General features: G+C 42.8%; 44 protein-coding genes and 1 tRNA gene (1 of these 45 running past the window's edge). 24 read left to right on the plus strand and 21 right to left on the minus strand.

Going from position 1 to position 57671, the window contains the following annotated elements:
• The first annotated feature begins 503 nt into the window (after window positions 1–503).
• On the plus strand, window positions 504–1667 hold the full coding sequence (locus DSL64_RS25690; protein ID WP_115833828.1) for an acyl-CoA dehydrogenase family protein: 1164 nt from the start codon (window positions 504–506) through the stop codon (window positions 1665–1667).
• 282 nt (window positions 1668–1949) lie between these two features.
• Here the strand turns inward: DSL64_RS25690 and DSL64_RS25695 are convergent, their stop codons facing one another.
• From DSL64_RS25695 to DSL64_RS25705, 3 genes are all read right to left on the minus strand, one after another.
• Window positions 1950–2852 (minus strand): sterol desaturase family protein, encoded by a 903-nt coding sequence (locus DSL64_RS25695; RefSeq protein ID WP_115833829.1) that lies wholly within the window; start codon window positions 2850–2852, stop codon window positions 1950–1952.
• A gap of 177 nt (window positions 2853–3029) precedes the next feature.
• Window positions 3030–4517, minus strand: coding sequence for a helix-turn-helix domain-containing protein (locus tag DSL64_RS25700; RefSeq protein WP_115833830.1), 1488 nt, complete (start codon window positions 4515–4517; stop codon window positions 3030–3032).
• A 169-nt stretch (window positions 4518–4686) separates the two neighbouring features.
• Window positions 4687–5358: a porin family protein gene (locus tag DSL64_RS25705; RefSeq protein WP_115833831.1), complete on the minus strand. Its 672-nt coding sequence runs from the start codon at window positions 5356–5358 to the stop codon at window positions 4687–4689.
• Window positions 5359–5642: 284 nt separating this feature from the next.
• Between DSL64_RS25705 and leuS the strand changes: the two genes are divergently transcribed.
• The 5 genes from leuS (at window position 5643) to DSL64_RS25730 (ending at window position 16080) form a co-directional block, all read left to right on the plus strand.
• Window positions 5643–8519 (plus strand): leucine--tRNA ligase, encoded by a 2877-nt coding sequence (gene leuS / locus DSL64_RS25710; RefSeq protein WP_115833832.1) that lies wholly within the window; start codon window positions 5643–5645, stop codon window positions 8517–8519.
• A 427-nt stretch (window positions 8520–8946) separates the two neighbouring features.
• Entirely contained in the window at window positions 8947–9534 is a 588-nt protein-coding gene (locus DSL64_RS25715; RefSeq protein WP_147300420.1) for an RNA polymerase sigma factor, read from the plus strand.
• An 88-nt stretch (window positions 9535–9622) separates the two neighbouring features.
• The gene (locus tag DSL64_RS25720; RefSeq protein ID WP_115833834.1) at window positions 9623–10774 is read left to right on the plus strand and encodes a FecR family protein; all 1152 of its coding nucleotides are present in this window, start codon (window positions 9623–9625) and stop codon (window positions 10772–10774) included.
• A gap of 167 nt (window positions 10775–10941) precedes the next feature.
• The gene (locus DSL64_RS25725) at window positions 10942–14277 is read left to right on the plus strand and encodes a TonB-dependent receptor (RefSeq protein WP_199539503.1); all 3336 of its coding nucleotides are present in this window, start codon (window positions 10942–10944) and stop codon (window positions 14275–14277) included.
• A 3-nt stretch (window positions 14278–14280) separates the two neighbouring features.
• Window positions 14281–16080, plus strand: a complete 1800-nt coding sequence (locus DSL64_RS25730; RefSeq protein ID WP_115833836.1) for a RagB/SusD family nutrient uptake outer membrane protein — start codon at window positions 14281–14283, stop codon at window positions 16078–16080.
• Window positions 16081–16160: 80 nt separating this feature from the next.
• On the opposite strand, the gene DSL64_RS25735 is transcribed toward DSL64_RS25730, so the two are convergent.
• The 4 genes from DSL64_RS25735 to DSL64_RS25750 all read right to left on the minus strand — a co-directional run bounded on the left by DSL64_RS25735 (window position 16161) and on the right by DSL64_RS25750 (window position 22382).
• Window positions 16161–18401: a M28 family metallopeptidase gene (locus DSL64_RS25735; protein WP_115833837.1), complete on the minus strand. Its 2241-nt coding sequence runs from the start codon at window positions 18399–18401 to the stop codon at window positions 16161–16163.
• Window positions 18402–18643: 242 nt separating this feature from the next.
• Window positions 18644–19495, minus strand: a complete 852-nt coding sequence (locus DSL64_RS25740; RefSeq protein WP_115833838.1) for a sugar phosphate isomerase/epimerase family protein — start codon at window positions 19493–19495, stop codon at window positions 18644–18646.
• A gap of 132 nt (window positions 19496–19627) precedes the next feature.
• Window positions 19628–21004 carry a M16 family metallopeptidase gene (locus tag DSL64_RS25745; RefSeq protein ID WP_115833839.1) on the minus strand — a complete coding sequence of 459 codons (1377 nt, stop codon included), beginning with the start codon at window positions 21002–21004 and terminating at the stop codon, window positions 19628–19630.
• Window positions 21005–21053: 49 nt separating this feature from the next.
• The gene (locus DSL64_RS25750) at window positions 21054–22382 is read right to left on the minus strand and encodes a M16 family metallopeptidase (protein WP_115833840.1); all 1329 of its coding nucleotides are present in this window, start codon (window positions 22380–22382) and stop codon (window positions 21054–21056) included.
• A gap of 283 nt (window positions 22383–22665) precedes the next feature.
• Between DSL64_RS25750 and DSL64_RS25755 the strand changes: the two genes are divergently transcribed.
• Window positions 22666–24288, plus strand: coding sequence for a hypothetical protein (locus DSL64_RS25755; RefSeq protein ID WP_147300421.1), 1623 nt, complete (start codon window positions 22666–22668; stop codon window positions 24286–24288).
• A gap of 56 nt (window positions 24289–24344) precedes the next feature.
• On the opposite strand, the gene DSL64_RS25760 is transcribed toward DSL64_RS25755, so the two are convergent.
• Window positions 24345–26090 (minus strand): VRR-NUC domain-containing protein, encoded by a 1746-nt coding sequence (locus DSL64_RS25760; protein ID WP_229217231.1) that lies wholly within the window; start codon window positions 26088–26090, stop codon window positions 24345–24347.
• 230 nt (window positions 26091–26320) lie between these two features.
• On the opposite strand from DSL64_RS25760, the gene DSL64_RS25765 reads away from it, so the two are divergent.
• The 3 genes from DSL64_RS25765 (at window position 26321) to DSL64_RS25775 (ending at window position 28621) form a co-directional block, all read left to right on the plus strand.
• The gene (locus DSL64_RS25765; protein ID WP_115833842.1) at window positions 26321–27511 is read left to right on the plus strand and encodes a phosphoglycerate kinase; all 1191 of its coding nucleotides are present in this window, start codon (window positions 26321–26323) and stop codon (window positions 27509–27511) included.
• Window positions 27512–27824: 313 nt separating this feature from the next.
• Window positions 27825–28175, plus strand: coding sequence for a DoxX family protein (locus tag DSL64_RS25770; RefSeq protein WP_115833843.1), 351 nt, complete (start codon window positions 27825–27827; stop codon window positions 28173–28175).
• A gap of 8 nt (window positions 28176–28183) precedes the next feature.
• Window positions 28184–28621 (plus strand): hypothetical protein, encoded by a 438-nt coding sequence (locus tag DSL64_RS25775; RefSeq protein WP_115833844.1) that lies wholly within the window; start codon window positions 28184–28186, stop codon window positions 28619–28621.
• Window positions 28622–28709: 88 nt separating this feature from the next.
• Here the strand turns inward: DSL64_RS25775 and DSL64_RS25780 are convergent, their stop codons facing one another.
• The 4 genes from DSL64_RS25780 to DSL64_RS25795 form a co-directional block, all read right to left on the minus strand.
• Complete coding sequence (locus DSL64_RS25780) at window positions 28710–29531, minus strand: alpha/beta fold hydrolase (protein WP_115833845.1); 822 nt, start codon at window positions 29529–29531, stop codon at window positions 28710–28712.
• Window positions 29532–29743: 212 nt separating this feature from the next.
• Window positions 29744–30337, minus strand: a complete 594-nt coding sequence (locus DSL64_RS25785; RefSeq protein ID WP_115833846.1) for a 2OG-Fe(II) oxygenase — start codon at window positions 30335–30337, stop codon at window positions 29744–29746.
• A 250-nt stretch (window positions 30338–30587) separates the two neighbouring features.
• A tRNA-Leu gene (locus DSL64_RS25790) sits at window positions 30588–30671 on the minus strand.
• A 109-nt stretch (window positions 30672–30780) separates the two neighbouring features.
• Window positions 30781–32025: an ABC transporter permease gene (locus DSL64_RS25795; protein WP_115833847.1), complete on the minus strand. Its 1245-nt coding sequence runs from the start codon at window positions 32023–32025 to the stop codon at window positions 30781–30783.
• Window positions 32026–32263: 238 nt separating this feature from the next.
• On the opposite strand from DSL64_RS25795, the gene DSL64_RS25800 reads away from it, so the two are divergent.
• The 8 genes from DSL64_RS25800 to DSL64_RS25840 all read left to right on the plus strand — a co-directional run bounded on the left by DSL64_RS25800 (window position 32264) and on the right by DSL64_RS25840 (window position 42623).
• Window positions 32264–33526 carry an asparagine synthetase B gene (locus DSL64_RS25800; protein WP_115833874.1) on the plus strand — a complete coding sequence of 421 codons (1263 nt, stop codon included), beginning with the start codon at window positions 32264–32266 and terminating at the stop codon, window positions 33524–33526.
• A gap of 210 nt (window positions 33527–33736) precedes the next feature.
• Window positions 33737–34984, plus strand: coding sequence for an efflux RND transporter periplasmic adaptor subunit (locus DSL64_RS25810; protein WP_115833849.1), 1248 nt, complete (start codon window positions 33737–33739; stop codon window positions 34982–34984).
• A gap of 5 nt (window positions 34985–34989) precedes the next feature.
• Window positions 34990–36432, plus strand: coding sequence for a TolC family protein (locus tag DSL64_RS25815; protein WP_115833850.1), 1443 nt, complete (start codon window positions 34990–34992; stop codon window positions 36430–36432).
• A gap of 113 nt (window positions 36433–36545) precedes the next feature.
• The gene (locus DSL64_RS25820) at window positions 36546–37208 is read left to right on the plus strand and encodes an ABC transporter ATP-binding protein (RefSeq protein WP_115833851.1); all 663 of its coding nucleotides are present in this window, start codon (window positions 36546–36548) and stop codon (window positions 37206–37208) included.
• A gap of 109 nt (window positions 37209–37317) precedes the next feature.
• On the plus strand, window positions 37318–38559 hold the full coding sequence (locus DSL64_RS25825; RefSeq protein ID WP_115833852.1) for an ABC transporter permease: 1242 nt from the start codon (window positions 37318–37320) through the stop codon (window positions 38557–38559).
• 118 nt (window positions 38560–38677) lie between these two features.
• On the plus strand, window positions 38678–39844 hold the full coding sequence (locus DSL64_RS25830) for an ABC transporter permease (protein ID WP_115833853.1): 1167 nt from the start codon (window positions 38678–38680) through the stop codon (window positions 39842–39844).
• A gap of 122 nt (window positions 39845–39966) precedes the next feature.
• On the plus strand, window positions 39967–41340 hold the full coding sequence (locus tag DSL64_RS25835; RefSeq protein ID WP_115833854.1) for a sigma-54-dependent transcriptional regulator: 1374 nt from the start codon (window positions 39967–39969) through the stop codon (window positions 41338–41340).
• Window positions 41337–42623, plus strand: a complete 1287-nt coding sequence (locus DSL64_RS25840) for a sensor histidine kinase (protein ID WP_115833855.1) — start codon at window positions 41337–41339, stop codon at window positions 42621–42623. The genes DSL64_RS25835 and DSL64_RS25840 overlap by 4 nt, the downstream gene beginning before the upstream one ends.
• On the opposite strand, the gene DSL64_RS25845 is transcribed toward DSL64_RS25840, so the two are convergent.
• From DSL64_RS25845 to DSL64_RS25865, 5 genes are all read right to left on the minus strand, one after another.
• Window positions 42620–43204, minus strand: coding sequence for a 1-acyl-sn-glycerol-3-phosphate acyltransferase (locus DSL64_RS25845; protein WP_115833856.1), 585 nt, complete (start codon window positions 43202–43204; stop codon window positions 42620–42622). The two genes, DSL64_RS25840 and DSL64_RS25845, sit on opposite strands and share 4 nt — an antisense overlap.
• A 19-nt stretch (window positions 43205–43223) precedes the next feature.
• Complete coding sequence (locus tag DSL64_RS25850) at window positions 43224–44417, minus strand: site-2 protease family protein (protein WP_115833857.1); 1194 nt, start codon at window positions 44415–44417, stop codon at window positions 43224–43226.
• On the minus strand, window positions 44407–45042 hold the full coding sequence (locus DSL64_RS25855) for an HAD family hydrolase (RefSeq protein WP_115833858.1): 636 nt from the start codon (window positions 45040–45042) through the stop codon (window positions 44407–44409). Before DSL64_RS25855 ends, DSL64_RS25850 begins: the two co-directional genes overlap by 11 nt.
• Before the next feature lie 87 nt (window positions 45043–45129).
• Window positions 45130–46083 carry an acetyl-CoA carboxylase carboxyltransferase subunit alpha gene (locus DSL64_RS25860; RefSeq protein WP_115833859.1) on the minus strand — a complete coding sequence of 318 codons (954 nt, stop codon included), beginning with the start codon at window positions 46081–46083 and terminating at the stop codon, window positions 45130–45132.
• Window positions 46084–46118: 35 nt separating this feature from the next.
• Window positions 46119–47543, minus strand: coding sequence for an MBL fold metallo-hydrolase RNA specificity domain-containing protein (locus tag DSL64_RS25865; protein WP_115833860.1), 1425 nt, complete (start codon window positions 47541–47543; stop codon window positions 46119–46121).
• A gap of 266 nt (window positions 47544–47809) precedes the next feature.
• Here DSL64_RS25865 and dacB point away from each other — a divergent pair, with 266 nt between their 5' ends.
• From dacB to DSL64_RS25880, 3 genes are all read left to right on the plus strand, one after another.
• A complete protein-coding gene (dacB, locus tag DSL64_RS25870; RefSeq protein ID WP_115833861.1) occupies window positions 47810–49267 on the plus strand; it encodes a D-alanyl-D-alanine carboxypeptidase/D-alanyl-D-alanine endopeptidase in 1458 nt (485 codons plus the stop codon).
• A 74-nt stretch (window positions 49268–49341) separates the two neighbouring features.
• Complete coding sequence (locus tag DSL64_RS25875) at window positions 49342–50364, plus strand: hypothetical protein (protein WP_115833862.1); 1023 nt, start codon at window positions 49342–49344, stop codon at window positions 50362–50364.
• A 6-nt stretch (window positions 50365–50370) separates the two neighbouring features.
• A complete protein-coding gene (locus tag DSL64_RS25880) occupies window positions 50371–50781 on the plus strand; it encodes a GNAT family N-acetyltransferase (RefSeq protein WP_199539505.1) in 411 nt (136 codons plus the stop codon).
• 51 nt (window positions 50782–50832) lie between these two features.
• Here DSL64_RS25880 and hslV read toward each other — a convergent pair whose 3' ends face one another.
• The 4 genes from hslV to lepA form a co-directional block, all read right to left on the minus strand.
• Window positions 50833–51372: an ATP-dependent protease subunit HslV gene (gene hslV / locus DSL64_RS25885; protein ID WP_115833864.1), complete on the minus strand. Its 540-nt coding sequence runs from the start codon at window positions 51370–51372 to the stop codon at window positions 50833–50835.
• A 29-nt stretch (window positions 51373–51401) separates the two neighbouring features.
• The gene (locus tag DSL64_RS25890; RefSeq protein WP_115833865.1) at window positions 51402–51896 is read right to left on the minus strand and encodes a GNAT family N-acetyltransferase; all 495 of its coding nucleotides are present in this window, start codon (window positions 51894–51896) and stop codon (window positions 51402–51404) included.
• A 126-nt stretch (window positions 51897–52022) separates the two neighbouring features.
• Window positions 52023–53669, minus strand: coding sequence for a pyruvate dehydrogenase complex dihydrolipoamide acetyltransferase (locus tag DSL64_RS25895; RefSeq protein WP_115833866.1), 1647 nt, complete (start codon window positions 53667–53669; stop codon window positions 52023–52025).
• Between the two features lie 206 nt (window positions 53670–53875).
• Window positions 53876–55663: a translation elongation factor 4 gene (gene lepA / locus DSL64_RS25900; protein WP_115833867.1), complete on the minus strand. Its 1788-nt coding sequence runs from the start codon at window positions 55661–55663 to the stop codon at window positions 53876–53878.
• Window positions 55664–56364: 701 nt separating this feature from the next.
• On the opposite strand from lepA, the gene DSL64_RS25905 reads away from it, so the two are divergent.
• From DSL64_RS25905 to DSL64_RS25915, 3 genes are all read left to right on the plus strand, one after another.
• Window positions 56365–56835, plus strand: a complete 471-nt coding sequence (locus DSL64_RS25905) for an Lrp/AsnC ligand binding domain-containing protein (RefSeq protein WP_115833868.1) — start codon at window positions 56365–56367, stop codon at window positions 56833–56835.
• Window positions 56836–56945: 110 nt separating this feature from the next.
• Entirely contained in the window at window positions 56946–57299 is a 354-nt protein-coding gene (locus DSL64_RS25910; protein ID WP_115833869.1) for a PadR family transcriptional regulator, read from the plus strand.
• Between the two features lie 38 nt (window positions 57300–57337).
• Window positions 57338–57671, plus strand: the beginning of a protein-coding gene (locus DSL64_RS25915) for an energy transducer TonB (protein WP_115833870.1). Its footprint extends 695 nt past the window's final position; only the first 334 of its 1029 coding nucleotides appear in the window; it begins with the start codon at window positions 57338–57340; its stop codon lies off the right edge, out of view.

Raw genomic sequence — 57671 nt, forward strand, 5'->3', positions numbered from 1 at the left:
CCGATTCAGACTCTTTTATAATGTCAGCATATTTCATAAACAAATATACGACTTTTTATTTCTAATTTAGTATTACATATTATTACAAATACTATTTATTGGAATGTTTGTTTGGTCATTGTTGTAGTTGGAGAAAATTGTAATCAAGAGGACGAGTACTATAAGCAGGCGATACGGTCCGGAAATGCCTGGTGTTAGTTGTAGTTTGATACATCAGAACTAACTTCGCTGTGATCCAGAGACGATTTAAAAGAAAGATTAATTTAGGAAGGAAGTCAGGTAGTTTTTATTTCTTACCTGCTTAAAATTGGAAATCCTTTCAAAGACCCTGATTCCATGATTTCCAAACAGCGCAAATAATCAAGATATAGGTGGTACTGTTTTGCATAAAAAGGTGAAACAGATCTATCTGATAAATCGTTTAATGGGAGAAATAGAGTTGTCACTTTTCTGGAATACCTTGCAAACTCTGCAAGCTTAAATTGTAAGTACTTTCCACACATATGCTCACCACCGACTTCCTCCAAATCTCCGACCTGCTCACTCCCGAACAACGCCTGATCGCGCAAAGCGTAAAGGAGTTTACGGAAAAAGAAATCAAACCTGTTATTGAAGACTTTGCACAACGGGCGGCATTTCCTGTTCATCTGGTCAGGAAATTCGGAGAGATGGGTGTTTTTGGTCCTACGATTCCGGCAGAATATGGGGGAGGAGGATTGGATTATATCAGTTACGGCTTGATGTGTCAGGAAATTGAGAGGGGAGATTCGGGCATGAGGTCAACTGTGTCGGTACAGGGCTCACTGGTCATGTGGCCTATTTTTGCATTTGGCACTGAAGAGCAGAAACTGAAGTATTTGCCTCAACTTGCCAGCGGAGCTTTGTTGGGATGCTTCGGGCTCACTGAGCCGGACTATGGCTCCAATCCCGCAGGAATGGCATCCCGACTCGCTAAAACAGAAGGTGGTTATATTCTGTCTGGATCTAAAATATGGATTTCTAATGCTCCTTATGCGGATATCGCTGTGGTTTGGGCCCGCAATGATGAGGGGAAGGTGCAGGGTATAATCGTTGAACGTGGTATGGATGGTTTTTCTACACCGGAAATTCACAGGAAATGGTCACTTCGGGCGAGTGCCACCGGTGAGCTTGTATTTGACAATGTATTTATTCCTGAAGAGAATCTGTTTCCTGGCGGTGTGGGCATGAAGGCGCCGCTGCAGTGCCTGGATAAGGCGCGGTTCGGTATTGCCTGGGGAGCGATAGGTGCTGCGCTGGATTGTTATGAAACGGCGGTCAGGTATGCTTCGGAACGTATACAATTTGATAAACCGATTGCTGCATTCCAGCTTACTCAAAAGAAACTGGCAGAAATGCTCACTGAAATTACCAAGGCTCAATTATTGGCATGGCGGCTTGGAACGCTTATGAATGAAGGTAGGGCGACAGCAGCTCAAATCTCCATGGCCAAACGAAATAATGTAGCTATGGCGCTGAATGTGGCCAGGGAGTCAAGACAAATTCTCGGAGCCATGGGTATATCCGGAGATTACCCCATCATGAGGCACATGACGAATCTGGAGTCTGTGATAACCTACGAAGGAACACACGATATTCACTTACTTATTCTGGGAGCAGAGATAACAGGAATGCAGGCGTTTAAGTAGCCATTAGCTGTTAGCCTTTAGCTAATAGCAGCGATTATTGGTGCATTACTGCTGATTTATCTCATTTTGAATGATAGCAATAAGCTAAAAGCTTATTGCTAACAGCTAGTGCTTATTAGTGCATTGCTGCTGCTTACCTCGTTCTAAACGAAACGATAATCAGAAGCTAAGGGCTCATTGCTAACAGCCAACAGTGATCATTGGTGCATTACTGCTACTTTATCTCATTTTGAACGATTATCAGAAGCTAAAGGCTCACAGCTCACAGCTATTAGTTCCCCCTTATGGCTCATTGCCATCAGCTAATAGCTCCTTTTGCATTTCCCTGCTCGTTTGCCGCGATCCGTCGTGTGACCAACCTGGTGCTTTGAAGACATACTTCAGTTTTGTCATGAAGCTGGTAGGCTGTGCGAAATCTTTACCGATTTCCCTCCATTCATGGAAAATAGTATGTCCCAAATCTGTTTCTTTCAAACTGCTCGTAAGGCCATATCGTGTGGGAATCCTATCCATTTCTTCCTGAAAGGTGCCGAATAGCCTGTCCCAGACAATCAGGCACATGCCCATATTTTTATCCAGATACTCAACATTACTGGCATGGTGCACCCGGTGGTGCGATGGCGTAACCAGAATATATTCCAGAAAGCCCAGTTTGCCCACATGCTCGGTGTGTACGATGATCCCGTAAATCTGAGTAATGGAGTACATGATCACAATATCCGCAGGATTAAAACCGAGCAAAACCAACGGGATGAAATACACAAACCGGTACAAAGGCTGAAATACCGAAGAACGGAAGCCAGTAGTCAGATTGAAATGCTCAGAAGAATGATGCGTCACATGCACTGCCCAGAAAAGTCTGCAATGGTGATCCACATAATGCAAAGTGTAAAAGGCAAGATCTTCTAACAGGAAAAGTGCAGTCCAGTATACATAAGGATTGGCAACAGGCTCTACGATACGGTAATTAAAAAGCCAGATCAGCAAGCTTACGTATACCACACGGAAAACAAGATCAATACCGCCGTTCAGTAACATGAGTGCGGCGTTGGTAAGCGTATCTTTGATATGATAACTTTTCCTCTCCGAACGATTGGTCAGGAAAATTTCAAGTGCGATGAGGATCAGATAAAAAGGCGTTGAAATCTTTAGAATAAAATCCTCAAATTCATAGGTGCCCGACATAGGATAATTTGAATTTTAGACAAAGATAAAAAGGAAGGAAACCGTTTAGTTTGCAAGAGTAACTTTTAAGGAATTTTTAATCGGCTATTCTTGATTTTTAAAGTTTAATCATTTGTCAATATGAAGACAATCAATCGATTGTAAACCCCCATGGCGAGTCTGGCTTTATTTTTTTGGTTATTTAATCATTTTCTTGAGTGCTTTCCTGAGTGCCTCATTTTTGTATTTTTTCTGCAGAATGACCGGGGCGGCAATACGCTCGCGGCAATCAAAAAGAGAACATCTCTCACATGTCTGATTCACTGTGCGTGCGGGTATCGCAGGATCATTCAGGAAGTGGATCTTCCCACGGGTTGCTTCGTCAAGATACATACCCATCGAAACGCTCACGTTTAAATTGTGAGTAGTGTTCATAGGTTGAGCGAAACTGATTACAAGATAATCGTCTTTGGAGTCCAGGTAGGTCGATTTTTGTGCTTTGCAGAGTATCTTGTCTGGTTCATGGTGCTCCTGTTCCGCAAGTTCATTCAGGATTGTGAGGGCCACCCAGCGCCTGCAATAATGCTCATCACGGACGGTGTGCGGATAATGCTTTCTTGAAATATGCATTTCCTTGGTCATATCGAACAGATTCTGTCCGGCAAAATTGTTGAAGCGCGAGAAAAAGATCTGGTTAATACCAAAGTAACGCGGGAGGACATTACTTACTCTGTAAAAGAAGGATTCAGGAGTTGTATTAAACTCAGAAACCAAACCGATTAGTTTCTCTGGCTGCCATTCGGGTGACTGGAAAAATGCAGCCAGTTTCGGAACCAGTAAATTTCTTTTAATAATGACGGCGCTGGCAAAATAGGAAGCCTTGAAGTTATTCAACAGCTGTTCGAAGGTTTCGGCTTCCACCAGTGCAGTCGTATGCAACCGGTTTTTGAGGTTCAGATAATGGTAACCAATTTCTCGCCCGTATATAAATAAGCGTTGCACAGAACTCAGATTGTGATTAAGCAGCAACCGGTTCCCTTGTGGATTAGGTATGGTAAGTGAGCGTACAGTACTGAACTCGGGATTTGCTTTTTCGTTGATATATTCAATCTGATAACCATAACGATTGGTGAGAATATCTTCCAGAAATGCTTCATCAATCAGTTTTTCCTCCGGCACTTCACACTCTTTCAGGAATTGCTCTGCTTCCAGCTCAATATCCTCGAAATAATTGTCGTGCATTTCCTGGTATGTTCTCAGTGCCGAGAAATAGAATTTCTCAATAGACATGTTATAGTTTCGGGCAATCTCAATAAGCGTTCCTACAAATGCACTGATTTTAGCGGGAGCATCTGACAATATTTCCAGAAGATTGGCAGGATCAATTCCGAAGAGTTCGAGCGGGAGTTCGGTTAAAATATTTGAGCTGAGCAGCTCGGATATGGGTTCAAGTCTTTTGCTGAGTTTGAGAGACACCAATGTGTCGTACTCCACATTCATAGCTGACGCCAAAGCCAAAATCTTATCCGACTTGGGATATTTTTTCCCTTTTTCTATTTCATTGATATAGGATACCGATAAACCTGATTTCTGAGACAGTTCGCTGAGAGAGAGTCCTTTGTCAAGTCGAAGTTGTTTGAGTTTTAGTCCAAAAACAAGCTTTACATTATCGGTATTTATAGCCACAAAAATTGAGGAAAGTTGAGTTGATACTGTAAGTTATTTAAAATCTGTACCTGGCAAGTTATATAAATCCATACAAAGACCGAAATTTAGGCTGTCCTGCTCTTTTGGAAAAAAATAAAGGCGAAGTGGAAATGATCCATTTCGCCTTTAGCGCTTAATTTCATTATTCTTAGAAAATCGCGAGTCCGAGAGTAGCCTGGAAAAGGTTTCCTTTTTTTCCGAACTGAGAAGCCGTTGTGGCGTTGTCAAACTTCACTTTTACTACGTCTGTGAAGTTACCTTCGTAGCGTACATCCAGGCTCAATCTTCCAAAGTCAAGTCCCACACCTGCCTGGTAACCATAAGCCAGACGGTTGTTGATCTCAGCACCTGAATTATCTCCGGTAACATCATCAAACGAGTCTCTGATTTTACCATTGTTAGACATACGCAAAGATGCCATTGGACCTACGTTGATACGCAGAAGTTTGGCAATTCTGAAACCGAAAAGCACGGGAACATCAAGGTTTGAAAACCGCACATCCACTTTTCCGTCTGAGTTTTGTACGCCGTCCTTGTATACATTGAAGCGTCCTCCTTTTTGCGATAAGAGGAATTCCGGCTGGATATAGACGTTGCGGCCAAAACGGAAAAATACCCCTCCCGCAAAACCTAGTGAACGATTGTCGTTGTCTTTGAAATTGAATGCATCACCGCCACTGCCGAGCGAGAGGTCATTACTACCATTGATATTGGACAAGTTTGCTCCTGCCTTGATACCAAAGCGGAAAGCAGGATCGTATTGAGCAGATGCGCTGTGAGCGATGATCAGAGCACAAAAGGCAAACAGTAATTTTTTCATAGCATGTAGTTGATAAAAAATTTTAAAAATTGTAGTTGCAAAGACAGATTAAAATCCCGTGCCAGAGAAAAGAAATATTCTAGGAAATCTCTGAAGGCCATTTTGTGTAACCAAACGTAAAGTCTTTTTATCTATTGTGGTGTTTTACAGCACTGAATACAATCAAATCAACTATTTTTGCGGGCAATTTCGGGCGGAGGTAATTTTTTCTGCTTTGGAATTTAAAGATTTAACAATCTGTATTTTAATACATTACAATATTTTAAGGAACAAATAGCATCATCATGAGCGAGTATAGTCACAGGGACATTGAGAAGAAATGGCAGGACTTTTGGGAGAAAAATGGTATTTATCATGTTGATAACAATGCCCAACTTCCCAAATATTACGTGCTGGATATGTTTCCGTACCCTTCAGGTGCAGGGTTGCACGTGGGCCATCCTCTGGGCTATATTGCTTCCGACATCTACTCCAGATACAAGCGGCTGAAAGGGTTCAATGTATTGCATCCTATGGGATTCGACAGCTTTGGTTTGCCGGCAGAGCAATACGCGATTCAGACAGGTCAGCATCCAGCTATCACGACTGAGCAAAATATCACCCGGTATATCGAGCAGTTGAAAAATCTGGGTTTGAGCTATGACTGGAGCCGTGAAGTACGCACTTCTGATCCGTCGTATTACAAATGGACGCAGTGGATTTTTATGGAATTGTTCAACAGCTGGTATAACAACGACACCCGGCAGGCCGAATCCATAGAAACACTTACGGCGATATTTGCAAAAGAAGGAAATCAGCAGGTAAATGCTGCCTGCGATGAAGACATAACAGCATTTTCAGCAGAAGAATGGAATAGCTGGTCGGAAGAAAGTCAATATAAAATGACATTGAAATACCGGCTCACCTACGTGGCGGATGCTACTGTAAACTGGTGCCCGGCTTTGGGATCCGTATTGTCTAACGACGAGGTAAAAGATGGAGTAAGTGAAAGAGGAGGTTTTCCTGTTATTCAGAAACTGATGCGTCAGTGGATGATGCGCATTACTGCCTATTCTCAAAGATTGCTTGACGGGCTTGACAATATCGACTGGACTGACTCATTGAAAGAACAACAACGCAACTGGATCGGAAGATCGGTAGGAGCGTTGGTGAAGTTTGCGTTGGACGGCAAAGAGCATGGGGCAGAGGGCATAGGGCAGGAAGCTGTAGAAGATTCCCATGCCCAATCCCCTAATCCCCATGCCAGTTATATAGAGGTGTTCACGACCCGTGTTGATACGATCTACGGGGTGACATTTATGGTGATTGCACCGGAGCATGAGTTGGTAGATGTGATTACCACACCCGAGCAGCGTGCGGAAATTGATGCCTATATCGACATGACCAAAAAACGCTCTGAGCGAGACAGAATGTCGGATGTGAAGACAGTTTCAGGTGCATTTACGGGTGCGTACGTGTTAAATCCATTGAGCGGAGAGAAAGTGCCTGTTTATATTGCTGACTATGTATTGGCAGGATACGGAACAGGTGCGGTAATGGCGGTACCATCGGGCGACCAGCGTGACTGGAATTTTGCTACCCATTTCGGTTTGCCAATTATACCTATTCTGGATGCACAGAAAGATGTTGAAACACAGGCAGATGCTACCAAAGAAGGGAAATATATCAATTCAGGTATTATTGATGGTCTGGATTTCAAACAGGCTACACAAACACTGGTGCAGTGGCTGGAAGAGCGCGGTGTAGGAAAAGGAAAAGTGAATTACCGTTTGCGCGATGCGGTATTTGGCCGTCAGCGTTATTGGGGCGAGCCGGTTCCTGTATATTATAAAAATGATAGTACCGGACAGCCGTTGCCTTACTTACTGGAGGAATCAGAATTGCCTTTGAACCTGCCGGAAGTGGACAAGTATTTGCCAACTGAAAGCGGAGAGCCACCTTTGGGACGTGCACAAGGCTGGGAGCATGGTTCCGGCAACCAATATGAGCTGAGCACAATGCCGGGCTGGGCTGGAAGCAGCTGGTACTGGTACCGCTACATGGATCCAAAAAATAAAGAAGAGTTTGCATCTCAGGAGGCAATCGGTTATTGGAAAGATGTGGACTTATACATCGGTGGAACTGAGCATGCCACAGGTCACTTGCTATATAGCCGTTTTTGGAATAAATTTTTGAAAGACAGAGGGTTTGTGCCGGAAGAAGAACCTTTCAAAAAACTGATTAACCAGGGCATGATTCAGGGGCGCAGTAACTTTGTTTACCGCGTGAAAAGTGATAATTACAGCAAACCTGTCTTCGTCAGCGCTGGGTTGAAAGGTGATTATGATGTAACTCCGCTGCACGTGGATGTCAATATCGTGGAGAATGATGTGCTGGATGTTGAGAAATTCAAAGCCTCGCGCAAGGATATAGCGGGAGATCAGGCAGAGTTCATTTTGGAAGATGGCAAGTATGTGTGCGGATGGGAAGTGGAGAAAATGTCGAAATCCAAGTTCAATGTTGTCAATCCGGACGATATCGTAACCCGCTACGGAGCCGATACACTACGTCTGTATGAAATGTTCCTTGGACCTTTGGAGCAGGCAAAACCCTGGAATACCAATGGGATTGACGGAACATACCGTTTTATCCGGAAATTCTGGAGATTGTTCTACAATGATTTGGGACAATGGGTTGTGAAGGATATTCCTGCTAAGCCGGAAGAACTGAAAACGCTTCACAAAACGATTAAGAAGATTGAAGAAGATATTGAAAACTTCTCTTTCAATACAGCAGTAAGTGCGTTTATGGTGTGTGTGAATGAACTGAGCAGTGCTAAATGTGCAAGCAAAGAAATTTTGCAGGAACTTGTTATCCTGCTTTCTCCTTATGCTCCTCACATCGCGGAAGAACTGTGGTTCGCTTTAGGAAATGAAGAAGGAAAAGTTTCAAAAGCAGCCTTCCCGGTTTTCAATCCTCAGCATATTGTTGAAGATACTTTCGAATACCCGGTTCAAATCAATGGTAAAGTGAGGATCTCATTGCCATTTGCATTGGATACTCCTGCTGCTGATATCGAAAAAGAGGTATTGGCGAATGAAGTGGTGCAAAAATGGATGGAAGGTAAAACGCCTAAGAAAGTAATCGTAGTACCAAAGCGAATTGTTAACGTCGTACTCTGATAGGTTCTTAATTTCAGGAGAAGAGGATAATAGGTTCAGACCGGCTATCCTCTTTTTGTTTTTCCGGCGATATTATTCAAAAAAAAACCTGCCGGTTGGTGTGAGCCGTCCTGACAGGTTTAACGATAGTGTGTAAAAGTGTGAACCTTAAAACAAGTTTGATGATGAAGTGATTAAGAGCTTATAATGTGTGCATTTTGCGTTTTGCGTAATTTATAGACACGGAAAGGGTTAGTTGGTCACATAATCGCGGGAAAAAAATGGTAAAATTCCTGAGTCAGGGTATTTTTATTTTGTATGTGCCTGACAGATAGATGGAAAGAATATATGATTTGTGCAGATATCATGAGTTGAATACGAATTGTTATAGATTAGCATCATTTTTGAAGCACCCGAACCTTTAACCGCTGAACTATCATTGGAACTGATGGTCCTAAACGAATCTGATATCGAACTGTGGGAGCTGTTTGCCTCCGGAAGCCAGGCTGCATTCAGCAGGCTTTACGACAGATATGCGGATATGTTATATGCATTTGGCCTTCGTTATACATCAGATAAGGAAATGGTAAAGGATTGTATTCACGATCTTTTTATTGACCTTCATCATTACAGAGATGGTCTGGCCAGGGAAGTGAATGTGCGTTATTACCTTCTGAAAAGCTTCAAAAGAAAACTTCACACTGCGAGCAAAAAGGCGGCTATCTTCAGCCTGAATGAGTGGGATTTGGATGATAAGGTGGTATCCGGCATTTCGTTCAGTGCCGAGCAGGAGATTATCAGCGATGAAAGGCAGCGCGAAATGCTGCAAACCCTTGCTCAGGAAATCAACAAACTTCCCGAAAGACAAAAAGAAATCCTCTATTTGAAATTCACGCATAATCTGGATTACGAAGAAATCGCCTCCATGATGCAAATTTCGGTGCCTACTTGCAGAACTTTTGTATATCGTGCCATCAAGGAACTTCGTGGTAAGCTGGAGGTTAGTGCTATCTTGCTGATTTTGTGGGCATGTTAGAGTTGTTATCTTCTTTTTATTAAAAAAAATCATTTTAGAAGTCTATATTTTGTCATCTTTCTTCTCTTTCAGGAAAACATAGTTTCCAATGAAAGACGAAGATCACGACAGACTGCCCAATGATGGAGATAATCCGGATCAATCAGGTCCTGACAGTAAAACTCTCCATAACGCCAGACTCTTTTTTAAATCTCTCCCTCAGGAAAAATTAACGGTTGCTGAAAAAGATCAACTCTGGAATCGTATTGTCGGATATGTTCATATTGAAGACGATTCCAGTGAAAGACGCTCCGTCAGGACAATTTTCTGGTATCGGATTGCCGCCGTCCTGGCTATTTTTCTCTCTGTAGGAATAGGTTACAGGGTGTTGAAATATACTGCTGGTAATCCTATGAAGCAGGCTGCCGAAATAGCTTCTGTTGAATCTTCAGAGACAAAACTCATGCTGGCAGATTCCCGGACGATCAATTTAAAGGGTGAAAATTCTGATGTTGTTTATCAGCATGAAGTGATCAGAATTGACTCATCCACGGTTGAGAAAAATGTGAGTCCGGCTCAGAAGTATGGTCTGAATACATTGGTTGTGCCTTATGGTAAAAGATCAACCATAACATTGACCGACGGTACAAAAATCTGGCTGAATTCAGGTTCCAGACTTGTTTATCCATCCGAATTTGAAAAAGGGAAACGGGAAGTATATCTCGACGGTCAGGCTTACTTTTCCGTGGCCCATGATATCACACGACCCTTTTATGTCCAGACCAGTAGCATGGATATCAAAGTGTTGGGAACTGAATTTGATATAAGCGCTTATGGTGATGATAAGAAAATATCTGCTGTATTGACAAAAGGAAGTATAGAACTACTTACTGCCAAAGATTCATTTTGGGGAGGTGAAAAAAGCAGAATGGTACCCGGCACCCGCGCGGTATATGATGGAGTATCCAAACGCGCACAAATTGCCAAAGTGAATGTAGACCAATATATCTCCTGGAAAGACGGATACCTGATAGCCAATCGCGAACCGTTGTATGAAGTTTTCAAAAAGCTCTCCCGGTACTACAATTACGACATGGTCCTCAATGACAAGGAACTTGGCATGGAAACATTTTCAGGCACACTGGATCTTCAGGACGATATAGATCAAATGGTTATAGTCCTTACGGATGCTACATCATTACAATACCACAAATCGGAAAGGAGGTTCATATTCGAGAAGAAAGATACAGCATCTGAATAAAAAAACGGAAGACGCGGCAACGTCTTCCGTTAGAGTACACTTGCCGGCAAGCAAGTGATTTTTAAACAATTGTGTTCAACAAAAGTCCATTCAAATTTATGAAAAAATTTGACCACTCAGGGTATTGCCCTTTGGGAGAATTCCACCCACAAAAATTAATCAGGATTATGAAATTGACAGTGGTGCTGTTATGGATAGGGATGATGGGCGTACATGCCACCGGATATTCCCAGAAGGGAAGAATGAGCGTTAGAATTAAGAACGGCAATTTAATTACACTTTTTAACCAGATTCGCGAAAACACGGATTACAGAATTTTTTACAAAGATAACCTGCTTGATAAAGCTGCTGAACTGAAAGTAAATCTGGACCTGGAAAATGTAAAAGTTACCCGTGCTCTGGACGAAGCATTTAAAGGAAGCCGGCTCGATTACAAAATCAATGGCAGGCAGATCGCCATCGTGGAAAGAGAACAGGAAAAGCAGAATGCCCGAATCCTACCGGAGAAAGCAGTCCTTGTAGAGCATAAGAATATCCTGCTCATAGAAATTACAGGGGTGGTGAAGGACCAAAAAGGAGTAGCATTACCCGGCGCTACTGTAACAATCAAAGGGTCGACGAAAGGAACGACGACAGATGCAAATGGTGTATTTAAGCTCAATGCTGAAAAAGGTGAAGTGCTTGTGTTTTCATTTATTGGCTATTTAGGCAAAGAGGAGATTGTAGGAGAAAAAACCAGCTATGAAATAGAACTGGCTGAGGACGCAGCAGGATTGGAGGAATTGGTCATTGTAGGTTTTGGTACACAAAGGAAAATCACTACGATCGGGGCACAGTCGACGATCTCAGTTGCAGATCTTAAGCAACCCGTTCGGAATTTAACAACTGTATTGGCAGGTCGCATTTCAGGTGTTATTTCGGTACAACGAAGCGGAGAGCCTGGTTATGACAATGCATCCCTTTGGGTTCGCGGTGTATCTACGTTTACCGGAACAAGTCCGCTCGTATTGGTGGATGGTGTACAGCGCGATTTTGCGAACATCAATCCGGAGGATATCGAAAGTTTTTCAATACTTAAGGATGCGTCAGCAACGGCTGTATATGGAGTGAGAGGGGCCAATGGGGTCATTCTTATTAACACTAAAAGAGGAAAAGCCGGTCCACCCCAAATTAATGTGGGTTTGAGCCAGGGAGTTACTTCCTTTACCAGATTGCCCAAGTTTGTAGATGGTGCCACCTACATGGAAATGGTGAATGAGGCGAAGTCTACAAGGGGAAATCCTGTATCTTATTCGCAGGAAGCGATTGATAAAACCAGAAGTGGAGAGGATCCATATTTGTATCCCAATGTCAACTGGTTTGATGAGATTTTTAATAAGTATGGAAAGAACAGCCGGGTCAATTTCAACATTACAGGCGGCTCTGAGAATGCGGATTACTATATTTCAACGTCTTATTTCAGTGAAGCAGGTTTGTTTAAAACAGACGGATTGGCCAATTACAATTCTGCTATAAAAACGGACAGGTATAATTTCACTTCCAATGTAAACCTGAATCTGACCAAAACTACAAAGCTAAGCCTGGGTATACAGGGGTATATCATGAACGGCAATTTTCCCGGAACCGGTACCAATGATATCTTCGGATCGGCTATGCAGGCTCCGCCCGTGATTTATCCCGTCAAATATCCGGATGGGAAAATTGCAGGTCTTCAGGCGGGTTCTTCCGTTCAAAATCCTTATGATCAGCTCACGCAATCTGGATACGTGTCTGAGTGGCGCAACCAGCTTTTGTCGAATATCCGGGTTAATCAGGATCTGGGGTTCTGGCTGAAAGGACTAAGCTTTACATCCATGTTTTCGTTCGATGCTTATAATCAACACACTTTAAGGAGAACCAAAACTTCGGATAACTGGCTGGCAACAGGAAGAAATGAAGCGGGAGACCTGGTATACAATCAAACAAGAATCGGGAGTGAATATCTGGGGTATTCCAGAACCAATAGCGGTGATCGGCAATTTTATACGGAAAGTGCTCTTAATTATAACAGAAACTGGGAAAAACACGGATTGGGTTTGATGTTACTTTACAATCAAACGGACAAGGTGCCGGGTTTTGCGGATGATTTTATTCTCTCACTTCCGTTCCGTAACAGAGGTGTGGCTGGTCGGGGTACGTATTCTTTTGCGGATCGTTATTTGATGGAATTCAATTTTGGTTATAACGGATCTGAGAATTTTGAGCCATCCAGACGATATGGTTTTTTCCCATCCATAGGTTTGGGGTGGGTCGCTTCCGAGGAAAAATTCTTTAAACCACTTGCCAACACATTTCAGTTGTTGAAGTTCAGGTTCTCTCACGGTCAGTCGGGTAACAGTAACATCGACCCTAATAACAGCAGGCGGTTTGGTTTTATCTCCACGGTGAATAATAACAGTTCGTATACATTTGGTAAATCCTATGATGATAAGCTGGATGGCCTTGATATCGCCGAATACGCAGCAAGTGTGAGCTGGGAGGTTTCAACCAAAACAAACCTCGGGCTTGACCTGCGTATGCTGAATAATGGCTTGTATGTACAATTGGATTATTTCAAAGAACACAGAGACGGTATATTTCTTCGCAGGTCGTCATTGCCGGCGACATTGGGTTTGAGAAATAATCCGTACGGGAATTTGGGGATTACAGAAAACAAAGGTCTGGATGGAACAATTGAATACAACAAGCGGATCGGTAAGTTGGATTTAGGACTGCGGGGTACTTTTACATACGCAAAAAACAAAGTAATACAGGATGATTTGCCACCGTGGAAATATCCATGGCTGGAAAGAAAAGGGCAGAAGATAGGACAGCGCTTTGGCCTTATCGCAGACGGACTGTTTGAATCAGAAGAGGAAATTAAGGCGCATGCTACACAGGTAGGCAAGGTATTGCCAGGAGATGTGAAGTTCAGGGACATCAACGGCGATGGCAAGATTGATGCTTTTGATGAGATGCCTATCGGCTTTGGTTCAATTCCTGAAATTGTATACGGATTCGGATTGACGCTGGGATACAAAAACTTTTCGCTTGCTACCTTCTTTCAGGGGATAGGAAATGTTGATATTCTTTTGGGAGGAGAAGGGTTTGTTCCCTTCCAGCAAGGGGGAAACCGTGGCAATCTTCTATCGCAGATCACCGACAGATGGACTCCTGAAAATCCAAATCAGAATGCTTTTTATCCGCGTCTCACTTTTGGAGATGAAAATATGAACTACAGAACAAGCTCTCGTTGGGTACAGAATGGCCGTTATCTGAGATTGAAAAATCTGGAGCTTGCCTACAAATTTCCTTCAAACTGGTTTAAAGCGATTGGTGTGAAAAATTCGAGAATTTATCTGCTTGGATATAATGTGCTTACATTCAGTAAGTTCGATTTGTGGGATGTGGAGTTGGGGGATGGAAGAGGAGCGAGATATCCCAATCTCACCAGCTACAACGTGGGTATTGATTTCAATTTCTGACCAATGAAACAATCATTAATGATGAAAAAAGTAATATTTACTCTCTTGCTTATTGCAAGCTTATCTTCATGCAGTGAAGATTTTCTTAATCAGGTTCCCGACGACAGGCTCACGATAGATCAGGTTTTTCAGCGTCGTACCGAAACAGAACGTTATCTGTATGGAGCATATTCCTACGTAAGGGATGAGGCAAATCAGTGGGAAGCGAATCCATGGACGGGTATGTCTGACGAAGCAGATATGACTTGGGCGAGAAATGGTTTCAATACCTATTTTGCAAATATTGGCAGTTGGGACGCTACCTCTAATTTCTACAATTTCTGGACTCATTATTACCAGGGAATTCGTACAGCAACCTATTTTATGCAACGGGTAGGAGAAAACGCCGAGATTCTCAGGTTGCCGGAAGGAAAGCAGCTCATTACGCAATACACAGCTGAAGCCAGAGCGTTGAGGGCGTATTACTATTTTTGCCTGCTTCGTCAATATGGTCCGGTGGTGATCCTGTCCGGAGATGAGGTGATTCCTCCTGACCAACCCCTGCAAGACTTGCAGATTGCAAGAAGTTCTTTTGATGAATGTGTCAGCTATATTGTTTCCGAGTTGGACAAAGCTGGAAACGATCTGCCTGAATGGTATGGACAGGATCGGGAGTATGGCAGAATGACCAAAACATTTACAAGTGCGGTTAAAGCCAGATTGCTTCTATACGCTGCGAGTCCCTTGTACAATGGCAACACAGAACTTGCCGGCATGAGCAATGCTGATGGCAAAAAGTTGATCAGTCAGCAGTATGATGCTACAAAATGGAAACAGGCGGCTGATGCTTCAAAAGCAATTATAGACCTGAATCGCTTTTCGCTATTTAAGCAGAATAATTCAGCAGGCGTCTTTGATCCTTATTTGTCTTGTCAAAATATACTACTTACACCATGGAACAGCGAAATCATATTTGCAAGAGTTGATAACAATCTGCAAGATTGGGAACGCCACGCTGCTCCGCGTTTTGGAGGCGGATGGAGCGGTATTGGAGTGACACAAAATCAGGTGGACGCCTACCACATGGCAAATGGTAAAAATATTAAGGAAGCTGGCTCAGGATACGTAGAAGAAGGATTTTCCACTGCTGATGATAAATATACCAAAGCTGGTACTTACAATATGTGGACTAAGCGTGAACCCCGGTTTTATGTTTCTGTGGTTTATAATGGAAGTCAGTGGATGAACACTTCAGACGGTGTAAAAACTGTCGAGTTATTTAATACCGGCAACACCGGCAAAGCAGGGTCTTATGATCATTCGGCTACGGGTTATCTGGTTAGGAAAAATGTGGATCCGAATTCTAATCCACGTATCAACCGTTATTCCCGTCGTCCGTTGGTTATGTTCAGATTGGGAGAGTTCTATCTCAATTATGCGGAAGCGCTGAATGAAATTGAGCCAACTAATCCTGATATTTTGAAGTATGTCAATCTGATCAGGGAAAGAGCGGGTATTCCGGGCCTGGCTGCCGGACTGACGCAGGCACAAATGAGAGAAGAAATCCGCAATGAACGTCAGGTGGAGCTTGCATTTGAATACCAAAGGTACTTTGATACCCGTCGCTGGAAAATCGCAGAACAGACTGACGCAGGACCATTTTATGGCATGAATGTAGACGGAGGAAAAAGTGTGAACGATCCGGAATTCTATCAGCGAAAGGTTTTTGAAACACGTGTTTTCAAGAAAGCCTATTACTTTTTCCCAATGCCGCAATCAGAGATTGACAGAAATAAAAATCTGATCCAGAACCCTGGCTGGTAGCCACTCTTAAAACAAAATCCCCACTGAACGGATAAACCGGACGTTGGGGATTTTGTTTTTCAAAATGAAACAAAGATTTTCTATTTCAAAAGTGCTGTAGCTTTATCAATTTCAGCTGTAAAGGCTTTGAGATTTTCGCTTACACGTTTGATCCCTTCTTCAGCTTCTGCCCAGTTACGTTGTTCTATTGCTTCGCGAATCATAGGCAAAGTTTTTACACCATATCCTGTATAAAAACCCGGTGCATAAATCTGATGTTTGTACCATGGTCTTCGTGGCAGACCTTGCTGATTAATCAGTTGTCTTTCCGTTTTGAAAAGGATTTCATTCAGTTTTGCAAGCTTATCTGCCGGTAACTTGTCTGCGTTAGATAGTGATTTAGAATAAGCAGTAGCACTTTTTTCTAAAGCGGTTAATGCATTTTCCAAAGGAGCAAAATTCATAAATGGAGCTACTTCCAATAGGAGCGGTTTCACGAATGGTTCCTTTGGATCGGCAACTGCCTCAAAACGTTTCTCTCCCAGCAATTTATTGTGATCTGTCGCTTTGCTACGTACATTTTCAAGTTCTTTTTTGACTTCAGTAGCATACATGTTGACAGTATTTGAAAAGTTGTCAAAGTCAAACGGAAGTACGTCTGCATTGGCAAACCGGATAATGGCCCGGCCGGCAGTTTGTGCTAAAGCTTTTCCATACAAGAAATCGCCGTCTTTGAAGCGAACATAATTATCATAAGAATCATAAATGGTATGGTAATCGCCACCACTGTCTTCCCCACCAAAACCAAGGTTCAGAGACGCAATCCCAAGGTGCTGTATAAATGGCGTATAGTCAGAACCGGAACCTAGCGCGCCAATCCGCAAATCGCTGCGGGTACGCGCTTCTGCTTTTGCCGTAGGACTGCCGTTCATAATTGTTCTGGAACGTAGTCTGTCAATGATACTCGTTCCTTTTTCAGGGTCAATCACATCTCTGCCTACCTGATTAATAAACTTTTCCAGCGTATGCGATCCGCCTGCTCCAAGATACCCGCGACCATTTCCATCTGTATTGACATATACAACAGTTTTGGCTGACAGGTCATTCTTATACTTTTCGACCCACTCTGTTGAACCCAGCAACCCTGGTTCTTCACCATCCCACCAGCAATAAACAATGGTACGTTTTGGTTTCCATCCTGTTTTAAGCAATTCACCTATTGCCCGTGCTTCTTCCATTTCGGCTACGGCTCCACTCACAGGATCGCTCGCTCCGAACACCCAGGCATCGTGGTGGTTGCCACGTACTACCCACTGGTCGGGGAATTCGCTTCCTTTGATCGTTGCAATCACATTGTAAGCAGGCACGATATCGAAGTTGAATTCAAGCTTTAGGTGCACTTTCGCAGGCCCTGGGCCGATATGGTAAGTAATCGGTAGCGCACCCCGCCAGCTCGCGGGAGCAACCTGTCCGCCCAGTGCTTTTAAAAGCGGCAATGCATCCCCGTAAGAAATAGGCAGTACCGGAATTTTCATCATACTTGGCGCCTCTTCAACAGAGAGCCGTTTATTCTCTGCACTGGCTACGAATCCATTGGTGAGCGGATCGCCGGGAGCTAGCGGAAGATCTACCACCGAACCTCTTTGCGCACCGGTTTCATTTTTGAAAGGTCCTTTCGGGTATACATCGCCCTGGAAAAATCCGTCTTCCTTCGGATCCGAATAAATAATACAGCCAATCGCGCCTTTTTCATAGGCCACTTTCGGTTTGATCCCGCGCCATGAATTTCCGTATTTAGCAATCACTATTTTGCCTTTTACATCAATGCCCAGTTTCGCAAGTTCCTCGTAGTCTTCCGGGATACCATAATTCACAAAAACAAGTTCAGCAGTGACGTCGCCATTTGCAGAAAACGCATGGTAGGGAGGGAGAACATCTTTTGTTTGTCCGGAAGTAGCATCTTCTTTAACAGCCTTTTCATTCAATAATGCCTTGAATTTAGTTGGCTCGGTCAGTTCCAGAATCCTTACTTTGGGTGTGGGAAACAGCACTTGTACCGTGTCCAGATGCGCTTCGAATCCCCAGGAGGTGAGTTTGTCACGAATGAACAGGGCATTGTCCAATCCGTACGCGGATCCCAGCTGATGGGGCCGGGCAGTCATACGTTTCATCCAATCTTTCAGATTGCTGGTTTGGATCTGTTTGTCAAAAGCCGTTTCGAGTTCAAGCTGTTTTTTTGCCGATTCAGAACCAAATCCCATAATGGACTGAGCATCTGAGGTATTAAAGAGAACGGTTGACACAAGGAGTGCACCGATCGTTTTTCGATAAATTCTTTTCATAGATGGGAGTGAAGATTGAAAACGTATATTATTCGACTTCCCTAAGATAATCATATTCAAAAGTGAAAAAGCACCGACATTGTAAATTCATACAAATCATTGTTTTAATTACAAGTAAATTATTAAAGGTTGTACGTCAGATGTTTGTGGTACGTTTCCCGTAAGTGTATGACAATGAAAAAGCAGAATCTTCTGAATACATGTGATCCGAAAATTCTGCTTTCCCATTGAGAAAATATCAACTATTCTTTCAAACTTTTGATGTATTTGATAGTGACAGGAATCTGTTTGAGATAGGAGGGACTTTCGTCTTCGATAAAGTAGTGCTCAACTCCTGCTTTCTTCGCAGCTTTCAATACAGCAGGAATATTGATTGAACCTGTACCAAGAGCGACGTCATTCGTAGTTGGAGTGTTACCTGTCAGATCTCCTTTAACGCCTTTCTTCAGATCTTTCAGGTGCATCAGTTTCCAGCGTTTACCATATTTGTTCAAAAGTGCTGCCGGATCCTGCCCCGGAAATGCGGTCCAAAGAATATCCATTTCGAAGGATACATATTCGGGCTTTGTGTTTTTGACAATGTAGTCAAACAAGGTTCCGTCCTGATAAGGAACGAATTCGTAACCGTGATTGTGGTACGTTAATTTGATGCCGTTTTCCTTTAATGTTTTTCCGGCGCGATTGAAATCAGCTACAGCTTTCTTTGCATTTTCGAGTGTGAAACCACTTTTATCGTGGGGAATCCATGCAACCATCACGTACTTGGCTCCCAGTATCTTCGCATTTTTAATGGTTTGTTCAGCACTTTTGGCCAATTCATTATAATCTGCTCCGATGGAAACCATTTTGATGCCTCTTTTATCTAGCTGGCGACGGAGCTCTGCCGTTTCCATTCCTTTGATCGGGCCGCCTTCCATTTCGGTAACACCCAGGGATTTAATCGTATCGAGTGTAGCTTCAATACCCGTCGGCCAGCTGCCCCGGAAGGTGTAAGCCTGCAGCCCGATGGGTTTGGTGTAAAGTGGTTTTTGTGCGAAGGCAGCGCTGCTGAGTAAGGCACTCATCAGCATCAGACACAGCTTTTTTCCTTTCATTGTTCAGGTATGAGTTAAAGGTTAAGATCTTGCTGAAAAAAGAAAGAGAATTCGAAACCTACTGTTTTATAAAAATGAAACCCGGAAGTCAGTTGCCTGTTCTTCCGGGTTGGTATCTATCAGAAAGCGATTTTAAAAACCTTCTGCTTTGATCTGTTTTTCCGTGATCTCTCCATATTTCTTCACCTGATCCTTAATTTCACTCGCTTTCCCTACGAGTACAAATTGAAGTTTGTCTTTCGGGAAATAAGTTTTAATGATCTCTTTTGCCTGAGCAGTCGTCAGTCCATCTACTTTGTTCTGGAAGGTATTGATATAATTTTCGTCAAAATTGAAAACGAACATATCAGTAAGTAAACGCGCCAATGCACCAGCCGATTCGTAGTCAGGTGGGAAGTCCCCTTTCACATAAGCTTTTGCAGAAGCCAAAGTGGTTTCATCAATACCTGATGTATGCAGGCTGTCGAGTACCTGAAGTGCCATATCTATGGCTGGTACTGTAGTTGCATTTTTGGTAAACGTGCTGATCGCGAATGTGCCTGCATATTTGTAACGGGCAAAACGGCTGTTTGCACCATAGGTAAGGCCAGAATTAACACGCAGTGCGTCGTTGAGCCACGACGTAAAACGACCTCCAAGAATGGTATTTACAACAATGACAGGCACATAGTCTGCTGAATTGTAATCAACTCCTTTACCACCAATCAGAAAAGTTGTTTCTCTTGCGTCATCTTTGTTAACAAGTAGTACCCGGCTTTTATCAAATTCAAGGTCCGGCGCTACACGTTTTACCATTCTGGCTTCAGCGGTTTTCCAGCTTCCGAACAGAGTCGTGATACGCTTTTTCATATCGGCTGTTTTGAAATCTCCAACTATAGCGATTGCACCTTTTCCGGTTGTGTAGTTGCTTTTGTAAAAAGCTGCGGCATCTTCGGAGGAGATATTCTCAACTGTAGATTTGATGCCACCGCCCGGATTGGCATAAGGGAAGTTTTTGAACACAAGCGCATTGAAGTAATTACCTATCACCGAACGCGGACTTTCCTTCTGCTGGTCCAGTTCCAGCAGCGTTCTTTCCTTGTGTTTGTTGAACTCCGTTGCATCGAATGTCGGGAACAAAAGAACCTGTTGGATAATATCGAAAAGTTTGTCCTGATCTTTTACAGCAAAGGAAGAAACCAGGCCAGCATTATCCTTCGACGCATAGGTCGACAAATTGGCACCGACAAAGTCCGTCATTTCTTCAATCTGAGACTTTGTATATTTCTTTGTACCGAACAGCAAGCCGTCGGCTGTAAGAGAAGCTGTGCCGAAACGCTCGCCATCCTGTATAGAACCTGCATCGAAAACTGCCGATACGTTAATCAACGGCACTTCGTGTTGTTCCATCAGATATATGGTAAGTCCGTTTTTGAGCTTGAACTTCTCGTATTTTGGAACCTTAAAATTATTCTGTGCCATGGCGAAAACCGGAATGATGGCAAGCAGTAGTGAAAATATTTTTTTCATTGTGATATCGTTTTGGTGAGCAGCCAGTGCTGATCGTTTTTTATTGGTCTTATTTCTCCTGATTTTTTTCAGGAAGCAGGTATCCTACTGTTCTGTTTCTCTCAGTGAAATACTTCGCAGCAACCCTCTTGATATCCTCAGTTGTTACCTTCTCGTACAGTTTCGGAGCTTCGAACATTTTTTTATAGTCACCAAAGAAAACATCGTAAGTTCCCATACTGTTGGCTTTACCATTGATCGTTTCCAATGACCTGTAGAACTCCATCAGTTTTTGATTTTTGACTTTCTGAAGCTCATTTTCGCTTACTCCATCTTTGATGATCAGATCAATCTGTGCCAGCAGCGCTTTTTCAAGGTCAGGTGCTGAAACGCCTTTTCCTGCGATTGCGTAGATATTAAAAATGTTTGGATCGAATCCTTCGCCAAGGAACGAGAATGCGCGGGAGGCAATCGTAGTGTCCATTACCAGGGATTTGATCAGTCTTGAAGAATTACCTGAGGTAAGCAAACTGCTGAACAAATCCAGAGCATAATAATCTTCATGCCCTGTCTGCGGCGTGTGGTAGGCCAGCAACACATTCGGAGTGGTAATATCCTTATAGGCATTCACTCTTCTTTCCCCATTTTGCTGAGGTTCGATGGTACGAATTTTCGGAGGAAGGCCACGGGCAGGAATAGGAGCCATGTATTGGTCAGCCAGCTTTCGTACCTGGTCGGCCTGGATATCACCCACTACTACCACAGTAGCATTGTTGGGCGAGTAGTAAGTTTTGAAGTAATTTTCAAGATCTTCCTGTGTCCAGCTTTTGATATCCGACTCGAAACCAATCACAGGAAACATATAAGGATGCTCCTGAAACGCAACTGACTGTACGAGCTCACCAAGCATACGGTAGTTGCTGTTTTCCAGTCCTGTACTTCTTTCAGACAGCACTACGCCTCTTTCGCTCTCCACCATTTTCGGGTCGATACTCAGTGAAGCGATACGATCCGATTCAAGTTTGAAAATTGTTTCGAGTGCATCTTTCTGAAACCAGTCAGTATATACTGTTACGTTCTCAGTCGTGTAGGCGTTGTTGGATCCGCCGTTCGCTTCCATTACGCGGTCAAACTGTTTGGGTCCATAATTTTTGGAGCCATTGAACATCATGTGTTCAAAGAAGTGGGAAAGACCTGTGATTCCATGTACTTCATTGCGGGAGCCTACCTTCCAGAAAAGGTACATGTTGGCGGTAGGGATGGAGTGATCTTCCAGTACCAGGAATTTCATTCCGTTTGCCAGCGTAAATGTCTTTACGTCATCGGGTTTGGTTTGTGCATGAGCAACACTTATCCCTGCTATCAGAGCAGAGAAAAGCAGTAATTTCTTAAGCCTCATGGATATGGGGTTTATTGATTGAATATGTAATCTGAGCGAAGATAATAAACCGAACCTGAAAATAAATTCAACCCTTCCATTATCATAAAAATGTACTTTTTATGGCTGTATTTATCTAATTGATTTCAGGTACACTTTAGGGAATTTTCTGTATTTTTTACTATTGTCGGGTTAGAGCCGTTACTTTTTGAATGGCTCATAGTCTTAAGCGGTAATGTGCATATTCAGATGTACAGAAATTTGAACACACTGTTTTATTTTACATAAATCTATACACTTTTCTATGACAACTAATTCTTTACTCAGGTTATTCTTCTTCGTATCCTGTTTTCTGTTTGCCTTTACTTCAATGGCTCAGGAAACGTCCACATGTAATACTCCGGGAGGGTGCGATACGCTGGCAATTGAACGCAAAGTTAGTCCATGGCGTGTAGGAGGCTTCATCGGTCCTGCTGTCGCTTTTTGCGGAAGCTGGGAAGGAACTTTTAATTCCAATAAGTACAGGGATAAATCTTTGTTCAACGGAATAGGTTTCAATGCAGCCTTAAATGCAGATTATTTCTTCAGATCTAAAACGAAACCTTCACGTGTCCAGTTTGGGTTAGGGGCTGTAGCTGGTTTACAAAACTTCTTTTTCAGAAAAGACATCAATGATTTCACAGACCGTATCGTTGCAGAAGCGGGAGTAAGCGATGCTGTCATCAGAAAAGGATCGTCTGAAGATCATTATCTCGCTGTAGGTCCCGTTCTGAACTTCAATTTTACAAAAAAGCCACGGTCGCCATTTCTGGAAGCTTCGGTAAGAGGAGGATTGTTCCGTTCAACTCCAGCAGCTATTTTTATTTATGACCGAAATACCGGCAATAATATATACTCAGTTACTGCCAGTGATAAACGTTATCACGCAGGTTTGCTGGCTACTTTGGGCTTCTTTGTACCGAGCAAAAATGGTCTTTGGGCCTGGGGAGTGGAAGCAATCGGTTTCCGTACCAAAATGGATTATATTTTCCCAGGTGCAACCATCTATCCTTACCAGCGCAAGCATGGAGGGTTTAGTGCAGGGTTGGCAATGAGAAGAAGCTTTGCGTGGGATGCTGCTGTCAAAAAAGATCCTACACCTCCGTTGTTGTGTCTTTCTCCGGATCTGGAATGGAAAATGGGTAGTGAATCCATTAAAGGACATATATTCAGTACTTCAAAGGATACAACTGCTGCAGGGCCAATATTGCTTACTTGGACAAGCAGAATTACACCTGACACAGCAAAAACTGAAACGTTTACGGCTCGTATACACCAGCTCAATGGAGCAGAAGATAAGGTTATTGCTTCTGTAGTTTGTCAGGAAGGTAACCAGCTGGCATTCCCGGCTGCCTATCTTGATAAAAACGGACGTCCGGTAACAGGACAATATTATGCGACAGTTACCAGTCAGCTTGCATCGGATTGCGCATCTTGTACCAGTGAAGCCAGCTCAACAGGTTTCTCTGTTGTGAAGCCGGATACATTGATCATTAAAGAACCTGGTTGCTTCAAACAGTGCAATCTTGAAATTTATGCATACAAGTTGGTGAAGACGAAACGCGTAGTTTACGGAAAGTCTAACACTTCATGCGAAGGATGTATTTGCCCGGTTGATACTGTTCCAAACACTGTTTCGAAATACTATCTGTTGGGTAAAATTCAGGTTGAAAATTGCGATCCTGCCACATTGAATATCAATGATGAAATAGCGAAAGCTAATATCAAGATACCTTCATGGGCGAAAACAGTTTATTCATCTGTTCAAACTGTGGTAGCAGGAAACTGCGACCTTCCGCAGGGAGTGAACAAAGTGAATTATAAAGCAACTGTGAAGAAAGGACAGGTTGGAACATTTGTTCCGGTCGTCGAAAAAAAGAAGAAGTAATCTGGTAAGGCAATAACAGCAGCGCCCTTCGGTCATACGATCGAAGGGCGCTGCTGTTATTGTTCAATATCTTTAATCCAGTTTACTCTCACGATCCGGCTACTTACGCCGTGCTCTGCAAAAAAGTGTTGCCAGTGAAGTTGGCGTGAAGACAGGTGATCGGTTGGTGATTTAATTTCTATAAACGCATATTCTGAATCATTCCATACCATCAGATCAGGAAACCCTCTGGTATTTTCGCGCATGTTCTGAGCTACTTCGAAAAGAATTTTATGTATCTGGTCAGGGCTAAGCCATGAAATCAGGTTCAGTACTTTTTCAAGACCGTCGTCGTACCAGGGCACGAGTACATTTGTAATACCGAATTTCTCCTGATAAGTACTTCTGATAATCTCTTCAATGGCTTGCTGTGTCTGGGCAACCTGCATTCTTTCTCTCAATTGGTTTGAGCGGTTACTGTAAAAGTCGGGAAGAAAGAAATCACTGGGTACGCGTTGCAATGGATTGTGGATTGCTTTTACATTCGTATCATAAATAATATCCCAAAATAATAAGCCGAACAGCATGCGCCAGGGCTCATTTTCACTGAAAACGGCATTGTATCCCTGACTGCGGTAATAATGTATCGCGCCCAGCTCTACCTGATACCGATACATAACAGGAACTTCAATGGCTTCAGCGGCTTTCAGTGCCTGAGTGGTACGTTTGATAATACGCTTTTTCTTGTTAACGATTTTTTCGTAAAAATCCTGACTGAAATAGCGTTCATCGGCGTTTTGCGGATTTTCAGCGATTTCATCACACAAAGCAAGCGCTTCCTCTATCTCTCCAAGTGTGTAAAGAAGACGCACGCGCCGTTCACGGGATGGAGCGTCATTGGTGAGTTGGTATATACTCAAAGCCTGTGAATGCATTTTCTTGCGTTCCAGCCAGGCACTTATGCGCATTACAAAACTATTGTAAGATGGGAGTGCTTTGGGACTGAGCACACCGTTGCCGCCATTCCAATTCATAAACCAGTCAAATACATCTTCCGGAGGAACATCTTGTTTCATCACATCGAAGGTCTCCTTCATTAAAGCGACCATCAGCGTGTCATCCACATCTTTTCTGGTATCAAATTGGATAGACAAATGGGATTCGTCGAATGACTGGAAACGGACATGCCCCAGATCACGTATCACAAACTCGGTCATATCTGCATACCTGTTTCCAAAAAAAAGGAACTTCATCAGCATTACTTCGGCTTCGAATGATACCTTAATAACCGGTTCTGATTCAGAAATAAGTTTGCAAAGTGTTTCAAAATCGTAGGTGTATAAGATCCATCTTACCAAATCAGGTTTACGTATGCTCTTGGCAGGCATTATATCTGGTTCAAGAAGTGCAGTGAGATGCAAAAGCTGTTCTTTGGTGAAAAGATCTATTACTTCTGCGAGCCTCCCGGTATGGTCTTCACATAGCAGTTCAATAAAATGCTGGTCTGAAAGTTCTTGTAGCGAAGCATTGATATCCTCAATTTCCGAATAAGTAATGGAATTGACTTTGAAGAAGGATTTGCTTCTGTTGCTGAACCGGATGAAAAGGCATTGAGCATCCTCGGATAATCCATCGTAAGTGTCCAGAAAGCTGTTTTCTTCAGTTGTTAGAATGCCTGAATACCTCTTGCGAACGAAATTGATCACATAGCAGAAGTACTCATGATAGTATTTTGGGGGAAGATCTTGCGGGAACTCAGTATTTAACACAACAGCAAATGGGGATGACCGGCTTAACAATACAAAGTTAACAGACTTTGCCACTCCTGACGTTCCTCTGGTTTCAGAATTTTATGTTTATCAGGTTTACAGCTTTTATTCTGAGTTGCAATCTATTACCCGTTTTGAGGGTAATGTGCTGTTGATTTTAATTTGAAAAATATTTGGTAAAAATTGCATTATTACCATGTAAATTTTGTCATTTCGCCAATACGTAGTATTTTATTGAGAATTGAATTACATTTGTTTTCTATGGTAAACAATTTTACATGCCCATGACAACATTAGATTCTTACAATTTTTCAGGCAAAAAAGCCCTTGTTCGCGTAGACTTCAACGTGCCGCTTAACGACAAATTTGAGATCACGGATGATACCCGTATTCGCGCTACCATTCCTACCATCAGTAAAATTCTGGACGAGGGTGGAGCAGTGATCCTGATGTCGCACCTTGGACGTCCGAAGGATGGCCCGACTGAAAAATATTCTTTAAAGCATCTGGTAAACCCATTGTCTCTGATTTTAGGAAAAACAGTGAAGTTTGCTGACGATTGTATTGGTGAGAATGCTACTCAGCTTGCTGAGTCATTGCAACCAGGTGAGGTATTACTTTTGGAAAACCTCCGTTTTTATAAGGAAGAGGAAAAAGGAAATGAAGAGTTTGCCGGTAAATTGGCAAAACTAGGTGATGTGTGGGTAATGGATGCGTTTGGTACTGCTCACCGTGCTCATGCTTCTACAGCTGTGATCGGTAAGTTCTTCACTGATAAAGTTTGCGGATATGTGATGCAGGCTGAATTGGATAATGCTGAAAGACTTTTAGGACATTCCGAGCGTCCGTTTACGGCGATCATGGGGGGAGCTAAAATCTCTGACAAAATATTGATTATTGAAAGATTGCTGGACAGTGTTGATAACCTGATTATTGGTGGAGGTATGTCATATACTTTCTCTAAAGCACAGGGAGGAAGCATCGGAAAGTCTCTTTTGGAAGCAGATAAGCAGGAATTGACACTTGAATTGCTGAAAAAAGCAAAAGAAAAAGGTGTGAATCTTGTTCTTCCTGTTGATACCGTTATTGCTGATGACTTCAGTAACGATGCAACACGCCAGACTGTGCCGGCTGGTCAGATTCCTGATGGTTGGGAGGGATTGGATATCGGTCCTGAAACAGCTAAGATTTTCTCTGAAATTATTGCCAAGTCTAAGACAGTTCTTTGGAACGGTCCGATGGGTGTTTTTGAATTCCCTAACTTTGCAACCGGAACAAATGCAATTGCTGAATCGGTAGTAGCTGCTACGGAAGAAAATGATGCATTCTCGCTGATAGGTGGTGGAGACTCAGCTTCGGCTATCAACAATGCTGGTTATGGAGATCGTGTAAGCTATGTTTCTACTGGTGGAGGAGCTCTGTTAGAATATATGGAAGGTAAAGTTCTTCCTGGTGTGGCTGCACTGGAAGCTTAATCTATAATAAAGAATCTGCTTTTAAAGCAGTGTTTGATCAGGGGTGTTCCGGAAGCGGGGCACCCCTGATTTTTTATATTCAGAGATAAAAATATTTGCTAAGGGAGCGCTGAATATACAGTGTAAGATGGCAAAACGAGTTAGGAGAAAAAATAGATTATGAGCACAGTCGTGTCAAAAGGTAGAATAGATTGTCAAAGTAGGATAACATGCTTATCAATCTGAATGCGGGAGTACCAGTACTATTTGAAGGAAGATTCAATATCTATACCTTGATGACAGGAATATTTATAAATCACTACACCTTCATCAAATGGTTATAAGAATTATCAATGCGTTGCTTATGCTGGTAGCGGTGGCAATGGGTTTCAAACAAGGCTTTGCAATGGCTACTGCAAAGCCGGAAATGGTTACCATGTTTTCAAAGTGGAATTTTGATAAAGTGGGGCTGATGATCAATGGGGTTGTTACTATTATAGCTGCAGCGATGATCATCTTTCCGAAAACTTTTATCTGGGGTAATTTTCTGATGTCAGCAGGAATATTATTGATCATCTGCTTTCATTTGGCAGACGGAGACTTTAAAGGTGTACTGATTGAGCTACCTTTTCTATTTCTGAACCTGGTGATTATCTATTTGCAACATCCCATGGCGAGAAACTGAAGACTTTTATGAAAACAATATTATGGGCATCAGTTATGATCCTGGGCTTCTCTATCTGTTCTTTTGCTCAGAAGAAAACGGGTCCGGATAATAATACCAGCAATCACAAACTAAAAACAGAAGGAATGAATATGGAAAAGATTACGAATGAATCGGTACGTAAAGCTATTGAAGCCCTTCAAGCCGGAGATAAGAGTTGGTATAGCTTCTTTACAAACGATGTGAAGATGACTGACGATGGCCGTACTATCGACTTCAAACAGTTTTTTGTCGGAGCCCTTGGCAAAGAGAAGTTTGTGAGCATTGATAAGGTTGAAAATAACGGAAAGGATATCTACGGCCCTTTCAAAGCAGGAAGTTACGGGACTTTCAAAGTGTTTTTTAAATTCCATGAAAGTGCCGACGGGAAGTTTGACAGGCTTGACATCGGACAAGCCAGCTACTGATAAGTCTGATACGGGCTAAGAGAATTTCTATAGCAAAAATAGCTGTTAACGCAACGTTAACAGCTATTTTGATAATTAACTGTCTAAATCACGATTGAAAGAAAGCAAGCAGATCCTTATTGATTGTAGCCGCTTCAGTTGTTGGCATTCCGTGAGGAAAGCCTGGATAAGTGATCAGTTTGCCATTCTTTACAAGCTTTGCTGCCTTCACCGCGGTCAGTTCGTGAGGCACGATCTGATCGTCTTCGCCATGAAGAATCAGAACAGGTATATCCACACTTTTCAGATCCTCTGTAAAATCGGTTTCTGAAAATGCTTTGATGCAATCGTAGTGCGCTTTGATACCGCCGGACATTCCCTGGCGCCACCAATTATCCCTTATTCCCTGAGATACTTTTGCGCCTTCACGATTGTATCCATAAAATGCTTCATTGAAATCTTTGAAATACTGAGGTCTGTTTGTGGCAGTACCTTCGCGGATCCCGTCAAAAACTGACATCGGAATTCCATCCGGATTACCCTCGGTTTTTAGCATGAGAGGTGTTACAGCACTAACCAATACGGCTTTGGCAATGCGACCTTTACCATATTTTGCAGCGTAACGTATTACTTCACCGCCACCGGTAGAATGTCCTACATGGAATGCATCTTTCAGATCCAGCGCTTCTGTTAGTTCAGCAACATCGGCTGCATAGGTATCCATGTCGTTTCCGGTAGAGGTTTGCGTAGAGCGTCCATGACCGCGGCGGTCATGTGCAATTACACGATATCCTTTATCCAGAAAAAACATCATTTGCGCATCCCAGTCATCGCCGGAAAGTGGCCAGCCATGGTGAAAAACAATTGGCTGTCCGGTTCCCCAATCCTTATAATATATTTCTGTTCCGTCCTTTACTGTGATCTTGCCCATATCAGATTATTGATTGTGTGTTTGTGAGTAATATTTCAGAAATATAGTTTATCTGGCTAAAAGATCATACCATGATTTTACTTTACCATTTCTTGAAATAAACCGTAATATGACCTGCATGAATGTTTTTCACCGTTTTGTCTGATCAGCTAATTTTTGTAGCCCCGGAATTTTAATTGGTTAATGTGCTGAATGCTATGCGGTCGATCGGTTCAGTCAATTTTCAACCATCCCGTTATACTCATTCTGGGTTTGTTTGTTACCAGTACCTCGTGTTCCAATTCACTGCTTTTAAAAAACACGCTTTTCCCGTTTGTCGGTGAAATATTCAGACGAGAGTCTCCCTGATGAACACACAGTTCTCCTCCATCCCCTTCTTGCCAGTCTGAATTGAGGTACATAATCATGGAATACTGCCTGCTTCCGTTATTGCGGAATTGATCAAGATGTTTTTTATAGAAACTACCTTTTTCGTATAGAGTATAGTGAAATTCGTAGCCGGTGATTCCTGTATAACAGGTACTGTTCAAATATTGAACAAAAGCATCCATCAACGCAAAAAAGTCATTTTCTGGCTGATTATTATGGTTTCGGTCAAGCCAGTAAATCCTGTCACTTCTCACAAGTAAGTCATGCGAAACCAGGGTGTTGTTTCCTGTTCCCGCAGATTGCATGTGTCTGTCCTTATAAAGAGATATGAGATTTGTTTTCAATTGTGTTGCCAAAGATGCGCTCAGAAAATTCTCTGCAATGCCAACTTTATTGTCGATAAATGTATCGATAAGATCACTAAAGATTTTTTGCAATGAGGAAGATTGAATTACAATACAGCATCATTGCTGATATACCGGTGAAGGTAGGTCTAATTAATTGTAAATCTGTACTTTAATTTTCAAAGTAAATTAGCAAAAGGGCAAGTTTAACGAGAAGAGCACCAAGAAACTTTCTAAAACAGCGTGGTTTAGTGAAATAGGAGGTGTTTTCTTTCAGATTAACAGTGAGTTACGAAATGAAAAAGCCGAATTTCTGATAAAAAATTATCGAAATCCGGCTTAGTACCCAGAGCCGGAGTCGAACCGGCACGAGTGTAACCTCATTGGTGTTTGAGACCAACGCGTCTACCAATTCCGCCATCTGGGCATTGATCTTCTCTTGTTGGGAGTGCAAAAGTAGAGATAAAAATGGATTTCACAAATGCTTTTAGTAAAAAAGAAAAATATTTTTATCTCACTTATACTTTGGTCTACTTCTATTCGTATCGCAATGCTTCAATTGGATCCAGACGGGATGCCTTAATGGCAGGATAAATGCCTGAGAGTACGCCTACTGCTACACAAACTGCAATTCCCATAGCCATCCATACCCATGGTACAACGAACGTTGCATCGGTGCTGATAGAATTAGAAATGACGTTACCGATGATGATTCCAAGAAACAAACCGCCGATCCCGCCCAGGATACAAACCACGATTGCTTCAATTAAAAACTGAAAACGTATCACTTTCGGTGTCGCACCGAGTGATTTGCGTATACCAATCTCCCGGGTTCTTTCGGTCACAGACACCAGCATAATGTTCATCAGCGCAATAGATGCACCTAGCAATGTGATGATGCCAATCCCGAAGCCACCTATACGAAGATAACCCGTTACACTCTCAAATTCTTTTGCCATTGCATCTGCACGTTCCAGCGTAAAGGAATCTTCTGCACCAAGCTGATCTGCACGTATCCTGCGCATCAGCCCACGTGCTTCTTCTATGACGAATTCTCCATCGGCAATATCCGGAGCTGACGCTGTGATATTATAAGTGAGAGACCGGTTAGCCGCTAAACCACGGCCGTTGTCGAGCGGAATAATGACGATCCGGTCGGCATCGGTACCTCCGCCCATTGATCCTTTTTTTGCCAGTATGCCAATTACCTTGTAGCGTGCTCCCATGAAAGTAACCTCCTTGTTCACAGGGTCGATATTCCCGAATAAATTTCTGGCGACTTCCTGACCAAGAATGGCCGCATTCACGGAATTTTCAAGATCGTTTTTATTCAAATTCCGACCTTTGTCTATTTTATAACCTTTAATCCCAAGGAATGAATCATCGGCTCCGAAAACGTTGATATTAGGGTTGGTCTTTTTACTCAGATAATTCACCTGAACAGCTCCACCAATATTAGCGGAAAGTGACACCGTCCCTTTAAATTCGTCTCTGAACCGGGAAGCAAATTCGGTGGCCTGGTGGTAATTGATCAGCGGATATTGTTTCCCTCTGCGCCCACCCTGGCGCGCGCCTTCGTCATATCTGTTTTCAACGGTAAATGTATTGGCACCAAGGTCGGCAAAACTGCTGTTTACTGAATTCTGAATACCTTCAATGGCAGTGAGTATACCCACCAGAGATGTAATCCCGATTGCGATGATAAGTGCTGTAAGTACTGTTCTTAATAAATTTGACTGAATAGACCTTAGACCTTCGTCAACATTTTCTCTTATATTCATGAATCGTCGGTTTACATACCGGGCAGGAGGCATCTCAGAGACTAGCTTTACGAAGCCTTATGCACCATAATTTGTAATATTACGTTAGTTTACTGGCAACAGTAATAAACTGGTACTACGTTTGATATATTAGTTGGGCTGCGAATATTTGCTTATTTTCAGTCCCGGGTTGTACCTGAAGTTTTGAACCAAAATATATTTTGTAAAGCTGCAAATGATACATGAAAGAATCAAACCAGTGAAACGCCTCTTTATTCCGCTTATCATTTTTTTGATGATATCCTCGTCTGGCTGGGCGAATAAACTCCTGATCCCGATGGATGAATCTCAAAAGAATCACCTGAAGGCATATGGGATCTCATTTTGGATACTGAAAAGCTATGAGATGGAAATGGACTGGCTTCTCAATTACAGGGGAGGGAGTTTTCTGGTCCCATATAACCAGCGTTTTGCTTCCGAAATGACGGTTCGGGGTGTAAGCTACGAAGTAATTTCCGACGGACAGGCTTCTCAGATTTTATCTGAGATAAGCGCGCCTGATGTCAATATGGATGCGGTGAAATTGCAGAAAGCACCCAAAATTGCTGTTTATTCTCCAAAATCGAAGCTTCCGTGGGATGATGCTGTAACCCTGGTACTCACTTATGCAGAGATTCCTTACGACGTAGTATATGACGACGAAGTGTTGAGTATGAAACTGCCTGAATATGATTGGCTGCATTTGCACCACGAAGACTTTACAGGTCAGTTTGGTAAATTCTTTCAGTATAAAGATTTTCCCTGGTATCGCGAACAAAAACGTGAAGCAGAAGGTACAGCCGAAAAATACCAGTTTGCAAACGTACCCCAGATGAAGCTGGCCGTTGCAAAAAAAATTGAAGAGTTTGTATCGGGAGGAGGTTATATGTTTGCGATGTGTAATGCTACGGATACTTTCGATATCACTCTGGCAGCGGATGGTGTTGATATTGTGGAAACCATGTACGACGGTACTCCTGCTGACCCGGCGGCGAATAGTAAATTGAACTTTGGCAACACATTCGCATTCCATAACTTCAAAACCATTCCTTATCCTTACGAAATTGAGTTTTCTGATATTGACAATCAACCCGAAGAACGCGGACTCAGAGAGAATAACGATTTCTTTTCGTTGTTTCAGTTCTCTGCGAAATGGGATCCGGTTCCTAGCATGCTCACGCAAAATCACCAGACGATCATCAAAGGCTTCCTTGGCCAGACTACTGCTTTTAAAAACAGGGTTGTAAAACCAGAGGTAATTGTACTGGCAGAAAATAAGTCGGCCAACGAGGCACGATATATCCACAGCACGCATGGCAAAGGTTTCTTTACTTTTTACGGTGGTCATGATCCGGAGGATTATCAGCACCGGGTAGGTGAAGAGCCTACTGATCTGAATTTGCATCCGACGTCTGCAGGATACAGACTTATTCTGAACAACATTCTTTTTCCGGCAGCGAAAAAGAAAAAATTAAAGACTTAGTAAACATTTTCTTTCAAGTTTAATGCCTGGCTTTTTGTCGGGCATTTTTTGTTTCCGTTCGACAGCTTCGCACGCCTTGTGCGGAATCGCACTGCTTTTTAATGCGATGTTTTTGGTAAGTGTTTTGATATAGAGTCTGTTATGGTTTGGCACAGAGTTGTAGTATACACTAGACATTAGCCATGAAAAAATCCTCTATATCAACAGACAATGGATCGGGAAGTATCACCACAGGAAATTACCAAAGAGAAGAATCGGCGATGGATGGTCGCTATTATTATCATTGTTGTGCTGGGCGCAGGAATTTACTTTCTGCGCAAATCACTGGGTAGTACGATGAGCGCATCGAAAATCCGTACAGCGGAAGTTAAAAACGGAGACGTAGAGAATACGCTTAATGCATCGGGTGAAGTCATTCCTGCTTATGAGCAGATCATTACGAGTCCTATCCGGGCGAGTATTAAAAGTGTACTACTTTCTCCCGGAACGCAGGTGGAGCCGGGGCAGCCAATAGTGGAGCTGGACAAATCACTAACGCAAATCGAATTTGAAAAGTATCAGGATCAACTGGAATTGAAAAAGAACGGTATTGATCAGCTTCGGATGAGGTTGGATAAAAACCTGTATGATGCCGAGATCAGTGATAAAATCAAACTATTAAATATTAATAAGTTAAAAGCTGATCTTGAAGATGCACGCCGTCTGGAAAGGGTAGGAGGAGGAACCAAAGAAGATATTACCCGAGCAGAGAATGCACTAAAAATTGCAGAACTGGAGAAGCAGCAACTCGAAAATGATCTTTCCTATAACCGGAAGTCGATGGGAGCCAGTTTGAGAGAAACGGAATTGGGTGCGCAGATTGAGGGCAAAAATCTCAAAGAATTACAGCATAAACTCAAAATGGCTGACATAGTTGCAGACCGGAAAGGGGTACTTACCTGGGTAAATGAAAACATAGGTTCTTCGGTAAGCGAAGGAGAAATGCTTGCAAAGGTGGCAGATTTGGGTAGTTTCAGAATTGAAGGATCATGTTCTGATATTTATGCCGAACAGGTTAAAGCCGGACTGGAAGTAATCGTAAGACTGAATGATGCAGCATTGAGAGGAATTATCACGCAGGTAAAACCTTCGGTGAAAGATGGAGTGATAGGCTTTGTTGTTCAACTTGAAAATGCCAGAAACGAGTTGCTTCGCCCGAATATGAAAGTGGAGGTTTATGTAGTCACCAGCAAAAGTTCCAATACACTGAGAGTGGCGAACGGTCCCGCTTTTAATGGTAAACAACGTCAGCATGTGTTTGTTCTTGATAATGGTATTGCCAGGCGCAGAGAAATAGTAGTCGGCTTGTCCAATTTTGATTTTGTGGAGATCAAAAGCGGCTTGCAGGCAGGAGAAAAAGTCATTCTGACGGACATGAATCAGTATGAGCATCTGGAAAAAATTACTATCGAGAACTGACTGCCATGAAAAAGCTATACATCATCCTGATTCTGTTATTGCTTTGTGATCGGCTGACCGCTCAGAATCAGCGTTACTCTCTGGTAGAAGTTGTTCAACTTGCGAGGAAGCAATCTATTTCTTCCAAACAGGCCGAAACGTTGCGGAAAACCAATTATTGGCAGTATCGTTCGTTTATCGCTGATTTTAAACCGCAGCTGAGTTTGGGTGGAACGCTGCCGGGATTTACCCGATCGTATATACAGGTCGTTCAGCCGGATGGCACCATTTCATTTCGTAATGTGAGTTACAACAATTCGCTCGTAAACCTGGGATTGAGCCAGAATATCGCGTTAACAGGCGGGACAATTTTCATCCAAAAGGAAATGCAGCGGTTTGATGATTTCAACAGGAAAACAACCAGTTACAATGGTATTCCGGTTGAAATTGGAATCACCCAGCCACTATTCCGATTCAATGAAATGAAGTGGGTCAGACGAATAGAACCTTTAAAATTTCAACAGGGGAATCAGCAGTTTATTTCTTCTTTGGAAAAAGTCTCGCTGGATGCAGCGGCTTATTATTTCGAATTGCTTGTTGCTCAGGTGAATCTTGAAATTGCAGAAAAGAACAGAAGTAATAATGATACTCTGTTTAAAATAGCTGGGCATAAACTTCAAATAGGCAAAATTTCGCAGAATGATCTTTTGCAGTTACAAATGGGTTTGCTCACGGCTCAAAAAGATCTGGCTTCTGCACATCAGTCGATGGCGGTGGCGTCCATGCAACTGAAGATGTTTCTGGGAATTCGTGACGACAAAATACCTGATTTGGAGATCCCATTGGAAGCGCCTGAATTTGCAGTTGATACAAGAGTAGCTATTGAAGAGGCATTTGCCAACAGGGCGGACGCCATCGGTTTTAAAAGAAAACTACTGGAAGCTGAGATGGAAACGCAGCGCGCAAAAAGGGAAAATGGGCTGAATGCGTCCTTGCAGGCTAATTTTGGTTTGAGCAATCAGGGGAGTCGTCCCGGGGATGTTTATGTTCGTCCACAAGACAGGGAATCTGTTTCTTTGCAATTTACATTGCCAATCATGACATGGGGACGAAACAAAGCGCGTACCGAAATTGCACGTGCTAACCAGGAGTTTGCTCAGCAGTCAGTAGAGCAGGACAAACTGACTTTTGAACAGGAGATATTTACACAGGCAACGCTGCTACAAATGCTGCAAAAGCAGGTAAAACTCACGCAATTGGCTGATAATCTGGCCGCGAATCGCTATCAGATTGCACAAGAAAGATTTATACTGAGCGATTTGAGCGTAACGGATCTGGGAATCGCCATGCAGGAAAAGGACAGAGCGAGGCGGGACTATATCGTTGCCTTGCGGGATTACTGGCAATCTTATTACAGTCTGAGGTTGCTGACATTGTATGATTTCGAAAAAAATGAAAAAATAAAATAAATCTAACCGCAATAGACACAATGGAATGCGCAATTGACGCGATAGATGGCTACAAATTATCCTTGCGACCATTGCGAAAACATTGCGTCTATTGCGGTTAAAATCAAGATGTCATGATAAAACTACAAAACGTCGAAAAAGTTTACCGTACCAGTTCAATCGAAACACTTGCATTGAACAACATCAACCTGGATGTTAAAAAGGGGGAATTTGTTTCCATTATGGGCCCGTCCGGATGCGGGAAGAGCACATTGCTAAACATTATGGGGCTACTCGATGAACCTTCGAAAGGAATCATTGAGATTGGAGGAACGCGTGTGTCGTCCTATCGGGATAAGGAACTCGCTCAGCTCCGTAACCAAAAGCTGGGTTTTATTTTTCAGAGTTTCCATCTGATTAATGATTTGTCGGTGCTGGACAATGTTGAAATTCCTCTGCTGTACCGGGAAAGCTCCATGAAACAAAGGAGAGAACTGGCTACCGAAGCATTAGAAAAAGTAGGACTGAGTAACAGAATGAAACATTTTCCAAAGCAATTGTCTGGAGGGCAAAAGCAGCGTGTAGCCATTGCCAGAGCTATCGTCGGAAGACCTGAAATTATTCTGGCAGATGAGCCAACGGGAAACCTGGACAGCGCTATGGGGAATGAGATATTAAGTATTCTGCAAAATCTCAACAATGACGGAACAACGATTGTGATGGTAACACACGATGACGCCATGGCCAAAAAAACGCACAGGTTAATAAGGCTGTTCGACGGCGCGCAGGTGTTGTAGGTTTGGGGCAGGGGTGAATCAAAGATTGGGGGATCTCCGCGGTGAGAGTACCCAATTCAAAAGTATTCATTCATTCTATCATCCATTCATTCTATCATTGATTTTCCCTATGCTGAGTAATTACATAAAAATAGCCTGGAAGGTATTGCTGAGGCATCCTTTCTATACATTTATCACCCTGTTTGGTATCAGTCTTACGTTGACGGTACTGATGGTGCTGACCTCTTTTCTCGATCATCTTTTCGGATCTCATTATCCGGAAGACAAGCGTTACCGTACACTCTACATTGCCAATATCCTGCAGACCGATTCGGTCAGGAATTCGATGAGTTCTGGTCCGGCCAGCTACTATTTTTTGAATAAATATGCGAAGTCACTAAAAACACCTGAGAATGTGGCTATTGTTTCCAATTTCAGCTTTTCCAACACGTATGTAAATGGAAAGCGGATTAAACTTAATACCAAATACACAGATGTGGACTTCTGGAATGTTGCCGGATTTGAGTTTCTGGAAGGCAAGCCTTACAACGAACAGAATATCAAAAGTGGTGACCATGTCGCAGTGATTACCGATGATTTGCGGGATCAGTATTTTGAACGCGGCGCGCAGGTTGTAGGTAAATTTATAGATATAGAAAATATCAATTACCGGGTCATTGGAGTAGTGAAAGGGAGCCCGCCCACAAGGTTTTATACGTATGGCGATGTTTATTTCCCATATACTGCTCCTAAAAGCAACTACGAAAACAAGGGAATGCGGGGAAGTTATATCGCGATGGTGCTGGCTAAAAGCCGGGAGGATATGCCTGCCATACAGGCTGAATTCGATAACGTCATTTCCCGACTCTCCAAAGATGAAATCCAGGACGGCCAACAGTATTCTGTATTGATTGTAAAAGCACACAGATACTTTGACCATTTTCTGGATCAGTTCGCGAGGGATGATTCAAGGAAGATTTTCTTTTACACCATCATAGGATTGGTATTACTCATGATCATGGGGCTGCCTGCTATCAATCTGGTGAATGTGAACGTGAGCCGTATTCTTGAAAGGTCTTCAGAAATTGGTGTGCGGAAGGCATTCGGAGCTCCTTCAAAGGCTTTGTTATGGCAGTTTATTATTGAAAATATCTTTATCACTTTCATCGGTGGACTGTTCGCATTAGTATTGTCAATGATCATTATTTCTTTGATCAATTCCAGTGGCTGGATCGCCTACGCCGACCTTACGATCAACTTTACAGTATTCCTGGTCAGCATATTTATTTGTCTGCTTTTTGGATTATTGTCAGGTGTGCTGCCGGCAGTCCGTATGTCGAAACTTAAAATTGTAGAAGCGCTCAAAGCATAGGGGAGAAGGGCAAAGGGCATGGGGAACCGGGCTTTGGTGTCTGTTAACTAATTCCTCTATGCCCTTTGCCCCGGACCCTTCGCCCTTAACCATTCTTTACCTCTAAAAATCATCAGCCATGTTACGTCATTTAATAAAATTAATCTGGAATAAAAAGGGAGCACACTCTTTGCTGATCATTGAGATCTGGGCTTCATTCATGGTGCTTTTCGGTGTACTTTCTTTGATTGTTTACAACGTCAACAACTATGTACAGCCTATCGGTTTTCAATACGAAAGGGTTTGGAATATCCAATTGAGTAACAACCAGGATACCATACAGCAGGCAGAAAAATTACTGCGAATTACGCAACAGATTAAAGCTTACAAAGAAGTAGAGTCGTTGACGAGAATGAGCAGCAATACGCCATTTTCCGCCAGTCAGATGAATAATTCGGTGAATCATAAGAAATCACACGCAGTTCCTGACTTCTATGTTACAGATGAAAACTTTAGCAAAACATTTGATCTGCCGGTGGTTGCCGGTCGTTGGTTTACTGAAGGCGACAGGGTTTCTAAATTCACCCCTGTTGTGATCAACCGGAAATTACAGGAGATGTTATTCGGAAATGAGAATCCCATTGGGAAGCTTATTAATCGCGATGATAAACCTACATTCAAAGTGACTGGTGTTGTTGACAAATTCAAGGCGAAGGGAGAGTTTATGTCTGACGACCCGGCATTATTTGAGCAATTGGGCAAGGACGATAAATGGAATTCGAATATTATGATTAAAACCCGTCCTGGAACAGATGCTAATTTTGAAGCGAAATTAGTGAAAGATGTAGCATCTGCACTGCCGGGTTGGGGTGTAGAGGTTTCTTACCTTACTGAGTCGAGAAAAAACAGACAGAATCTCACACTGGTGCCAGTAGCCATATTTTTAATAGTGAGTGGATTTCTATTGACGAATGTAGCATTGGGGCTTTTCGGTATTCTTAACCTGAGTATTGCGAAGAGAAGGGGGGAAATCGGACTTCGCCGTGCTATTGGTGCTACAGAAAAAGGTGTGACAGTTCAGTTTTTAGGAGAAATATGGACGCTTACGACTCTGAGCATATTCATAGGTTTGCTTTTCGCCATTCAGTTTCCCATTATGCATGTCTTTGATCTGAAGGCAAGCGTTTATATCACATCCATTGTTATTTCTGTGGTTGTTATCTTTATCATTGTTACCATTTGTGCATGGTGGCCGAGTAGGCAAGCGTCAAGGATCCATCCGGCATTGGCTTTGCACGAGGAGTAGCTGCGGGCATTTTATTTCTCGCAGAGTTAAGGAAGGACACGCTGAGGTCGCTGAGGTATTCTTTCCGATCTTTGTGTGAAACCTTCAGAATTTGCCGGAAATTTTTAAATACTTAAAATGCAATGCTACTCATTATAGACGACGATCTGGCCATTAGAACTTCACTGGCTCTGCTGCTGAAAAGCAATGGGTTTCAGGTGAAAGGGGCAGCTTCGCCCGATGATGCATTAAAGATACTTCAGACTGAAATACCTGAACTCATTCTCCTCGATCTCAATTTCTCAATAGCGACTTCCGGAGACGAAGGAATGGCATTGTTGTCCCGTATTCGCAAACACAATCCGGCTATTCCTGTTATTCTGATTACCGGCTGGGGCACGATAGATCTGGCAGTGCAGGGAATGAAGCTTGGCGCAAAGGACTTTATTACCAAACCCTGGCAAAACGATTACTTATTGCAATCGGTCAATACGATATTGAATCTTGGACAGCCGGATGAGGAGTCAAGTGTGAAGCGTAAGGCTGCAAGTAAGTATCAGTTTGATAACATCATTGGTAAGGATCCGAAATTGCTTGATATTCTTGAAACTGTAGGCCGGGTGGCTGTAACCGATGCTCCTGTGCTGATCACCGGAGAAAGCGGTACAGGCAAGGAACTCATTGCCGAGGCAATTCATGCCAACAGTAAAAGAAAACTGAGACCATTTGTGAAAGTGAATCTGGGTGGTATATCATCGTCCCTTTTTGAAAGTGAGCTTTTTGGTCATGTAAAAGGTGCGTTTACCGATGCCAAAACGGATCGGGAAGGAAGGTTTGAGATGGCTCACAGAGGTACTATTTTTCTGGATGAGATCGGCGAACTTGATCTGGGAAGTCAGGTGAAATTGCTTCGGGTGTTGCAGGAAAGAACTTTTGAACCTCTTGGCAGTAGTAAAAGTCGTGTAGTTGACGTTCGGGTTATTTGCGCCACAAACCGAAATCTTGAAGAGATGGTGGCGCAAGGTACTTTTAGAGAAGATCTGTATTACCGTATTAATTTGATCACAGTTCAGTTACCTGCGTTAAGAGAGAGGTCGGGTGATATTCCGTTGCTGGCCGATTTCTTTATCAATAACCTCAAAGTGATATACCAGCGCCCTGAATTACAGTTGTCTAAGCCGGCGGCTAAATGGCTTAAGGCGCTGACTTTACAGGGAAATATCCGGCAGTTGAAGAATATAGTAGAACGAACTGTATTGCTTTCAACAAACGATATGCTGGATGTGGAAGACTTTCAACTTAGTATGAACACCGGGAATACCAGCTCCCGTAATAGTAATTTACCCGAAGTAGGAGCGCTGACGCTCGAAGAAATGGAATTTCAGATGATCCGGAAAGCGATGGATTTTCATCAGAATAAGGTCTCGAAAGTAGCCAGATCTCTGGGGATTACACGGTTTGCACTGTATCGCCGGCTTGAAAAGTATGGCATCACTTATGAATCCGACGAATTATGAGGTGGTCGACGCGGACACAATATATTGTATACATATTGCTACTGCATCTTGTTCTTATCTTTCTGGTGTACAAGATATTGTTTCACGACAAAATACTGTTTATCGGTTCAGAATTGTTTCTTTTCAGTTCGATACTCTTGTCTGTCAGGATATACCAGAATTTTAACAGACCTCATGAGTTTGTAAAATCAGGAATTGAGGCTATCAGGGAAAAAGACTTTACAATCAAATTTGTGAATACAGGAAACGGCGAGGTCGACTCGCTGATTGAAGTATATAACCTGATGATTGATCAATTGAGGGAAGAGAGAGTGAGACTTCAGGAGAAGCACTTTTTACTTGAAAGGCTGATCGCAGCTTCTCCGATTGCTATTGTTATACTGGATTTTGACGGTAAAATTGAATCTGTGAACACTGAAGGCAAAGTATTGCTGCACATGGGAGAGTCGGTATACAAAGGTTTGATCCCCAGGCAAACAGGTTCGGAAATACTGAGTAGAGCAGGAGAAATGAAAGATGGAGAGTCGAAAATCATCAGACCGTCAGGCGTAGCTACTTACAAGGTGCAACGTTCGCATTTTATGGATCAGGGTTTCCGAAGATCGTTTCTGATGATAGAAGAACTTACGGCTGAAATGTATGAATCAGAAAAAAAAGCATACGGAAAAGTGATCAGAATGATGGCACACGAGGTGAACAACACATTGGGTGCTACGGATTCAATCATACAGACAGCCAGACATATGCTTGACGCAGAGGAATTTGTTGAATTAAATGAAGCTCTGCGGATTTCGTCTGAAAGAAATAGAAAGCTGACCTATTTCATGCGCAATTTTGCTGACGTTGTTCGTCTTCCTCTGCCAGCTTTTGCCAGCGTTAATTTGAGTGTTCTGGTCCGGGATGTTACTGTATTTATGCAATCTTTCGGAATGGAGAATGGTGTTGCTATTCAAACAAATTCACTTGCAAATGTTGTTGTTCAGGCCGATTTAGCGCAACTGGAGCAAGTACTGGTCAATGTAATTCGGAATGCGGTACAGGCTTGTCGGCCCGGAAACAGTGTGGGGATTAGTCTCTCAGAAAATGAACTGGTTATTGCCAATAATGGTAAGCCAATTACAGAAGAGGAGGCTGATCATTTGTTTAATCCATTCTACAGCAGCAAGCCGGATGGACAAGGGATCGGGCTGACACTGAGCCGTGAAATTCTGGTCAATCATGGTTTCAGGTTTTCTCTTAAAACCAATACAGAAGGCTGGACGGAATTCAGAATTGGCTTTTAAAGCCGCTCTGATTTTTCAATTTTACCAGTCATTTCATAATTTTTTAGCCATGTTTTATGCTTGCCTCCGATCGTCAGATAGAAGTCGTAGACCGCTTTCATATCGGTTTCAAAATCATTTTTCAAATACATTGGCTCGCTGATCACGATAGCTTTCCTCGGATAATCGAAACCGATCAGAATAAGTGGGACATTGGCTTTCAGTGCTATATGATAAAATCCACTTTTAAGTCTTTCTACGTCTTTTCTGGTGCCCTCCGGGGTAATGGCGATGTGCAGACTTTCACGTTCCGCATACATTGCGGCGACGGTGTCTACTAAATTAGAAGCTTTATTGCGATATACCGGATAACAGCCCAGCGCCCGAAATAACCAGCCTGAATACCATTTGAACAGCTGACTTTTCGCTAAAAAGCCTATGTTGATCTGAAGTTCAGCGCGGCCTCCAAGGCAAACTACAAAATCCCAGTTGGAGTTATGAGGAGCACCTACCCAAACAGCCTTTTTAACCTCATTAGGGTACCGGCCTATAATTTTCCAACCGGCAGCACGGTACAAGCCAGCTGTTATAATTCTCCACATACCGACAAAAGCTTAGCCTTTAAAGAATAATAAATGGTCGCGGACTAAATGTGATCACAAAAACGATCAACGCAAAAATACCCATGATAATCCGTGGTGTATCAAGAGGGCGATTGTCTTCGGTGTCAGGATGTTTTACTCCCAAAATTCTTCCCAGAATAAAGACAAATGGAAGGAAGCCTGAATAACCTTCCTGCTCAGGAAACAGGTATGTTACAGCGAATTGGGCTACCACAATGATAAGACTGATCATCAGTGCTGTAGAGGCAGACTCAAATGTTCTTCTGAAACAGATGTAGATAAAATAGATATAGAAGAACAGATATAATAGTTGCTCATAAAACAACTCATCGCTACCAATGGCGAAAGACTCTGGCCTGAATAACCCCAAACCTGCAAAAAAAACAAAGATGCTAAAAAGCACTGGTGCAATTACATCGAATTTCTTCTTACCTATCAGGCCGTACAAAATGTGTCCTCCGTCAAGTTGTCCGATGGGAATAAGATTCAGAGAAGTAAAGAAAAGAGCCAGGTATCCCGCAAAAATAAAAGGGTAATGGATCATCTCGAAATCGTGCGGAAGCAGATTCGGGTCAGCCACATAGGTTTTGAAAAGCCAGAACAGGATATTATCACCAAGGGCGATTTGTCCTGCGGAGTTTTCGTAAACAAATTGTCCGTAACTGGATCCGAAGCGCTCGTATTCCGGATGGATTGCATAAATGTATTCAAGAGGGGGCAAGTGCGTAAAGCCGTACCATAAAACCGCCATGGCAGCGAAAAATCCTGCAAGTGGTCCGGCGATTCCGATATCGAAGAATTTGAGTCTTGATTTAACAACCGAAGTGATCCTGATAAACGCGCCCATTGTACCTATGCTTTGGGAAATTCCAAACCAAAGTGGTATATAAAAAGGTAGTGTCACTTTTACCTGATGCGCTTTGGCCGTAAAATAATGCCCAAACTCGTGGATGGTTAATATGGCCAGAAATGGCAGGGAAAACTGAAATCCTATGATGAATTCCGGCCATCCCATGGCTTTTTCTGAAGCTGCTTTCAATTCAGGGCTGTCATTTCCAAGCCATCCAAACAAGTCAAAAACAAAAGAAAATGTATTTCCGAAGATCCATTCAGCGCCGGCCATGGTTGTGGTGATGACCGTAAGAATAAACAGTAAAGCCTGAATGAGATAGGTGCGTGTACTAGACTGCATAGTCTTTGAGATATTCCAGGATGGTAACAGGTTTTTGAACCAGAATAGTATCTATGCCCAATTTTGCGGCCGATTTGATATTATCTGAGTTGTCATCGAGGAACAGCGTTTCCTCTGCTTTAATATTCTGCTCTTTTAGTACCTGCAGGTAAATCTCAGGATCCGGCTTCATAATCCCCATTTCGTAAGAGAGGTATACTTTGTCGAAGAGCTCATCCAGGTTTTTTATACCTGTAGCGGCTTCGAGGATCTTATTCACTTGTGTGATGTGAATAGAACTGGTATTGCTCAGAAGGAATAAGCGATATTTGCTGCGCAGTGTTTTGAGCAGTTCAACGCGTTCAACCGGCATATCCAGCAAAAGGCTGTTCCATGCCGTATCAATCATTTCGTCGGTCCAATCGGGAGAGTCAACCAGTTTTCTGATCAGATTTCTGAAGCTGGCTTCATCCAGCAAACCGGTTTCAAACTGGCGAAAAAGGTCATTTTCTTTAAAAAGCGTTAATATTTCAGCTTGTTCGCGACCGCTCAGTTTGGCAAATGATAGTGAAGCAACGGGAACGTCAATGTTCAGAATTACATCACCCAAATCGAAAATGATATTCTTGATATTACTGTTTTTCATAATCCGGTTTGTGCCAAGAGCTGTAAGTTTAACTTTCCGGAGTCAACTTACAGCTCTTTGAAATGCTTTGAAATATATAAAAGGAGCCTATTCTACAACGACACCCATAGCCGAAAACTTATCAATGCGCTGATCAATTCGTTTGTCAACCGATATTTTAGAAAGTTCTTTAACGTTTTCCAGAATCACTCTCTTCAGCTCTTCTGCCATCCAGTCATGATCCAGATGTGCACCGCCGAGAGGTTCTGAAACAATACCATCCACCAGTTTGTTACTCACCATGTCCTTGGCAGTAATTTTCATGGCGTCGGCAGCCTGCTCTTTGAAATCCCAGCTTCTCCAAAGAATCGTTGAGCAGTTTTCAGGAGAAATTACCGAGTACCATGTATTTTCAAGCATCAATACACGGTCTCCGATTGCGATGCCCAAAGCACCACCGGAAGCTCCTTCACCAATTACGATACAGATCACCGGTACCTTCAGCATAAACATTTCTTTCAGGTTGCGTGCGATTGCTTCACCTTGTCCGCGTTCTTCTGCCTCCATACCAGGAAATGCACCCGGCGTGTCTATCAGCGTAACGATAGGTATATTGAACTTTTCAGCCAGCTTCATCAAGCGAAGCGCCTTTCTGTACCCTTCCGGATTAGGCATCCCGAAATTACGGTGCTGACGTTGCTTGGTATTACGTCCTTTTTGTTGTCCGATCAGCATAACCGATTGCCCGCCAATGTTGGCAAGCCCACCAATAATAGCCGGATCGTCACGCACCTGGCGGTCTCCGTGCAATTCTATAAACTCGTCGCAAATGCGCTCGATGTAATCAAGCGTATATGGGCGATCCGGATGGCGCGAAAGTTGTACACGCTGCCAGCGGGTAAGATTTTCAAATATTTCTTTTCGAAGATCTGTAATATTATTTTCCAATAAGGAAATGGCACCTGAAAAATCAACATTATTTTCTGATGCTAATGCTTTCATTTCTTCGAGCTTGCGTTCGAGCTCGGCCATAGGTTTTTCAAAATCCAGATATGTTCTCATTTCTTAGGTTCTTAAATTACTGGAAAAATGCAGGATTAAAGTTCGTAGGAGCGGCCTCGTAAGGGTATTTCCACGTTGTTATAGCCCATTTCCTGAATTTTGCCCTGAAAATCAGCCATGCTTTGCTGGTCCCCGTGTACCAGAAAAACTCCTTTGAGCTTGTCCGGATTCTGCATTTTCACAAATTTTATTAAATCATTCTGATCTCCGTGACCGCTAAATACGTCAATTTTTTCAATATTAGCCAAGACTGGCAGCTGTTTACCTCTGATTGATATCGTATCCTGCCCGTTCAGGAGTCTCCATCCGAGGGTTCCTTCCGATGCATAACCGATCATCAGAATTGTAGCATAAGGGTTACCTATATTGGCTTCTACGTGGTGTTCAATCCGTCCTCCCTGTACCATTCCGGAAGAAGAAATGATGATACAAGGTTCGTTGTAATTGGATATTGCCCGGCTTGCTTCGGCATTCTCAAGATAGATGAGGTTTTCAAAATCGAAGAGCATGTCGTTATCTTCCTGGAAATTTCGGGCTTCCTTGTTAAGTAAGCGTACGTGGCGTTGGTAGACCTTCGTGCTGCTGTATGCCAGCGGACTATCCGAGAACACCTTCAGGTTAGGAAAGTTATGGTTCGCATAAATTTTATTCAGCGTAAATAACAAAGCCTGTGTTCTTCCCACACTGAAAGATGGAATGATGAGTCTGCCAGGAATGTCAACACATGTTCTTTTGATCACATCGGCCAGCGCTGTTTCGGGCTCTTCCTTAGTTTCATGAAGGCGGTTTCCGTACGTCGTTTCGCAGATCAGATAGTCTACATCAGGTACTTCCTGTGGGTCCGTAAGTAGGGGATAGTTACTTCTACCAATATCACCCGAGAAGCAAATACGTTTCTTCTCGCCATTTTCGAATACTTCTACCACAATATGGGCTGCCCCCAGAAGGTGTCCGGCAGGGTAAAATGTAATGGATACGTGGTCTGCGATGCGATAGCGCTGTCCGAAGGCAACGGGAACGAAGTTGTCCAGTGCTTCGATTACATTTTTCTCAACGAAATAGTCACGTGGGATTTCTTTCCTCTTTTTACCTTTCTTTTTTCCACTCGCTCCGTTTCTCGCATTCAGGCGCTTCTGATGGAGGTTGGCGGCATCTTTCAGCAGTAGTGAGGTAAGAGACAGCGTTGGCTCAGTACAAACCACCCGTCCTTCAAAGCCTTCCTTAAAAAGGTTGGGTATGTTACCCGAATGATCAATATGTGCGTGTGTGAGAAGTACAGTGTTAATTAAACTTGCATCAAACGGAAAGACACTTTTTTGTTCATCATATCGGTTCTTTCTTCCTATTTCATCTAAATCAAAATCTGAACCGCAGTCAATCAAAATTCGGTAATCATCGGATTCCAACAGGAACATACTACCGGTTACTTGCTGTGCAGCTCCCCAAAATGTCAATTTCATACTTTGTGATTGGGGTGAATATTATATAGTATGATCTTACCTTTTCAGGGAAAATCAAAAACGTGCTCTTGTCAGGATATTGGTTAAAAATTCAAAGGTTTAGCATTAATGGCACTTTCAGTGCTCTTTCCGGAGGATAATTAAACGTGCATGATGCACGGAATTTGTACAAAAGTATCAAAAAAGACACTTAGATTACTGATAAGTTACTAGTTTAGGAATGAATCTTTATTTCCTGCATAAAATACCGCCATTTATCAAAATCTATGAAGTGTTTCCTGACTGTCGTGTTTTGTTTCCTGAGTATTGCTGCAAAGGCGCAGTCGGCTGACAGTATCGCAATCAATAACCTTAGTGATGCCGTACTGGAACTTCAGAACAGCGAGCTGATGCGAAACGGGACACTTGCCATCAGCCTTAAATCAACGAAGGATGGGAAAAGTAAATTTGCGCTTAATCCGGAATTGTCGCTTCCGTCTGCGTCTACACTTAAACTGGTGACAACGGCTACTGTAATGGATGTTTTCGGTGGAGATTACCGATACAAAACTTATCTGGAATATGATGGTGTTATCAGAAAGGATACGCTTTTTGGTAATATTTATGTACGCGGAACAGGAGACCCCACACTCGGTAGTGACCGCTTTACAGGATATCCCACTTCTGCCGATTTGCTGGTTAAATGGACTAAGGCGATTCAGAAACTGGGAGTAAAAGTAATATTGGGCGAAGTAATTGGCGATGGTTCTTTTTTTGATAAAAATACGGTGGCCGACAGTTGGATTTATGCTGATCTGGGTAATTACTATGGAGCCGGGGTAGGCGGACTTAATTTTAATGACAATTTATACAAGGTGAAATTCAAGCCGGGAACACGTGCAGGGGATCCGGCAGTTTATCTCAATACTGATCCTTCACTTCCTTATCTCACATTCCGGAATGAAGTTACGACAGGCGAGCGGGGTTCCGGGGATAAGACGATCCTGTATGGTAATCCTTTTAGCAGTCAGGTGGTGATGACAGGGACAATACCCACCGGCTTTGCTACATATCAGGTAAAGGGTTCTATTCCCGATCCGGCGCTGTATGTAGGTTTTGTTTTGCAAAAAGCACTGGCCGATGTGCAGATCAAAGTTACCAGGTCGTCAATAGATGAGAAGAAAGAGCTAACACGTAAGGTTCTGGATGAAACAGTGTCGCCTCCTCTGCGTGATATTTGTCTCCAGACAAATTTGTGGAGTGTAAACTTATATGCAGATGCATTTTTGAAACTTGCCGGAAAGCGGCTTGGAGGAGATCCGTCCTTTGATGCATCTGCCAAAGCGGTAAAAAACTATTGGGTGTCCAAACGGGCAGATATGCGGGGATTCATGATCAAGGATGGTAGCGGATTGTCGCCTTCAGGTTCGGTTTCTGTGCATAACCTCACAGAAATTTTGAGTATGGCCACGAAGAATCCGGGATTCAATGATTTTTACAAAACCATAGCGGTAATGGGTCAATCCGGAACGGTTCGTAACCTTGGAAAAGGGAGCAGGGCAGCAGGTAATGTAAGGGCAAAGAGTGGTTCAATAGAAGGTACTCGGGCTTATGCAGGATATGTTACCGCTAAATCGGGTGAGATGCTTAGTTTTGCTATTATTGCGCATAAGTATGAGCCGGAGAGCCAGCGGGGCGTGACAGATGAACTCGTACGAATTATTACTTTGATGGCGGAATTGTAACCGATAGGGGAGTAATTTGAAGGAAATACTTTATTTTTGTGGCAAAATTAACCACATCCCTCTTCAAATTAGTAATGAACAAAGTTGATGTATGCGTCATCTATTACGGTAAGCCGTATCAGACCATTATTTCTATTCTAACGCTTTTTAAATACAGCCGGCAGCACATTAATAAGCTGTATATCACGGTTGAGAAAAAGCAACCTTTTGACAAGTTTGGTGATGTATATAAAGTCATTCAGGCTATCAAACCACATATCGAAATTGACCTGTACTATCCCAAAACTTTTTACGAATTAGGATATCTTGATTACAACAAAACTAAGGTAGACAGCAGTTATCGTTATCAGATTCCATATCAGTATGCTTTGGAAAATGCCAGCCAGGATTTTTTGTTTATCATGCATAATGACATGGTGTTTCATCACGATATGATTGGAGCTATGCTTCCTGATTTTGCTCATGATGAAAAGATGGCTGGTACAGGCTCCATCGGACAGTGCTGGTCTTGCCCGGCATTTTCGGCCAAGTTGTGCCACGGCTCGAAATTTGATGAATATATTCCGGAACAGGAAGAGGCGATTGCATTGCATGAAAAATACAATACTCCAAGAAAGGAGAAGGATATAGAAGTGTTGAAAACTGGTCGAATCCATCCAATGCCTGAGTGCAGGCTTAATGAATATGCGTGTATGATCAGGCTTTCTACCTATAGAGACACTACTTTGCCAAAAGGTAGTAATGTTTGTTTTGGAGGAAATTGGGGTTTCACAGCTGACCTTGGGACTGGCTGGTTTCATCAGATGGTTAATCAGGGAAATAAGTTTAAACACTATGTGCTGGAAGACTATGCTACACATTCCATGTTTAATCCGATCGGACAGGGTATATGGGCATATTCGAAACAAGATAATTACAATTTGAGTGAGGCAAATGCCCTCAAATATCTTCAAGACAACTATAATATGGATGCTGCGCTCAATTCGGGTTATGCCGTGTTATCCGGATACAGAAATGTAAGGGGCAGGTTGGGTAATAAAAAGCAAAGGTTAGGGCAGAAGATGAAAACCGCTGTTCGCCTTGTGCTTAGAAAGTAAAATATAATGAATATCGAAATTAAAAAAGTAGAAGTAGCAGAGATACTGGAAATTAGGCATCAGGTGCTTTGGCCCGATCAGCCGCTGGAATTTGTGAAAGTAGCTGAAGACGAATCAGGAGTACACTTCGGGCTATTTTATGAGGCAAACCTTGTTTCTATCATTTCATTGTTTGCAGATGAAGACCGGCTGCGTTTCAGGAAGTTTGCAACATTACATGCCTGGCAGAATAAAGGTTTGGGATCGCAGCTACTGAGGTTTGTTATCAATGATGCACGTGATAAAGGCTACAAAGAATTGTGGTGTGATGCGAGAAGCACTGCGTCCAATTTCTATAAAAAACATGGATTTGAAAAGTTCGGAGAACCGTTTTTTAAAAAGGATATTGAGTATTATAAAATGTCGATGAGCTTGTAATGAAGCTGCCCTGTAATCGCGAATTTTTTCGTTTTACAGGGCAGTTGCTTTTTACTTCACTTCTTCAATCATGAAATTATGATTAGTATAAATGCAGAGATCTGCCGCTACGGTAAGGCTTTCGCGTACCATTTCTTCTGCTGACAAATGCGTTGCATGTTTTTTGAGTGCCTGCGCCGCTGATTGAGCGAAGTTGCCGCCGGACCCGATCGCTGCAATTCCGTTTTCAGGCTCCAGTACATCACCGGTTCCGGAAATGATCAGGATTTCATCTTTGCTGGCAGTAATCATCATCGCTTCCAGTTTTCTCAGGTAACGATCGGTGCGCCAATCTTTGGCCAGTTCTATAGCAGCGCGTTTCATATTACCTCCGTAAGCATTCAATTTTTCTTCAAAACGCTCTATGAGGGTGAAGGCATCGGCGGTCGATCCGGCGAAACCTGCCAGGATTTTCCCGCCCATCAATACTCTGATCTTCTTTACATTCCCTTTAGCGACTGTAGTTCCCATCGTAGCTTGTCCGTCGGCACCAAGAGAAACAGTGCCATTATGAAGAACCCCAAGGACGGTGGTTGCGTGTATTTTTTCCATGAATAAGTACTTGATTATATCTTTAAAATTCAGACCTGATTTTGTATTGTCAGTTTGCAGAAAACATTGTCCACCTGCATCAGTGGGAAGTCTGCCGGCAGATTGTCTTTACTGATGGTAATAAAACCGTTTCTTTCATAGAAACGAAGGGCAGCAGCCAATTGACTCACAGTTCCCAGATACAAATTGGCAATGTGGTTTTCGGTGCAATAAGCAAGCATATGGTCAAACAGCCGCTGGCCAATACCAGATTCCTTGCCACGAAAATCCTTTGCCACAAACATTTTCCTGATCACACCTGCCTGGTTACCTATACGTATAAGCGCGATACTGCCAACGACCTTGCCGTCAGCAACAGCTACCCAGAATTCTCCGCCACTTTTACGATAAAAATCGTCAATGGTGAAAAGGTCAGGCTGATCGGCTGCTGTAATGGGGACGTTAAACTCCAACTGCTGAATATCCAGAATAAGCTTAACGAGCTGATCCTGAAATTCATTTTTAAACGGGATTATTTCAATCATATTATTTACGACAATACTGTGGTAGCAAATCAGAATGCTATTTAAAACAAAAGTGCCAGGTCGTAAAACCTGACACTTTGTACATTTTATTATCGGGGTGACGAGACGTCAACCATCAATTTGTCCTTAAACCAACATGCTCATCGGCTCTTCCAACAGTTTTTTCACTGTGTTCAGGAACTGAGCTGCAAGTGCTCCGTCTACTACACGGTGATCAGCTGAAAGTGTCACTTTCATGATATTGGTTGGGTATACAGTACCATCTTCTTTGAAAGCAGCTACTTTCTTGATTCCACCAATAGCAAGGATGCATGAATCCGGTGGGTTGATGATCGCTGTGAACTCATCTACACCAAACATACCCAGGTTAGAAATAGAGAAAGTGTTGCCTTCCCAATCCTTAGGCTGTAGTTTTTTGTCTTTGGCTTTGCCTGCAAGATCTTTTACTTCACCAGAGATGGTTGATAAAGTTTTCTTGTCAGCGTCGCGGATAACAGGTACCAGAAGGCCCTCATCAACTGCAACAGCTACACCAATATTTACATAATTGTATTTTCTGATTTTGTCTCCCAACCATGCAGAGTTAACGGCAGGATGTTGTTTCAAGGCAACCGCGCAAGCTTTGATCACCATGTCGTTGAAAGAGATTTTTGCAGGACTTACGTCGTTCAACTGAGGACGAAGTGCCATTGCTTTGTCCATCACGATTTCCATGGTTACATAGAAATGCGGTGCAGTGAACAAGCTGTCGCTCAAACGACGTGCAATCGTTTTGCGCATTTGTGATACCGGGGTATCGGTATAATCGCCTGATGCAGCTGGTGCAGCAGCTTGTGGCTGTTCTGCTTTCGCTGGTGCAGCTTCGGCTTTAGCAGGTGCTTCAGCAGCTTTTGCAGCAGGTTTGAAGTCATCCACATCGCGTTTTACGATACGACCATTGTCTCCGCTTCCTGCTACTTCACTCAGGTTGATACCTTTGTCTTCAGCAAGGCGTTTTGCAAGAGGAGAAGCTTTAATTCTGTCACCGGAATCAGCAACAGAAACCGTTTTTTCTTCTTTGGCAGCCTCTGCTTTCGGAGCTTCCTGAGCAGAAGTTTCTGCAGGAGCTTCTCCGTTTTCGCGGGCAAGCAATCCTTCCACGTTCGCTCCTTCTTCACCAATTACAGCGATGATCGCATCTACAGGTACAGCTTCGCCTTCCTTGATTCCAACGAAAAGAAGCGTTCCGTCTTCGTATGCTTCCAGTTCCATGGTAGCTTTGTCGGTTTCAACTTCCGCCAGAATATCTCCTGACTTCACCTTGTCGCCCACTTTTTTCTGCCAGGAAACCAAAGTTCCTTCTTCCATGGTATCGCTCATTTTTGGCATGCGAACCACAGCAGCATTAATTTTCTCTGTCGATGCAGCAGGTCTTACTGCTGGCTTGTCAGGAGTGGCAGTTTCAACAGCAGGTGCAGCTTCCTGTTTTGCAGGCGCTTCTTCTTTGCTGCTTCCGTTATCACTTCCGCCTTCCAATAATGATTTATAGTCTTCTCCTTCTTCTCCAACAACAGCCATAACCCCGTCAATGGGTACAGCATCACCTTTTTGTACACCTATGTATAGAAGCGTACCGTCATAATAAGATTCAAGATCCATTGTAGCTTTGTCTGTTTCGACTTCCGCTATAACTTCTCCGGATTTGATTTTATCACCAACTTTTTTGTGCCATTCTGCGATAACACCTTCTTCCATGGTGTCGCTCATCTTGGGCATACGGATTACTTCTGCCATATCGCTTATTAAGGTATTTTAGTTTCTTAGTCTAAAAATAAGATTTCAGTCAAAATTACAACAAAAGGCTCATTTAGCACTTGCTTTTAGTATTAATTCTGAAAACCGGACCTTCCGGGAGAGCTGAAAAATGGTATTAAAGTTCGAAAACGATGCAGAAGCTACTTGTAAAGCAGGGTCTTACATCGTTTCCGATTATATAATGCCTAGTTGATCTTCAACACGGCCATAAATGCTTCCTGTGGGATTTCTACGTTACCTACCTGTCTCATACGCTTCTTCCCTTTTTTCTGCTTTTCAAGCAACTTACGTTTACGGGAAATATCACCACCATAACACTTCGCCAAAACGTCCTTGCGCATGGCTTTTACTGTTTCACGGGCAATGATCTTCTGTCCGATAGCAGCCTGAATCGCGATCTCAAACATCTGGCGAGGGATAAGCTCACGCAATTTCTCACAAAGCTTTTTACCCCATTCATAAGATTTTGATCTGTGAACAATGGCAGAAAGTGCATCAACTGCTTCGCCATTCAACATCACATCAAGCTTCACCATGTCGGATTCCTGATAGCCGGCCAGATCATAATCCAGAGAGGCATATCCCTTAGAAATCGTTTTAAGTTTGTCGAAAAAGTCAAACACAACCTCTGCAAGCGGCATTTGAAATTGCAATTCCACACGCTCGGATGTCAGGTAAACCTGGTTTTTAAGAATACCTCTTTTATCCATACAAAGGTTCAGGATGGGACCAATGTAGTCAGACTTGGTGATGATCTGCGCGTTGATAAACGGTTCTTCTATCGACTTAATATGATTCGGCTCCGGCATTTCCGACGGTGCACTGATATTTAAAAGCTGATCTTTTGTATTGGTAATACGGAACTGTACCGACGGAACTGTTGTGATCACGGTCATGTCGAACTCGCGCTCCAGTCTTTCCTGCACAATCTCCATGTGCAGCATGCCCAGGAATCCGCAACGGAAACCAAAACCAAGTGCTGCCGATGTCTCAGGCTCCCACACAAGTGCTGCATCATTCAGCTGCAGTTTTTCCATGGCCTCACGAAGCTCTTCAAACTCTGTAGTATCTACAGGGTAAATCCCGGCAAATACCATCGGTTTCACTTCGGAGAATCCAACGATGGCTTCACTGGCAGGGCGGTTGATATGCGTAAACGTGTCACCAACTTTTACCTCCTTAGCTACTTTAATACCGGAAATGAGGTAACCTACATCCCCGCATTCCACTACTTGTTTCGGGATTTGAGATAAACCCAGTGTACCGATTTCGTCGGCTATATATTCCTTGCCGGTAGCCATGAACTTCACACGGTCACCTTTACGGATACTTCCGTTTTTTACACGGAAAATAACTTCTATACCTCTGTATGAATTGAAAACGGAGTCGAAGATCAATGCCTGAAGTGGTGCTTCAGGATCACCCTTCGGTGCAGGAACTCTTTCAATGATGGCGTCCAGGATTTCCTTTATACCGATACCTTCCTTGCCGCTGGCAGGAATAATATCTTCACGATTGCAATCCAGCAGGTCCACCATTTCATCCTTTATTTCTTCAGGTCTGGCACCCGGCAAATCCACTTTGTTCAATACCGGGATGATCACCAGGTCGTGGTTGATCGCGAGGTACAGGTTGGAGATGGTTTGCGCCTCTGTTCCCTGCGATGCATCAACGAGCAGAAGTGCACCTTCGCAAGCCGCAATCGAACGGGAAACCTCATAAGAGAAATCGACGTGGCCCGGAGTGTCAATCAGGTTCAGTATATATTCTTCTCCCTGATACAGGTAGGTCATTTGAATAGCGTGGCTTTTGATCGTAATCCCGCGTTCGCGTTCGAGATCCATGTTATCCAAAAGCTGAGCCTGCATTTCACGCTGGGTTACCGTTTTGGTAAATTCCAGTAGCCTGTCGGCCAAGGTACTTTTCCCATGATCGATATGGGCGATGATACAAAAATTCCGGATTTTCTTCATGTAGTAAATAAAGCGGACAACCTGCTGTAGGTTATCGTAATATGAATCACAAAATTACAAGCCTGCCTGTGATTTTTACAGATTGGAGAATTTATTTATTTTCTGACTTACAGGAAAATGCAACTGTTTTGCTGTTTTCGGTGCCGAAAGGATAGAGTCTCCGGATTTTAGTGAGCTGAGCCGGGCCAGGTGCATTATAAATGGATCCTTGTTAAAGTACTGTTATAGAGGAGGTTATGTATATAAAAGAAAAACACGCAGGTTTCAAAATGAACCCGCGTGTCAAATTACACTTCATCAACAAACTAAAAACCAAATAAAACTACTACGAAAATATTCGCTTGTCAAGTTTTTTTTGCTGTAGGAGGGGGATTCGAACCACCCACGGTGAGGTTAGCTACGGTACAAAAACTGAATTGGTGGTCCACCCCAGTCGACTTGCGTCGGCATTATACCGCGTTTATTCCTTGATCACCACCCCCGAGACAGGAGGGCATGGCTGCCAATTTCATCACCCTACAATGTGATAGGTGTCAGTCAGATTTGTTCGTGTCTCTGAATATCCGAACTCTCACTTGACAATACAAAACTAACCGGTATGGATTTAATTATAAAATATTTTCATAAAAATTTCGTAAAATTTATCATTTTGGTATAAATTGGGTTTAAAAATTGCGAAACGTCTAACATTTCAGAAAAAAATGAATAAATATTCAGATATTGATAGTACGGACCTGCGCATTCTGTCCTTGTTGATAGAAAATGCAGCTTTACCGTATACCGAGATCGGGAAACGTGTATTTGTCTCAGGGGGGACGGTGCACGTGAGAATGAAAAAGCTGGAACAAATGGGTATTGTGAAAGGGTCTCAGCTGATTATCGATCCTGCCAAACTGGGTTGGGATATCAGTGCCTTTCTCGGTATATATCTGGAAAAAAGTTCGCTTTATGAGCAGGTAGCTACGGAACTGGAAGGAATTCCTGAGGTGGTCAACATACATTATACAACAGGTATATACAGCATCTTCATCAAAATCGTTTGCCGCGATACCAATCACCTGCGTGAAATTCTGCATGATAAAATCCAGAAAGTAAACGGTATACAGCGTACAGAAACGTTTATTTCCCTGGAAGAGAGAATCAACCGCTCTATTCCGTTAGCAGAGAATTAGGATTGTTTGAAGAACTCCGAAAATAGCATTGACACTTTGTGACAAAAATTTTACCTTTGTATTGTATATATAAAAAACTTATATATATTTGTACATGACAAACGCGAATTATGGAGAATAGTGCAACGAGTAACGAATATGTAAGAGGTACGCTGAAAACAATCGTACTGAATTTGCTGGCTGAACATGATCGTATGTATGGCTATGAAATTACGCAGGAAGTGAAGGATCGTACAGGAGGGGCTATTGCACTTACATTTGGTGCACTCTATCCCGTGCTTCATAAGCTGGAACAGGAAGGTTTGCTGGTTACTGAATCAGTAGAGGTAGACGGGCGACTGAGGAAGTATTATTCGCTTACCCAGCCTGGTAACGAAGCGGCGAGGAACAAGACGAATGATCTTGAACGTTTCCTGGATGCAGTCCGGTTGTTGCTTGCACCGAGAGGACTTGCTACTGAATAGAGGTTAATCCATGGCACATACTTAAAACAGAAGATCCGATGAAACGCCTCCAAGAAAATCGAATCGAGCAGTTAGCTAAATATCTGCAGGGAAGTAAGCTGGATCCGGAATTGTATTCCGAGATACTGGATCATCTTGCCTGTGAAGCAGAAGAAAGACTTTGGGATGGAAGTTCATTTGAACAGGCCTATGAAAAGATTTTGGATTCGGCCGATCTTCAAACACTTCACCATTTAAGTGTTGATCATAAAACTCTGTTAGCCATGGAAAAATCATTAGACGACATCGTTTTCGAGAACCGAAACAAACAGTATGGGGCGTACACGTTACGCAAAAGCTACGGGCAAACCATGCAGAAGTCGGTATTGCTGG

Origin of the sequence: Dyadobacter luteus (genome assembly GCF_003383615.1) — a bacterium.
GTDB classification, from domain to species: domain Bacteria; phylum Bacteroidota; class Bacteroidia; order Cytophagales; family Spirosomataceae; genus Dyadobacter; species Dyadobacter luteus.

What these genes read in the sequence shown, in the direction of transcription:
- DSL64_RS25815 (WP_115833850.1), top strand. Translation starts at nt 34,990, where the DNA reads ATGAAAAAGCTATACATCATCCTGATTCTGTTATTGCTTTGTGATCGG.
- DSL64_RS25730 (WP_115833836.1), top strand. Translation starts at nt 14,281, where the DNA reads ATGAAACAATCATTAATGATGAAAAAAGTAATATTTACTCTCTTGCTT.
- DSL64_RS25875 (WP_115833862.1), top strand. Translation starts at nt 49,342, where the DNA reads ATGAACAAAGTTGATGTATGCGTCATCTATTACGGTAAGCCGTATCAG.
- DSL64_RS25765 (WP_115833842.1), top strand. Translation starts at nt 26,321, where the DNA reads ATGACAACATTAGATTCTTACAATTTTTCAGGCAAAAAAGCCCTTGTT.
- DSL64_RS25825 (WP_115833852.1), top strand. Translation starts at nt 37,318, where the DNA reads ATGCTGAGTAATTACATAAAAATAGCCTGGAAGGTATTGCTGAGGCAT.
- DSL64_RS25810 (WP_115833849.1), top strand. Translation starts at nt 33,737, where the DNA reads ATGGATCGGGAAGTATCACCACAGGAAATTACCAAAGAGAAGAATCGG.
- DSL64_RS25890 (WP_115833865.1), bottom strand. Translation starts at nt 51,896, where the DNA reads ATGATTGAAATAATCCCGTTTAAAAATGAATTTCAGGATCAGCTCGTT.
- DSL64_RS25750 (WP_115833840.1), bottom strand. Translation starts at nt 22,382, where the DNA reads ATGAGGCTTAAGAAATTACTGCTTTTCTCTGCTCTGATAGCAGGGATA.
- DSL64_RS25855 (WP_115833858.1), bottom strand. Translation starts at nt 45,042, where the DNA reads ATGAAAAACAGTAATATCAAGAATATCATTTTCGATTTGGGTGATGTA.
- DSL64_RS25775 (WP_115833844.1), top strand. Translation starts at nt 28,184, where the DNA reads ATGAAAACAATATTATGGGCATCAGTTATGATCCTGGGCTTCTCTATC.
- DSL64_RS25835 (WP_115833854.1), top strand. Translation starts at nt 39,967, where the DNA reads ATGCTACTCATTATAGACGACGATCTGGCCATTAGAACTTCACTGGCT.
- DSL64_RS25905 (WP_115833868.1), top strand. Translation starts at nt 56,365, where the DNA reads ATGAATAAATATTCAGATATTGATAGTACGGACCTGCGCATTCTGTCC.
- DSL64_RS25845 (WP_115833856.1), bottom strand. Translation starts at nt 43,204, where the DNA reads ATGTGGAGAATTATAACAGCTGGCTTGTACCGTGCTGCCGGTTGGAAA.
- lepA (WP_115833867.1), bottom strand. Translation starts at nt 55,663, where the DNA reads ATGAAGAAAATCCGGAATTTTTGTATCATCGCCCATATCGATCATGGG.
- DSL64_RS25755 (WP_147300421.1), top strand. Translation starts at nt 22,666, where the DNA reads ATGACAACTAATTCTTTACTCAGGTTATTCTTCTTCGTATCCTGTTTT.
- DSL64_RS25705 (WP_115833831.1), bottom strand. Translation starts at nt 5,358, where the DNA reads ATGAAAAAATTACTGTTTGCCTTTTGTGCTCTGATCATCGCTCACAGC.
- DSL64_RS25720 (WP_115833834.1), top strand. Translation starts at nt 9,623, where the DNA reads ATGAAAGACGAAGATCACGACAGACTGCCCAATGATGGAGATAATCCG.
- DSL64_RS25770 (WP_115833843.1), top strand. Translation starts at nt 27,825, where the DNA reads ATGGTTATAAGAATTATCAATGCGTTGCTTATGCTGGTAGCGGTGGCA.
- DSL64_RS25695 (WP_115833829.1), bottom strand. Translation starts at nt 2,852, where the DNA reads ATGTCGGGCACCTATGAATTTGAGGATTTTATTCTAAAGATTTCAACG.
- DSL64_RS25725 (WP_199539503.1), top strand. Translation starts at nt 10,942, where the DNA reads ATGAAATTGACAGTGGTGCTGTTATGGATAGGGATGATGGGCGTACAT.
- DSL64_RS25850 (WP_115833857.1), bottom strand. Translation starts at nt 44,417, where the DNA reads ATGCAGTCTAGTACACGCACCTATCTCATTCAGGCTTTACTGTTTATT.
- DSL64_RS25910 (WP_115833869.1), top strand. Translation starts at nt 56,946, where the DNA reads ATGGAGAATAGTGCAACGAGTAACGAATATGTAAGAGGTACGCTGAAA.
- DSL64_RS25795 (WP_115833847.1), bottom strand. Translation starts at nt 32,025, where the DNA reads ATGAATATAAGAGAAAATGTTGACGAAGGTCTAAGGTCTATTCAGTCA.
- DSL64_RS25865 (WP_115833860.1), bottom strand. Translation starts at nt 47,543, where the DNA reads ATGAAATTGACATTTTGGGGAGCTGCACAGCAAGTAACCGGTAGTATG.
- DSL64_RS25690 (WP_115833828.1), top strand. Translation starts at nt 504, where the DNA reads ATGCTCACCACCGACTTCCTCCAAATCTCCGACCTGCTCACTCCCGAA.
- dacB (WP_115833861.1), top strand. Translation starts at nt 47,810, where the DNA reads ATGAAGTGTTTCCTGACTGTCGTGTTTTGTTTCCTGAGTATTGCTGCA.
- DSL64_RS25840 (WP_115833855.1), top strand. Translation starts at nt 41,337, where the DNA reads ATGAGGTGGTCGACGCGGACACAATATATTGTATACATATTGCTACTG.
- DSL64_RS25715 (WP_147300420.1), top strand. Translation starts at nt 8,947, where the DNA reads ATGGTCCTAAACGAATCTGATATCGAACTGTGGGAGCTGTTTGCCTCC.
- DSL64_RS25895 (WP_115833866.1), bottom strand. Translation starts at nt 53,669, where the DNA reads ATGGCAGAAGTAATCCGTATGCCCAAGATGAGCGACACCATGGAAGAA.
- DSL64_RS25745 (WP_115833839.1), bottom strand. Translation starts at nt 21,004, where the DNA reads ATGAAAAAAATATTTTCACTACTGCTTGCCATCATTCCGGTTTTCGCC.
- DSL64_RS25830 (WP_115833853.1), top strand. Translation starts at nt 38,678, where the DNA reads ATGTTACGTCATTTAATAAAATTAATCTGGAATAAAAAGGGAGCACAC.
- DSL64_RS25880 (WP_199539505.1), top strand. Translation starts at nt 50,371, where the DNA reads ATGAATATCGAAATTAAAAAAGTAGAAGTAGCAGAGATACTGGAAATT.
- DSL64_RS25740 (WP_115833838.1), bottom strand. Translation starts at nt 19,495, where the DNA reads ATGAAAGGAAAAAAGCTGTGTCTGATGCTGATGAGTGCCTTACTCAGC.
- DSL64_RS25820 (WP_115833851.1), top strand. Translation starts at nt 36,546, where the DNA reads ATGATAAAACTACAAAACGTCGAAAAAGTTTACCGTACCAGTTCAATC.
- hslV (WP_115833864.1), bottom strand. Translation starts at nt 51,372, where the DNA reads ATGGAAAAAATACACGCAACCACCGTCCTTGGGGTTCTTCATAATGGC.
- DSL64_RS25860 (WP_115833859.1), bottom strand. Translation starts at nt 46,083, where the DNA reads ATGAGAACATATCTGGATTTTGAAAAACCTATGGCCGAGCTCGAACGC.
- DSL64_RS25780 (WP_115833845.1), bottom strand. Translation starts at nt 29,531, where the DNA reads ATGGGCAAGATCACAGTAAAGGACGGAACAGAAATATATTATAAGGAT.
- DSL64_RS25735 (WP_115833837.1), bottom strand. Translation starts at nt 18,401, where the DNA reads ATGAAAAGAATTTATCGAAAAACGATCGGTGCACTCCTTGTGTCAACC.
- leuS (WP_115833832.1), top strand. Translation starts at nt 5,643, where the DNA reads ATGAGCGAGTATAGTCACAGGGACATTGAGAAGAAATGGCAGGACTTT.